This is a genomic window from Flavobacterium defluvii, from assembly GCF_900129555.1.
Taxonomy (GTDB): domain Bacteria; phylum Bacteroidota; class Bacteroidia; order Flavobacteriales; family Flavobacteriaceae; genus Flavobacterium; species Flavobacterium defluvii.
Genome location: NZ_FQWC01000010.1, coordinates 1 through 57,671, shown reverse-complemented (window position 1 = coordinate 57,671; position 57,671 = coordinate 1). Strand labels below are relative to the sequence as shown.

At 34.9% G+C, this 57,671-nt stretch carries 34 protein-coding genes, 1 tRNA gene and 1 pseudogene; 12 read left to right on the top strand and 24 right to left on the bottom strand.

From position 1 onward, the window contains the following. Window positions 1-97: 97 nt before the first annotated feature. The 6 genes from BUC29_RS18595 to BUC29_RS18575 all read right to left on the bottom strand — a co-directional run bounded on the left by BUC29_RS18595 (window position 98) and on the right by BUC29_RS18575 (window position 4,347). Window positions 98-1,561, bottom strand: a complete 1,464-nt coding sequence (locus tag BUC29_RS18595; RefSeq protein ID WP_073417795.1) for an AAA family ATPase — start codon at window positions 1,559-1,561, stop codon at window positions 98-100. Window positions 1,562-1,722: 161 nt separating this feature from the next. Next, entirely contained in the window at window positions 1,723-2,841 is a 1,119-nt protein-coding gene (locus BUC29_RS18590) for a vWA domain-containing protein (protein ID WP_073417684.1), read from the bottom strand. 106 nt (window positions 2,842-2,947) lie between these two features. Beyond that, entirely contained in the window at window positions 2,948-3,328 is a 381-nt protein-coding gene (locus BUC29_RS18585; protein ID WP_073417683.1) for a YchJ family protein, read from the bottom strand. Next, a complete protein-coding gene (locus BUC29_RS18580; protein ID WP_073417793.1) occupies window positions 3,315-3,551 on the bottom strand; it encodes a hypothetical protein in 237 nt (78 codons plus the stop codon). The genes BUC29_RS18585 and BUC29_RS18580 overlap by 14 nt, the downstream gene beginning before the upstream one ends. A 113-nt stretch (window positions 3,552-3,664) precedes the next feature. Then, window positions 3,665-3,805, bottom strand: coding sequence for a hypothetical protein (locus BUC29_RS21585; RefSeq protein WP_165608798.1), 141 nt, complete (start codon window positions 3,803-3,805; stop codon window positions 3,665-3,667). After that, entirely contained in the window at window positions 3,805-4,347 is a 543-nt protein-coding gene (locus BUC29_RS18575) for a hypothetical protein (protein WP_073417682.1), read from the bottom strand. Before BUC29_RS18575 ends, BUC29_RS21585 begins: the two co-directional genes overlap by 1 nt. An 86-nt stretch (window positions 4,348-4,433) precedes the next feature. Between BUC29_RS18575 and BUC29_RS18570 the strand changes: the two genes are divergently transcribed. From BUC29_RS18570 to BUC29_RS18540, 8 genes and pseudogenes are all read left to right on the top strand, one after another. Beyond that, window positions 4,434-4,679, top strand: coding sequence for a hypothetical protein (locus BUC29_RS18570; RefSeq protein WP_073417681.1), 246 nt, complete (start codon window positions 4,434-4,436; stop codon window positions 4,677-4,679). A gap of 333 nt (window positions 4,680-5,012) precedes the next feature. After that, complete coding sequence (locus BUC29_RS18565) at window positions 5,013-5,453, top strand: KTSC domain-containing protein (protein WP_073417680.1); 441 nt, start codon at window positions 5,013-5,015, stop codon at window positions 5,451-5,453. Window positions 5,454-5,712: 259 nt separating this feature from the next. Continuing rightward, window positions 5,713-6,474, top strand: coding sequence for a DUF4369 domain-containing protein (locus BUC29_RS18560; RefSeq protein ID WP_084538681.1), 762 nt, complete (start codon window positions 5,713-5,715; stop codon window positions 6,472-6,474). Between the two features lie 18 nt (window positions 6,475-6,492). Then, window positions 6,493-6,879 (top strand): annotated as a pseudogene (locus BUC29_RS21280) (peroxiredoxin family protein); the annotation flags it as partial. Window positions 6,880-7,065: 186 nt separating this feature from the next. Beyond that, window positions 7,066-7,146 (top strand) — tRNA-Tyr (locus BUC29_RS18555). 816 nt (window positions 7,147-7,962) lie between these two features. Then, a complete protein-coding gene (locus BUC29_RS18550; RefSeq protein WP_073417679.1) occupies window positions 7,963-8,991 on the top strand; it encodes a hypothetical protein in 1,029 nt (342 codons plus the stop codon). A 47-nt stretch (window positions 8,992-9,038) separates the two neighbouring features. Continuing rightward, window positions 9,039-9,623: a porin family protein gene (locus BUC29_RS18545; protein ID WP_167369548.1), complete on the top strand. Its 585-nt coding sequence runs from the start codon at window positions 9,039-9,041 to the stop codon at window positions 9,621-9,623. Window positions 9,624-9,655: 32 nt separating this feature from the next. Continuing rightward, entirely contained in the window at window positions 9,656-11,497 is a 1,842-nt protein-coding gene (locus BUC29_RS18540; RefSeq protein ID WP_073417677.1) for a hypothetical protein, read from the top strand. Window positions 11,498-12,027: 530 nt separating this feature from the next. Here BUC29_RS18540 and BUC29_RS18535 read toward each other — a convergent pair. The 8 genes from BUC29_RS18535 to BUC29_RS18500 all read right to left on the bottom strand — a co-directional run bounded on the left by BUC29_RS18535 (window position 12,028) and on the right by BUC29_RS18500 (window position 28,536). Next, window positions 12,028-13,008 (bottom strand): endo alpha-1,4 polygalactosaminidase, encoded by a 981-nt coding sequence (locus BUC29_RS18535; RefSeq protein ID WP_073417676.1) that lies wholly within the window; start codon window positions 13,006-13,008, stop codon window positions 12,028-12,030. Between the two features lie 356 nt (window positions 13,009-13,364). Next, a complete protein-coding gene (locus tag BUC29_RS18530; RefSeq protein ID WP_073417675.1) occupies window positions 13,365-15,167 on the bottom strand; it encodes a glycoside hydrolase family 2 protein in 1,803 nt (600 codons plus the stop codon). A gap of 203 nt (window positions 15,168-15,370) precedes the next feature. Next, window positions 15,371-16,789: a hypothetical protein gene (locus BUC29_RS18525; RefSeq protein ID WP_073417674.1), complete on the bottom strand. Its 1,419-nt coding sequence runs from the start codon at window positions 16,787-16,789 to the stop codon at window positions 15,371-15,373. A 278-nt stretch (window positions 16,790-17,067) separates the two neighbouring features. Next, the gene (locus BUC29_RS18520; protein ID WP_073417673.1) at window positions 17,068-17,967 is read right to left on the bottom strand and encodes a PKD domain-containing protein; all 900 of its coding nucleotides are present in this window, start codon (window positions 17,965-17,967) and stop codon (window positions 17,068-17,070) included. 139 nt (window positions 17,968-18,106) lie between these two features. Next, window positions 18,107-19,201 (bottom strand): endo-1,4-beta-xylanase, encoded by a 1,095-nt coding sequence (locus tag BUC29_RS18515; RefSeq protein ID WP_073417672.1) that lies wholly within the window; start codon window positions 19,199-19,201, stop codon window positions 18,107-18,109. 218 nt (window positions 19,202-19,419) lie between these two features. Next, entirely contained in the window at window positions 19,420-21,012 is a 1,593-nt protein-coding gene (locus BUC29_RS18510; protein ID WP_073417671.1) for a RagB/SusD family nutrient uptake outer membrane protein, read from the bottom strand. 43 nt (window positions 21,013-21,055) lie between these two features. Next, window positions 21,056-24,082: a SusC/RagA family TonB-linked outer membrane protein gene (locus BUC29_RS18505; protein WP_073417670.1), complete on the bottom strand. Its 3,027-nt coding sequence runs from the start codon at window positions 24,080-24,082 to the stop codon at window positions 21,056-21,058. A gap of 320 nt (window positions 24,083-24,402) precedes the next feature. Beyond that, on the bottom strand, window positions 24,403-28,536 hold the full coding sequence (locus tag BUC29_RS18500; RefSeq protein ID WP_073417791.1) for a hybrid sensor histidine kinase/response regulator transcription factor: 4,134 nt from the start codon (window positions 28,534-28,536) through the stop codon (window positions 24,403-24,405). A 46-nt stretch (window positions 28,537-28,582) separates the two neighbouring features. Here BUC29_RS18500 and BUC29_RS21785 point away from each other — a divergent pair, with 46 nt between their 5' ends. Further along, window positions 28,583-28,708 carry a hypothetical protein gene (locus tag BUC29_RS21785; protein ID WP_262489320.1) on the top strand — a complete coding sequence of 42 codons (126 nt, stop codon included), beginning with the start codon at window positions 28,583-28,585 and terminating at the stop codon, window positions 28,706-28,708. A 25-nt stretch (window positions 28,709-28,733) separates the two neighbouring features. Here BUC29_RS21785 and BUC29_RS18495 read toward each other — a convergent pair whose 3' ends face one another. Then, window positions 28,734-29,861: a serine hydrolase domain-containing protein gene (locus tag BUC29_RS18495; RefSeq protein WP_073417669.1), complete on the bottom strand. Its 1,128-nt coding sequence runs from the start codon at window positions 29,859-29,861 to the stop codon at window positions 28,734-28,736. Between the two features lie 947 nt (window positions 29,862-30,808). Between BUC29_RS18495 and BUC29_RS18490 the strand changes: the two genes are divergently transcribed. The 3 genes from BUC29_RS18490 (at window position 30,809) to BUC29_RS18480 (ending at window position 36,762) form a co-directional block, all read left to right on the top strand. After that, a complete protein-coding gene (locus BUC29_RS18490; protein WP_073417668.1) occupies window positions 30,809-33,817 on the top strand; it encodes a SusC/RagA family TonB-linked outer membrane protein in 3,009 nt (1,002 codons plus the stop codon). 12 nt (window positions 33,818-33,829) lie between these two features. Continuing rightward, entirely contained in the window at window positions 33,830-35,323 is a 1,494-nt protein-coding gene (locus BUC29_RS18485; RefSeq protein ID WP_073417667.1) for a RagB/SusD family nutrient uptake outer membrane protein, read from the top strand. A 137-nt stretch (window positions 35,324-35,460) separates the two neighbouring features. Then, a complete protein-coding gene (locus tag BUC29_RS18480; RefSeq protein WP_244160849.1) occupies window positions 35,461-36,762 on the top strand; it encodes a family 8 glycosyl hydrolase in 1,302 nt (433 codons plus the stop codon). Between the two features lie 214 nt (window positions 36,763-36,976). Here BUC29_RS18480 and BUC29_RS18475 read toward each other — a convergent pair whose 3' ends face one another. The 9 genes from BUC29_RS18475 to BUC29_RS18435 all read right to left on the bottom strand — a co-directional run bounded on the left by BUC29_RS18475 (window position 36,977) and on the right by BUC29_RS18435 (window position 56,994). Beyond that, a complete protein-coding gene (locus BUC29_RS18475; RefSeq protein WP_073417666.1) occupies window positions 36,977-38,920 on the bottom strand; it encodes a glycoside hydrolase family 97 protein in 1,944 nt (647 codons plus the stop codon). 51 nt (window positions 38,921-38,971) lie between these two features. Then, entirely contained in the window at window positions 38,972-41,566 is a 2,595-nt protein-coding gene (xyl3A, locus tag BUC29_RS18470; RefSeq protein WP_073417665.1) for a xylan 1,4-beta-xylosidase, read from the bottom strand. 62 nt (window positions 41,567-41,628) lie between these two features. Next, on the bottom strand, window positions 41,629-43,179 hold the full coding sequence (locus tag BUC29_RS18465; protein WP_073417664.1) for a glycoside hydrolase family 43 protein: 1,551 nt from the start codon (window positions 43,177-43,179) through the stop codon (window positions 41,629-41,631). Between the two features lie 137 nt (window positions 43,180-43,316). Next, window positions 43,317-45,866 carry a glycosyl hydrolase 115 family protein gene (locus tag BUC29_RS18460; RefSeq protein ID WP_139260550.1) on the bottom strand — a complete coding sequence of 850 codons (2,550 nt, stop codon included), beginning with the start codon at window positions 45,864-45,866 and terminating at the stop codon, window positions 43,317-43,319. A 21-nt stretch (window positions 45,867-45,887) separates the two neighbouring features. Further along, window positions 45,888-48,611 (bottom strand): alpha/beta hydrolase-fold protein, encoded by a 2,724-nt coding sequence (locus BUC29_RS18455; protein ID WP_073417662.1) that lies wholly within the window; start codon window positions 48,609-48,611, stop codon window positions 45,888-45,890. A gap of 60 nt (window positions 48,612-48,671) precedes the next feature. Continuing rightward, entirely contained in the window at window positions 48,672-49,910 is a 1,239-nt protein-coding gene (locus BUC29_RS18450; protein WP_073417661.1) for an SGNH/GDSL hydrolase family protein, read from the bottom strand. Window positions 49,911-49,919: 9 nt separating this feature from the next. Further along, a complete protein-coding gene (locus BUC29_RS18445) occupies window positions 49,920-51,653 on the bottom strand; it encodes a glycoside hydrolase family 43 protein (RefSeq protein ID WP_073417788.1) in 1,734 nt (577 codons plus the stop codon). 289 nt (window positions 51,654-51,942) lie between these two features. Continuing rightward, window positions 51,943-53,889: a RagB/SusD family nutrient uptake outer membrane protein gene (locus BUC29_RS18440; RefSeq protein ID WP_073417660.1), complete on the bottom strand. Its 1,947-nt coding sequence runs from the start codon at window positions 53,887-53,889 to the stop codon at window positions 51,943-51,945. Between the two features lie 12 nt (window positions 53,890-53,901). Next, window positions 53,902-56,994: a SusC/RagA family TonB-linked outer membrane protein gene (locus BUC29_RS18435; RefSeq protein WP_073417659.1), complete on the bottom strand. Its 3,093-nt coding sequence runs from the start codon at window positions 56,992-56,994 to the stop codon at window positions 53,902-53,904. Window positions 56,995-57,671 lie beyond the last annotated feature (677 nt).

The following is a 57,671-nucleotide window of genomic DNA, read 5'->3' as shown; positions in this document are numbered from 1 at the left end:
AAAGTTTTAAACTTTGACAAAGATCGACAAACAATGATTATAAAGAAACCCGACAGGTTTTTAAAACCTGTCGGGTTTCTTTATAATCATTAAGAATTTACAATTTACTAATATAACTTCCGTACATATCCTTGAACTGATGTCCCTGTGCAAAACGGTCTTTGCTTAGTTTTTTATATTCAACCAAAGCCCACAGTACAAACTCTTTTACAAAATATTGATCCTTTTTGTCTAATTGCGGCTGGTATTTTTTTACTAAAATATCCAAAGGCGTTACTTCGTCTAAAATAGCCTGATACTCTGCATCAGTGGCATCGTCTAATAATTCAAAGCCGCTTTCTGCAAAAAACCATTCGATCAAATCAGAATAAGGCGTTTTTTCTCCTGGTTTTTCTAATTTTTCAATCTTAGGAAAATAGTTTGGAAACAAAGTCCTGATAGCTGAACCTATTAAATGCTGTGCCACAACAGCTGCTCCCTCCTGCTCTCCTTCATAAACTAATTCTACTTTTCCTGTAATGGCCGGAATAATTCCCATAAAATCAGATAAACGAAGATTTGTTTTGTCAACTCCGGATTTTAAAGCACGACGTTCTGCAGAACTTATTAAATTCTCAAAAGCCGTAATACTCATTCTGGCACTTACCCCACTTTTGTTATCTATGTATTCGCTTTCGCGAGCTTCAAAACTAATTTGCTCTAAAATATCTCTGGCTAGACTTGGTACATAAACGACATCACTTTGGTTTTCGTCCAGTTTTGCTTCCTGCTGTGTAATGGTTCTTGCAATTTCAACTGTTTCAGGATAATGTGTTAAAATCTGCGAACCAATTCTGTCTTTTAGAGGTGTTACTATACTTCCTCTGTTTGTATAATCTTCCGGATTTGCAGTAAAAATAAACTGCATATCAAGCGGCATTCTCAATTTGAATCCGCGAATTTGAATGTCGCCTTCCTGCAGAATATTAAATAAAGCAACCTGAATTCTGGCCTGTAAATCTGGTAATTCGTTAATTACAAAAATACTTCTGTTCGCTCTCGGAATCATTCCAAAATGAATCACGCGGTCATCAGCATACGATAATTTTAAATTTGCAGCTTTAATTGGGTCAACATCTCCAATTAAATCGGCTACGGTTACATCTGGTGTTGCTAATTTTTCGAAGAAACGTTCGTTTCTGTGTAACCATGAAATTTGAGTTTCATCGCCTTTTTCTTCGATTAAATCTTTTGCAAAACGTGAAATTGGATTTAACGGATCATCATTAATTTCTGAACCCGCTACAAACGGAATATATTCGTCTAACAATTCTACCATTTTGCGCGCCAAACGTGTTTTTGCCTGTCCGCGAAGACCTAATAAATTGATATTATGACGAGAAAGAATTGCACGTTCCAGTTCTGGAATTACCGTATTTTCGAATCCGTGAACACCTTCAAAAACCGGTTTTCCTGATTTTATTTTCTCACGAAGATTGTTACGCAATTCGTCCTTAATACTTATGCTCTTATATCCTGCAGCTTTTAACTGCCCTAATGTTTTTATATTGTTTATTTCCATTTTTATTGAAATATCGATTTTATTATTGTTTTTTAATGACAAATATTGTGTCATTGCTGTGTGTAGACGCACTGCGGTGTGTCTCTACGATATGCGTTGTGTGTAAATTATCTATTAAAAATCTTTGTCCCTTTGAACCTTTGCCACTTTGAACCTAAAAATTAACGAACCCTTTTCTTCCTATTCGTTTCATAATCTTCAAAAATCATTTCGCCAAGGCCTTTTAATCCGGTATAAAATGCTTTTCCCTGATTGGCTTCTGTAAAATGATTCACAAAACGCTGCAAATACGGATCGTTTGCAATCATAAAAGTCGTAATGGGAATGTGTAATTTTCTGGCTTGTTGTGCCTGTGTATAGCATTTATCTACAATATATTCGTCGAGACCATTACTGTTCATATAGTACGAACCATCACGCTCACGCACACAGCTTGGTTTTCCGTCGGTAATCATGAAAATCTGTTTGTTCGTATTTCGTTTTCGGCGTAAAATATCCATCGCCAATTGTAGTCCTGCAACTGTATTAGTGTGATATGGACCAACTTGCAGATACGGCAGATCTTTAATTGGGATTGTCCAGGCATCATTTCCGAAAACCAAAATATCGAGCGTATCTTTTGGATAGCGGGTTGTGATTAATTCAGCCAAAGCCATTGCCACTTTTTTAGCAGGCGTGATTCGGTCTTCTCCATACAAAATCATACTGTGGCTAATGTCGATCATCAAAACGGTACTCATTTGTGCTTTGTACTGCGTTTCTTCGACAATTAAATCATTTTCAGTCAGCATGAAACTCTCAACACCGTTATTAATTTGAGCATTTCGGAGACTTTCGGTCAGTGAAATACGTTCTAAACCATCACCAAAATTAAACTCGCGAAATTCTCCTGTATGTTCGTCTCCATTTCCGGCATGTTTTGTTTTGTGATTTCCGTTTGCGGAACGTTTTAAATTTCCAAAAATCTGATCTAAAGCCTGCTGACGAATCGCACGTTCTGTTTTAGCTGTAATTCCAAAACCGTTCGTTCCGTCTTCTTTGACTTCGTCTTTTATATAACCTTTCTTTTTTAAATCTTCGATAAAATCATCGATTGTGTAGTTCTCATCGGTCAGTTTATATTCTACATCTAACTCTCTAAGCCAGCTTATCGCTTCATCAAAATCGCCCGAAGTATGGGTGATTAACTCTTTGAAAATACCAAAAAGTTTTTCAAACGGAGACTGAAAAGGAGCTTCGTACGACTTAAAATAAAAACCTTTTTTAAATTCGTTTTTCATAATTTTAAAATTAAGATTTTTTAGAATTATGAAAATAGAAACGTTTATTAATTTTTAGTTAAAATATTTAACCAAAATTCACAACTAACAGTGTTAGATATAATAATTATTCAAACTTTCCATCGACATAAAACCATGCATTATTTTCAAATTTAAAAGTCGAAAATTCGTAATGTACCTGCGGTTTTTGGTTAGAATCTAAAAAATACGCTTTAAACTCAACGGAGTTTTCTGTAAAGCTTAAAATTTCTAATTTCTGCCATTTATTTGCCGCTGCCCATTTTAGAATTTCAGCTTTTGAGTAATACTTTCTTTCTGAAATATAAGTCGTTTCTAAAAGATAATCAACATTATGAGTCGCATAAGCCGAATATCTCGAACGCATTAGAGCTAAAGCTGACGGCGCTTTTTGTCTTTTTTCGAGATACAATCCGCAGCAATTATCAAATAATAATCCTGTATCGCAAAAACATTTATGCGTCGCCATCTACTTGTTCCTCACCATTAATTTTTACATGAAACTGATTTAGTAAAACCTGATATCTGCTTATTTCTCTCAACTCTTCATCTTCTTCAGCAAAGTCTAGCATTTCATCTAAAGTTTCGCTTACTTCAAGTAATTTATTATTGGCTTGTCTATCATTTTTTGCAGCGATCAAATCAATGATTTCCTGAACACTGGCTTTTAAAGTTTCAAATTTACTATTCATTGTTTTTTTTGTTTCAAGTTTCAAGTTTCAAGTTTCAGGTTTCAGGTTTCAGGTTTCAGGTTTCGTTCCAATAACTTGAAACTTAAAACATAAAACTTGAAACTATATTTTTATTACTCTTTATTTTCGTTGAATTTCTTCACAATTTCTTTCAGCTTTTCTTTCCGTGAAACTTCTGCTTGCTTTTTCTTGGCCTGGGCTTTGTGCAATTTGTCATTGTGAATTTTAATGTTTTTTTCGTTATTGCGTCCCATTATATTTCTCTTTTAATTTCTTCTAAACTTTTCTCGGTAAAAATCAATTCGTTGATAATCTGCTTTCTTAAATCTGCAATATCATCATAATCAAAATATTTTGCCCAGGAAGTTAATTGCTGCAAATTTCGAACTTGTTTTAAGCGCTTCGTGGTTTCAAAACTGGTTCTTAAAATCGCTTTTCCGTCATAATTGGGATTATTTTTATGCTGATAATTGGCAAGATTTTTTTCGAAATCGGCTTCGATATAATAAAGTTTTTCTTCGGCATTATCAGGATAAAATTCATTCCAGGCTGCAAAACCAATTTTTGTTTTTGATTCTGTTTCAGGTTCACGCGCAATTAAGCGCCATTTACTATTTGCCAGTCGTCCCCAATGGTTCGATACGCGGTACATTCCGGTTTCAGTATAATAATAAGAACTTCCTGCTTTGCTTTCGAATTGTTTTTTTAAACCTTCAATTTCATTTGGAAGTACTTCATTAAAAACACAAAAGGTATTCTTGAAAGAATTTGGATGTGGCTTAAAATTTTTCTGCATACTGCAAATATACTCAGATTGTCGCGAACTCCCCAAAACAAACCTAAATTGATTAACTTTGCTGCTTCAATTTAAAACAAAAAATTATGTCTAAAGATTCACAAGGAAAAATGCCCCAAAAAGGAGTTTACACGGGAATTATCGAAAAAGATGAAAACAACAATTATTTCTGTGGTGAATATCTTTTAGATTATAAAATCGCTCATACAAATTTTAATATTGGTGACTGGATTACAATTAAATCTGTAATTGAAAACCCAAGTGATATGAGTTACGATAAATATCCAAAGAAATCCAAAAATTTTGATAAAGCGAATCGCAAACCTGAATAATTTTTGTTTCAGGTTTAATGTTTCAAGTTTAAATATGGATAATTAACCGCAAAGTACGCTAAGATTTATCTCAGTATTGGATGGTTTTTATAAATATATCTAAAGTTCGCAAAGCTTGCAGCGATACAGCCTGCGAACTTTGCGTTTTATAACACAATTTGATTAAACAACTCTTAGCGTACTTTGCGGTTAATTAGCAATAATTCATAATTCTAATTATTTTTTCGATCAAAAGTAAAAAGTTAAAAAAAAGTGTACCTTTGCAAAAAATTTGTCGATTTGAACTAAAAAAGTGCCATTTCAAACTAATAGACAAGTAGTTACCTTTTATTTATGAAAAAAATAGTTGAATACCGTAAATTACTAAACGTAGACAAAACTGCAGAGTTAAAAGATTTAAAAACAATTTATCGTAATGCGATGAAAGAATCTCATCCAGATAAATTCGTAGGAGATGAAGCTGGTCTAAAAGCTGCAGAAGAAAAAAGTAAAACGATCATTGAGGCTTACCACTTTTTAGTAAGCATTCACCCTGATACTATCAAACTTAATTTACCTGAATACACAGAAACAATAACAACTTGTACTATTACAGACTATAAATTTGTAGATGGTCGTTTGATTATTGATTTTTCTAACGGAAGTGTTTACGAATACATTAGCGTTCCTAAAGCGACTTACGTGAAAATGGTAAATGCAGATTCTCCTGGAAGATTTGCAAAAAGACACATTTTAAACTCTTTTACCTGGAGAAAGAAAACAAATCAAGAATAAATTTGTTCAAAAAATATTTCAAAAGCACTCTTATTACAGAGTGCTTTTTTTATGTCTTACTATTAAAAAAGTTCTATATTAGCTTTATAAACAAAAAGATAATAAGAGTTTTAAATCAAATTAATGCTTCAAAACACTTGATTACTGGGCTATTAGACATAAAAAAACTATAACAAAATTTTAGGTTACAAAATTCTATATGTTCTATAATTTTAGATACTTTTGTTGCACAAATCAATTAACTAATTAATTTTTTATAATGAAAAAAATACTTTTTTTACTTACAGCTTCTGCAGCTATCATTTCTTGCAGCAAAGTTAAAGACGGAGAATACCTAATTACAGGTACTGCAAAAGGAATTGAAAACGGAAAAACGATCATTCTTCAAGGTCAGGATCCAACTACAAGAATGGCTGTTGCGCTTGATACAGTAAAAGTTGAAAATGGAAAATTTGAAATAAAAGGAAAAGTTACTGAACCAGCTTTTCATACATTAATCCTTCAGGGTGCAAACCAACCATTCCCTTTTATATTAGAAACGGGAGAAATTAATATCGAAATTGACAAAGACAGTATCCACAAATCTAAAGTTTCCGGAACTTACAATAATGATGAGTATTCAAAATTCAATGAAGATATCACAAAAACTCAAAAAAGCTTAGTTGATTTCCAGAAAAAGAATACTACAAAGATGCAGGAAGCTCAAAAAGCACAAGATACTGCAACTATCAATGGTTTGATGAAACAATACATGGAAATTCAAACAGAAGTACAAGCTAACAGCAAAAAGAAATATTTAGCTTATGCTGAAAGTCATCCAAAATCTTATATCTCTGTATTAATTATTCAAGGTATGATTAATGACCCAAGCAATGATATTAAAAAGACAGAAAGTATATTCAACTCTTTAGATGAGTCTTTAAAAAATACAACTCCTGGTAAAGAAATCAAAAACAGACTAGGTCAAGCAAAAATGCCTGCGGTTGGTGCATCAGCTCCTCCTGTTGGCAGCGCTAAATGAAGAGCAGATTTCTCTGCCCCAAACCCGCAGGGAAAAGTAGTTTCGCTTAAAGAAAGTTTAGGTAAAGTTACTATCGTTGATTTCTGGGCTTCATGGTGCGGACCATGCCGAAAAGAAAATCCAAATGTGGTAGCTATCTATAAAGAGTTACATTCAAAAGGATTAAATATTGTTGGAGTGTCTTTGGATAAAGATGCCGAACACTGGAAAGAAGCTATCGCTGCAGACGGTTTAACCTGGACACATGTTTCAAACCTAAAATTCTGGGATGAGCCAATTGCAAAACAATATAATGTTGAATCTATTCCTGCAACTTTTATTCTTGATGCTTCAGGAAAAGTGGTAGCACAAGACTTAAGAGGTCCGGAATTGAGAGCAAAAATTATTGAACTGCTAGCAAAATAATCCTACATTTTAAAATAAGTTAAAAAAATCTCCCTAGTGGAGATTTTTTATTTTATTCAATTCCAATGGATTAAAAAATAACTTTAAAATAACTTAAAATTAAGTTCTTTTTTTGTTTGCAAATGTAGAAAACGTTGCTATCTTTGCAACCGCTTAGAACAACAAAGCGCAACAACGCTGAGATCTGGGGAGATACTCAAGCGGCCAACGAGGGCAGACTGTAAATCTGCTGTGAAAACTTCGCAGGTTCGAATCCTGCTCTCCCCACAGAGGGTTAAAGAACAAAAAACAAAAGTTTTTTCATTCTTTTAAAAAGCCCAAAACAAATGTGGTAAAACCTGCAAATCCTAGGATTTGCAGGTTTTTTTTAATCCTGCTTTTCATATTTTTTAAAACCACACAAAATTAAAGGTGCAAAATCGGTGCACTTTCCGGCGCATAGAAAAGTGCACCAGAAACAGCAAAAATCCCTCATATTATAGGGGTTAACGAGATTAACGACTGGATTTGGCAGTGATATTATTCTACATTTATTAATTTAAAAAGTAGGATTATGTTGGAAAGCAGTTTTGGGATTCTTTTTAAAAAGACCCAGAATAGAAAGTAGAGAATGGATTGTGTATTTCAGAATAACAGTTGACGGTATCCGCAGGGAAAGTTCAACTAAGAGAAGATGGGATAATACGCGATGGGATCAAAGGTTCGAAAGAGCGGTCGCTCGAGTTCAATTATTGTCTAAAAGCGACACCGATTAAAAAAACAACTCCCAGCACATTACAGGCGATGCACTAATGGAGCTTAATATTTGAAGCTCTTATTTTTATTTTCTCATGTTCATTTTTTTCAAAACCACATTCGGATACTACTATTAACTGCGGTCCCAGTGAGGATTTCTGTTTGAAATATTTACAATGACTTGATTAATTGACTGCAACAATATTTAAAACTTTCTCTTTTTTTTATCTAAAATCCTGCTGCAATCATTTCTATTGGGACTTTTTTCAATTTATATAAAGAAATCATATTGTTAATTTGCTAATTTTTTTTAGTTTAGCGACAAAAAATTTAACATTTTTTTATGTCATGATTAATCAAATAAATAGTATGAAATTTCTCAAAATTATATTTTTAATCGTTTTATTTTTTCAAAATCTTCTTTCTTTTTCTCAAACAGAGAATGAAATGGAGGCTATTGCTAAATATCAATTAGGTGAAGAGGCCTATAGCAACAACGAATACGACAAAGCTCTTGCTTATTTGGAACAAGCCAAGACCATTATTGGCAGCAAGCCTAAATTGTTATATTTAGAAATTATGGTGGAAATGGACAAGGGATTTAGCAGCTCAGACCGGGTTAAACATATTTTAAAAAAAATAGAGGCTTTTGAAAAATCATCTGGAATCGATAGCTACTCGCAGGATAAGAAAATGGCAGTTGCCAAAAATAAGATCCTGCTAAAAGAGAAATTAAATGATATGATGCTTGAGGAACAGAAACTCGCAGCGCAAAAACAAGAACTTGAAGACAATATTAAAAAAGGGAAAGCAAATTTTGAAAGGTTTACAATAGACGATCTTCCTATGGGGCAAACAATAGAAGAGTTTCAAAAGCAATATCCAAATATTCTGCCTGAGAATTACAAAATGTCAAAGACAAAATGGGAATCAGGCACTGAGGCTGATCTTATCTATGCCTGTCATTCTAAAAGCATTGGTTTTGAGAACAAAGAAAATTTTCTATTGCCTTACAATTCTTCTACAGGTGCTCCTATCTATGACACCACTATTCATTTAGTACTAGTGAAAAACGGCAGAGTTGTTGGATTTCAGAAAACGATTTTTTACTACAACAGCAAAGGGCAAGGTACCTTAACTTTCTCAGAAGCTACTGCGGAGGTCACCAAATACGTAGAAAAATTCAAGGCTGATTTTGAATCATATGGCAACAAATCAACCGATGCAATACCTTATTATGATTACCAAAATCAATGGAGCTGGGCTATTTCAGATACTAAAGGAGTCCATTTGTACAGTGACAATTACGTAGACGAAAAAAACCAAAAAAGATGGAAGAGCTCCCTTACACTGAGAGTATTCAAAGACTATAAATAAATTTAAAAACAATTATGATTATGATGAAAAAACTACTTTTAGCCGCTATGTTGACGGTTTCGACATTTGCATTTTCACAAGGAGAACTTTTTGGCACCATCGGAATGACTAAATTCAGCGAAAAAGACAACGGACAGAAATTTGAGGACCACAAAGGCACATTATCAGGTAAACTTGGGTTTACATTCTGGATACCTTTTGAAGACGCAAGATTTTCAATCAATCCAGGAATAACTTATGGAAACATGGGAACGAAATTTAAGGACTCAAATGATGATACTACTGTAACACTCGGATATGTAAGCGTTCCTGTTGATTTTGTGTACAAAATCAAGCCGATCGGAAGCACTTTCTTTTTCTCTGGAGGCGGTTACTATGGCTACCTTACTTCAGCTGAAACGCAATATGGAGAGTTAAAGATAAACGATGGTGATTATTCATACAAAAGAAGTGATTATGGTGTTAATGTAGGAGCTGGATACTTTTTTGGAAACGGCATCACATTGCGTCTAACCTATTCACAAGGTCTTGCTAATATTATGAATTATCCAACTGGTGTTGATGATAGCCACATAAAAAATTCAAATTTTGGATTATCAGTCGGTTATATACTATTCAAAAAGAGAATCTAATAGAATTCTTAAAAATCAATACTGTTTGAATCATGAAAACACTTCCGCCAATCAAATTGCACATAGTTTTTCTGTTATGCCTGGTATTAAATTTATCAGCACAAAACAAATCGGCAGCAAAGAATTTTCTTTGGGAATTAACTTTGCCAACAGCTATGGACCGAGGACCTATGCGAATTGGTATTGGCGGAAGCTATTATTTTGAAAGGGAAACAATTGGTCCAAAGCACTACGCCAATCTGCATATTTCATTTACAAAAATGAGCTTTCTTGGCAACGGAATTCCGGCATACAAATATAACGGTATAGCATATCTGGCCAATGCAATGGATGCAATAGATGGTCTCGGCGCTTCAGGTTTTGACAAACTAGCGGTAACTTCAATAAATATGCAGATTCAGGTACTTGCTGCACAAGCCAATTTGGGAGGTTCAAATCCTTTTATTTCAATAGGAGCAATAATAGGCGAAACAAACAGCGTTAATCATGCTGCTGAAATTTCTAAAGAAACAAATCTAGATCATCTTGATTTAATGTGGGCAGGCTCGTTTATTACCAATCTTAACTGGAACAATTCATCAGACTTAGAAGCCAGAATCCGTAATCTAATAAAGTTACAGCAAAATAAAGAAGACTACAAAAATGTAATACGGCAAGCTGATAATGCATTTAGCAGAAACAATCTTGAGGAAGCTAAGAATTTATATGGGCAGGCTCTCAGATTATTGCCAAAAGAAAGTTATCCTGCTGCACAGCTGGCTAAAATAGAACGTGTTCTAGCCGAAAAACAGAAAAAGGAAGATACAGTCAAAAATGAAGAAACTACTGTTGAAAGCTCTAACAATCCAGAAGCCGTACGCCCTGTAGTTAAAACACCTCGCCAACAAACACCTGAAGAAATCAAGCAGGCAAAAAATCAGGAAATCCAGGCAAAAGTAAATGCTCAGATGGCCGACATTCGACAGAAACAGGAAGCTGCAAAGCTATTAGAAGCCGATTTTGTAAGCAAGGCCAGTAATTTATCCCAATCTTTCAGTCAGGGAAATGCGGCATCCAATTCAGCAGAAGCAATTAGAGAGGCTGGTTTGGCAGATAAAATTTTCAATTCAATTGATGAGATCAATCAAGAATATAGCAGGCAGATGCAGATTATAGAGCAGGAATCCAATAATTATGCAGCCGCTAAAGCCGCTTCAGTCTCCAGTTACTTAGATGCTACATCAAACAGCGGTTCTCAATATGATGCTGCCATAAACGGAAGCATGAAGGCACTTGGAGGCCTTTTAAGCCAAATCAAGGCTGATAAAATAGAGAGAGAAAACAAAGAGCGTCTACGCGAAGAAAGAGAAGCCCAACTGGCTTTACTGGAAAGTAAAAGAAAAGCGGCCTTGTTTGGTATCAGACAAAAAATGCTTGAACTTTTTCCAGAAGGCAGATTGCCTTTGGAATCAAATAATGTAAAACAAAACCAAGTATATGTATTTGCCTTCATAGCCGATAAAAATGCTCTCTTGACACAAGAAATGGGTTCCATAGCCATTAGCAATGTCATAGCGGTTGAAAAACTAGACGATGGAAGTTTCCCTTATAAATCTGCATTTGCAAATAATCTTAAGAAATTCGGTGTTGGCAAAGTCAGCATTGTAGGCTATTATTTAAATCAAACTGATGCTGAAAAAATGCAGAGCTCATTTATTGAACTAGCATCAAAAAGCAGTTTGCAGATTAATCAATTTAGTTATGGTGATGAATCTATGAAAAAAAGTTTCAAGACAGTAAACACAAATGATTTTTGGGAAACTGGCAAAAGCAATGATACAGAGAAATCTAAAAAAACAGAAGCCAAAAAACAAGAAAATTTTTGGAATGATTAGCCATTTATCCAGCAAATAAATTATCATTATAACTTAATTAAAGACGATTCATTACAATACAGCTTTTATTCTTGTTGTTTTCAGTTCCAGAAATTAACTTAACAGAATATGACGAATTCAAATTAAAAATACAAAAGAGCTCCAAATTAAAGTGCCGCAAAATGTAATTATAATTTTTTAAGAAAAAGCCTTAAGCTTAAGTATTTGACAACAAGATTGAAGGCAAACCTATTTAAAAAAAACATACAAGCCCAAATGTCTTGACTATGTTACTATAATTGGATTAAATGCACCCCAAAAACGAATAGTGAAAAAGTCCTTGCCTTTTTCTATATCTGTATCATCTAAGAAGCTCATCGCAGCCAGATTGCTGCCTGATGCATAGGAAACCAGTCGTGCAATTCAGCTGACTGTATCCAATTAATATTTTTAATTTGAAATTATACTATAATTTTAGTTTATCAGTATATCCCCAATTAAATAACAAGTTTCAGCGAATCGGATTCAAATGATATGAATCCAACAATAATTTAATTTTCATAAAACTCAAAAGCATCAATTATATCCAAATAAACACCATCAAAATTCGCATCGATTATTTTTTTGAGATATGAATTATCATTACCATATATGATATTTTGCCAATCAGCATTCCAATATTTTACTTTAAAATTCCCTTTCCAATTAGGATTTTCAGCGTCCAGCCATTCGGGACGGGTGCTGCTCCAGTTTTCTTTCCAGTAATACCTGTAATTCTCTGCTTCACCAATAGACATATAAGAAATTACAAGTCTTTTCCCTCCATTAGCCTTGTTTTTTAACTGGTTTATTTCAGTTTTTGAAAAAGCCATTCCGTCTGTAAAAAATAAATCCATTATCAAAAGATCATAATTTTTAGAAGTTACTGCTTTGATGAATTCACTTTTACTATTAAATTTGGATGGATTGATGAGATAAAGAAAATTCTTTGCCTGAGAAATCTCAGTGACTGTATTTGCATTTTCTTGGTAAATTGGATTTGGAAAAGCCGGAATATTATTTAGTTCTCTTTCATTAGCGGCAAACGAAACGTATCCGGAATTTCGATTTTGAAGATATGAGTTCTCCATCTTAGACGGATCTGAACAATAATCTGTTACCAAAATCACATTCCCTGCTTTTTTGGATATGTTGAGTAATTCCCGCAGATAAGAGTTATGCTTATTGTCTGTAGCAACATTGTCCTCGTCGTATCCGAAAAATAAGTCTTCCTGACCGTTGGCATCAATAGCGTTAAGGTAAGATATGTGCGGATTTCCAGATGCATCTCCATTGCTTGAAACCAACTCAATGCCGTTTTGAGGAATGATGTTGAAAGCTGGATTTTTAGACTTTGCATATTGACTTATTCCTATTACAAATTTCCGCATTTCCTCTTTATAATCTCTTGCATCTGAATAAGAAATATCATCTTTCTGACATGATAATAATACCGAAAAAAAGGAGATCAATAATATCATATTGTTTTTCATATTTTATTTAAATGGATTTATATTAATTAACGCAGAAAAAAAATGTTTATTTGATACATTTAAATCTAATGCCCATCTAAATTTGAAGTTGCCTTTAATTTTGACACAAAAAGCTAATTTGTTTTTTATGATGTTCATCATTCTCAGTTTTTTGTATTGTAACTTTTAGTTTTTTGCAAAAAAAAGAAAGACTCAAACCCTTGGAAAGAGTTTTAAATTTGTGAAAATATAAACTCAATGAATATTAGAGAGACATATCCAGAAAAATAACTCAAATCAAAGATAATTTAAAATAAAAAACTCCAAAACCATAAATGATTTTGGAATTTTCAATCAAATTTATCTAAAACATTTTATTATTTATATTCTTTTTCTTTTTGCTCGTACCAATCTTTCATTACATAAAAAGCTTTCTTTTTAATTCCTTGATCAGAAATTAATCCTTTACGGTTGAAGAAATCCTGAATATTTGGCAACTGTCTTCTTGGAGATCTAAAGTCAACTAAAATCCATGGAGAAACTCCTGCCAAGCCTTCAATGCGATTGAACATTTGTGTGTTTTGAATATATAATTCTTCCTGATATTCTTCGTTCCAACGTTCTTTTTTATCTCCATGACGACCTTGTAAAGCTTCGCCTCCGAATTCGCTGATAATAACCGGTTTGTTGTAGGGAATTACCCATTGCATGTCTTTGCAAGATTCGTTTGTTCCTCTATACCAGCCCAAATATTGATTAAAACTTACAATGTCTACAAACTCGTTCATATTATCATGAAGTGTATTTACGTTATTTGGACTTTTGGTCACTTCCATTGCCATACTGATTAAACGAGAATTGTCCTGCGTGCGTGCATATTTTGCCAGCTTACTTAAGAAAATATCTCGATCATCTCCATGCGGTGTTTCATTGGCAATCGACCAAATTACAATTCCACAACGGTTTTTATCACGATAAATCATATCGTGCAATTGTTGTTCTGCATTGGCATAAGTATCTGGATTTGTCCATGAAATTGTCCAATAAACCGGAACCTCAGACCAAATCATTAACCCCATTTTTTCTGCTTGTTTTACCATGTTTTCGTTGTGCGGATAATGCGCCAGACGAACATAATTACAGCCTAATTCTTTTGCCCAATTCAACAAAGTAATTGCATCGTCTTCAGACCAAGCTCTTCCAGATCTGAAAGGTGCTTCTTCGTGAATACTAATGCCGCGTAAAAAGACTTTTTTTCCGTTTAAAAGAATTTCTTTGCCTTTAGTTTCAATAGTTCTAAAACCAATTTGATCTGCAATATTTTCATCGGCTTTAGAAATGGTTACCTCATATAATTTTGGTTTTTCTGGCGTCCATAAAATTGGATTGGCTTTTATTTCAAAATATGCTATTCCTTTTGCATCTGTCGTAATGTTCTTTTTAATTTTCAATTCAGGAATAGAAACCGAAACAGATTGGTTTGCTATTTCACTATTTAGTTTTATCCAGCCAGAAATTTTCCCTTTTTCTTTTTTATCCAATTGAACCAAATAATCTTCAATATAAGTATTCGGAACCTGAGCCAAAGTCACATCTCTTGTGATTCCGCCATAATTCCACCAATCCATATTTACGGTTGGCACATTATCTTTGTGGCGTTTATTATCAGCTTTTACCACTACGAAATTATTCCCATCAACCAATAAATCGGTTACATCAAAATTAAAAGGTGTGTAACCGCCAACGTGTGTTCCTGCCAGTTTTCCGTTTACATAAACTTTCGCATCGTAATTGACAGCTCCGAAATGAAGAATCCCTTTGGTTTTTGCATCTTTTTTATAATTAAAGTCTTTCTGGAACCAAACCGTTCCTTCGTAAAAAAACAATCTTTCGTCTTTGCTGTTCCAATCTGACGGAATATCCATTGTGGCAGAAGTCGCAAAATTATATTCGGTTAAGTCTGTGGTATTCCATTTTTTATTCTCGAAAAATCCGTTGTTTTTAAAAGGCATTAATCGGTAATCGTAATATCCGTTTTCAAGCGGATCTACAATATAACTCCATTTTCCGTTTAAGGTAATATTGTTTCGGGCTGCAATATTGGAAACTAACGGAATTTCCTGTGCAATGGCTTTTCCCATAAGGAGAAAACTACAGCACAGCATTACAATTTTTTTCATAGTTTTTATTTTTAATTATATGGATCTAATTAATTTAAACATATAGAAACATAGATTTTCTTTGTGTAGAAAAAGACGTTTCACTTTTATAAATACACATAGCCGGATTTTACTAACAAAGTTTAGCTATGTGTTAGAAACTAGTTTCTTTTAGTATCCTTTATTAAGTCTAAAAAATCTATGTTTCTATGTGTTTAAAAAAATTACATTTTATCAAAATAACGCGTCAGCTCATAAGCGTTATCGTTAATCACTTTCATCTCTTTTAATAGAGGCAAATACGGTTCAAAATTACTGTTCACAATTCCTTTGTTGGAATCTCGATTTGAGTAATCTGTACTTAAATCCTGCGGATCATTATCCATATATTTGAACCAATGCCAGCCTACTGAATTTTTATTTTTCAGAAGTTCTAAAGTGAAATTCTGGTAAAAAAGTCCTCTTTCTTTTTGTGTTCGAACCAGCCATCCTGCGCCTGTATTATTGGGCAAACCTGAATCTTCTCCTTTAGTGTACCATTCTGTAATCAGAAACGGTTTTCCCGACCATTCGCCCCAATTGTTCATTAAATCCTGACTTGGTTCCCATTTTCTGTAATGATTGATCGAAATGATATCCATATACTTTCCTGCCACTTTAAAAATCTCCGGATTGGTTAGTTCCTGATCTTTATCCTGATTGAAACGACATCCTAAATACATATGGTTTGGGTCTGCTTTTCGAAGCGCATCAGTTACTTTTTTCATATACGTTTCAAAATAAAAAGCCGTAAATGCCATTCGGTCTTCCTGAGTGATATCAGATGCCGAAGCATTAAAACCTTTTCTTTTATCCAGCCATTCTTTTGCAGCAATATAGCCCTGCTCATCTTTAGCCAATAAAGTTAAATGTTTATCTAATGCATCGTTATACCAAGGCAGTTCATTATCTGTAAAATAACCCATCAAATACTTATCATTTTTGTACTGAGAAATCTCTTTTACCGATTTTTCGATGTAGGCATCAAATTCTTTATCAAAAACCATAACCAAATCAAAGCGGTAATTTTGCCAGCTCGCTTCTTTATATTTTCCTCCATATTTTTTAATATGATCAGCATGATACATTCCCATTGGCGAAATAATCACGGTATACACCAACGGATTTTCGGCATTTTTAACCAAATCAACATTTGACCACGCTCCTACGCCATTAAATCCGTTATCTCGAAGTAATTTTGATTCTTGGTTTACCCAATTTTCCTTGCTTCCGAACTTTTTATCAAATGCTTTCTGCTGATTTACTGAACGCCCCGCATTGAAAACGGCAACACCCTTAAAAATATACGGATATCCCTCCGGATCGATAATCCACCATCTGTTGTCTATTTTTTCTGTTCTAAAAAATCCTGTTGCTTCTTTCTGCCACATTTTAGAACCGCCGTAAATCGAACCTGGCAATTGCTTTTTTATTTTAAATCCAGGCAGTTTATCAATAGTTTTTGCATCATAAGCAACCCATTTTGGATCTAAAGCATTTTGTCTGGCTTCGACTTTTTGATAAGTAATTTTATTCTGAGCATTCAACGATATTAAACTTGTAAAACAGAATAATACGCAAATGGAATGTTTCTTTAAATTCATTTTTAATTATTTTTTTAGAGTAAATACCGTCACAATTTTTTAACACATAGTCCCGATAGCTATCGGGATAGATTTTCTTTGAGTGTAAAAGACGTTTCACTTGCATAAAATGAACATAGCTAAATTTTATCCGCTGCTCTGCGAGTTGAAATTTCTCTCGCAGATTGTGCAGATTTTTAAATGTTTAGATTCACAAATTTTAGCTATGTGTTAGAAACTAGTTTCTTTCTATATCCTTTCCAAGTCAAAAAAAATCTATGTTTCTATGTGTTTAAAATTTATTTCGATAAATAAATGTGATCGAAATCGAAAGTGTAGTTGTTTAAAGCTCTTACATCTTCCGGATCAACGCTTCTTAATACTAGAATATCTTTGATTTTGGTTAAATCTAATGCAGGGTTTTGTTTTTTGTAATCGGCAATTGGAATTTTAACCATGTTCCAGCTTCCGTCTCTTTTTAGTCCGTATAAATTACTTGTGGCATCAAATTCAACATAACCCGTATTAGAAGCATCTTTCATTCTAAATCTGATTTTTCCGGTACTTGTAGTTCTTACTGCCATATTGATATAAGTGTAAGATGAAATATCGGTAACATTCACAAACTGTAAAATTGCCATTGCCCATTTCGCTTCTGCAGCAGGCGGTGTTGCAGGAAGAGAGAAATTTCTATAAGCCCCTTCATATCCATCAGCTGCCACTTCTTTTATCACAAACTGATTGCTTGAAACCCAGTTTAAAACCGGAGCTGTTTTTGTGAAATCAGGATTTTCAGAGTAGATTTTAAGTGCATCTGCCGGAATAACAATTGGCGGAGTTGGCGGTGCTTCGACCTCAACTGTAAATGTTTTCTTTTGAATGGTATTATCTACAAAAGTGATTTCTAAAGTAGTCGTAAAAGTTCCCGCTTTGGTATATTTTACTTCAATATTAGGCTCAATTGAAGCTCCCGGCGAACCGCCTGGAAAAGTCCATTTTATGGCACGTACTTTTGTTGACGAATCGGTATAAGTTACTGTTTCTCCTCCTTTAATAGCGGTATTTGTTGAAGTCGCATTTAATTCTCCTTTTTTATAAAGATATACTTCGCGTACATCGTCTTCGCAGGAAAGCAAACCTATAAAAAGCATTAAAAGGAAATATTTTAATTTGGGTATATGGGTTAGTTTTATTTTCATGATTTCGGTTTTTTGGTTATTATTTTATAGAAAATAGAACAGAGATTATAGAGAAAAGACCTCTCATCAAATCTTATTTCTTCTCTTCCTTTCTATATTCTATTCTCTATATTCTATTCTCTATATTCTATATTCTGCATTATTTCAATCCGTCTAAGAATCCCTGATAAGCTGGTTTTTTATTGTAATCAGCATCTAAAAGCAATGGATATTCTTTTGAGTGCCAGAAACTTGTCAGCCAAGTATATTTATCTGTTACTCCCCAGGTTGAAATGGCAAACTTTTGGGTTTGAGGCAGCTCTTCATACATAGCGGTAATGTATTTATAGGTTTCTGCCTGTTTCTGATTTTCAACATCATTAAAAACATACGAATCTGATTTTCCGGTATTGACTTTAATATCCAATTCTGAAATATGAATTAACAATCCTGTTGAAGCAAGATCTGTAAAACCAGTTTTCATGGTTTGTCTGTTGGTATCTGTTGCGTAGTGAAACTGATCTCCTATCCCATCAATCGGCACTCCGTTAGCTTTAAATCTGGTTACCATTTTTTTGATGGAAGCTCTTTTTCCTCCATCTAAAACTACGCTGTAATCATTATAAAATAATTTTGCATCTGGATCGGCTGCTTTTGCATATCGGAAACATCTTCCGTAAAATCCGATTGGATCTTTAAATAATGAATTGATTACCGTTTCGTTTCGCATGGCGCCGCCGTCAGCAAAAACTTCATTAACAACATCCCAGCTTTTTACTCTTCCTTTGTAACGTCCTACAACATCAGTAATGTAGATTTTTACTTTGGCTTCAAAAGCGATCGAATCGTATTGGGCCTTTTTAAACCATTCCGGAAATGAATCGTACCAAACCAAAGTATGCCCGTGAACTTCTAACTTATTGTCTTGGGCAAAACCTACTAAATAATCAGCGGCTGTGTAATTATATGCTGTTGAAGAAGTCCAGATACTCGCCATTTTCATTTCAAATTCGGCTGTAATTTGATTGTAATGTTTTAAAACAGCATTTTTATAATTGGCTTCGTTTTGCAGATCTTTCATTTTTACAGCAGCTCCAATTTTAAACTTTGCTTTTTCTTTTAAGGTCTGCGTAATCGGATTTGGATTTCCCGAATCGCCTTCATCTGCATATTTCAAAACTACTTTTTCATCGTTGCTGCAAGAGGCAAACAGCAAAGCAGTTAATGTTACTAAAATATATTGTTTACTTTTCATGTGTTTTCTTTTTAAATCCGGAAGTCGGATCAGGAATATTCTAACTTCCGGATGGGTTATTACTAACTTTAACCTTAACTTTTTTGGGTTTAATTTTTTAAACACATAGAAACATAGATTTGTTTTGAACATAAAGGCTTTTCACTTGTTTAAATGCACATAGCTTTAACTTTTTAAAAGAAATATGTTTCTATTTATCTATAAATCAAACTTTAAACTTAGTTGTATCCAACATTAAATCCTTCTGGTTTTCCCATCAAATCAATCTGGCTCTGTGGAATTGGCATATTTACCATTGCCGGAGTCATTTTTAAAGGTACTTCTCCAGAAATAGTTCCGGAAGGACTTGAACGGAAATAGAGATTTTGTCTTTCTACTAAAAGCCCTAATCTTTTTAACAAGAACCATCTGTTGTTTTCAAAAGCCAATTCTCTTGCCGATTCGTCTAAATAATTGTTTAAAGTCCAGGCTGTCAAATCGTAAGTGGTTACGGTACTTTCAGGATTTCCTGTATAACCTCTTCTTCTTACTTTGTTTAGATAAGCTAATGCTTTTGTATCGTTGCCTAAATTATGATGTGCTTCTGATGCCAGCAGATACGTTTCTGCCAATCTGTAATACATATAATCTTTGTAGCTGTTTGAAGTCATTGGCAGTTTTTCGGTATCATGATATTTTTTCAAACTCCAATGCCATGCTCTGTAATTTCCATTTGGCGCAGCAATAGCCGGATTGGTAATGGGCTGTCCGAATTTTGGATTTCCGGGAACATTGATTTTATAATCTTGATAATTATCTGAATAATAATAAGTTTTGAATCGGAGATCGTTTGCCTGATCGTAAAGAGATTTCAGATAATTATTTGGATAAAACCATCCTAAAGCCTGACCTCCATAAGCCACATCCTGAATTAGTTCGTTTGGATTTAATTCGTAAGTTCTTTGTGTAAAAACGCTGCTTAACCACGAACCACCGCCTCCAGCTAACCCATCTGCCGGGCCTAATAAAAAGTCTTTTTGATAAGTAAAAAGAGATTCTTTATGATTGGCATTTTGACCCCAGACATCGGCAAGAGCTACTAAACCATGTGTTCCGTCGTTAATAATGGCGTCAAATTGCGCTGCAGCTTCTGTCCAGTCTTCCTGCCATAATGCGCTTTTTCCGCGAATGTGTCTCGCAACTCCCTGACCATAACGGCCCGGATCTACTTTAAAAGGAAGATTGGCAATTGCATAGTCTAAATCGGCATCGATTAATCGATATACATCAGCATCGCTGGCTACTTTATATTCTACCGGATCATTGATGTTTTCAGGAGTTGTTGGAATAGTATCAATTAAAATACCTCCATACATTTGTTTTAAATCCAGATACAATTCGCCTCTAATAACGCGTGCCTGCGCTACTAATCTTTTTTTGGCATTTTCATCCATTTTTATAGTTCGTGCCGATGTAATAATTGCCGAACATCTGTCAATAATTTTATAGCCCTGAATCCATTTTGAGCCTGTAAACGATTGTGGATTGTGCCCTGTTCCGTAAGGTGTATTCCAGGTTCTATGCAAACCTAAATCGGTTGCTGCCATAAAGAATACATTGGCCCATAAATCGCTGTTGTCCCCAGATGGCAGATTGTAATAACGCATCTGGTTGTAAAGTGCATTAACTCCTACTTCTAAACCAGCTGGAGAATTGTAGATATAATCTACAGAAACCTGATCTTTTACGTTTTCTTCCAGAAAATCTTCACATGAAGTAAGTCCTAAAGAAAGTACAAATATCAAAACAAATAGAAAATTTATATTTTTCATGATCTTGTTATTTTTATTTTATTGAATGTCTTAAACTATGTTATTAAAAACCTACTTGTAAGCCTATAACACAAGTAACAGGTTCCGGATAATCGTATACTTCTTTCTCTGGACTGTAAGACTGATAATCTGTAAGGGTAACCAAATTGCTTCCGGTTACATACAATCTCATATTACTTAATCCTAATGGTTTAAGTGTGCTTTCTGGAAATTTAAATCCAACAGAAACGTTTTGCAAACGAATGTAAGAGGCATCTTGTAATCCTAAAGTATTGATATATGGCGGATCGTTTCCGTCTCTTGGTCTCGGCCAGTTTCCTCCCGGATTTTCAGGTGTCCAGTAATCTTGTTTGATACCGTTTTTAACTCCTCTCAAAGAACCTCCTTTTACATAATCGTATAAAAACGGGTTGTCTCTTGTAATACCCTGAACCGTATAAATATCTGCCGAGAAATCGAATTGTTTGTATTCTAAAGCCAATGAAAAAGTTCCAAACCAATCTGGCAGTTTTGATGTAATGACACGGTCTTCATTCGGGTTTGGATTGGCTCCGTTTGAAGGATTAGCATCGTATAATTTTATGTCTCCCGGATATAAAGTTGTTCCTGTAACAATTGGAATGGTTTCTCCTTCCTGATAAATTCCAACAGCTTTGTATTGGTAATACACATCAATTGGTTTTCCTATAAACCATAAGTTTCCAACATCATCATCTTCTTTTCCGTCTCCGTTGGCATCTTTACCATAAATACTTACTATGCTGTTTTTGTTTTTAGTGAAAGTAGCACCAACATTCAGCCTAAAATCTTTCTTTTTGATTAAATCACCATTTAAGGTAATTTCTAAACCTTTGTTGTTTACTTTACCAATATTTGAAAGTTTTCTGGTATAACCTGTATTTGCATTTAGGGTTTCATAAATCAATAAATCTGAAGTATCTGTATCGTAAACCTCAACAGTTCCTGTTAATCGGTTTTTAAATAATCCAAAATCTGCCGCAAGGTTTAACTGCGTAGAAGTTTCCCAGCGCAAATCCGGATTAGACAATTGTGTTCCGGGAACGTATCCTGATACTTTTATTCCGTTTATGATATAATCTCTCTGATCTGCAACCGCCATACTTTGATATGGGTCTTTTGGCTGGTTTCCTACTTTACCATAACTGGCTCTTAATTTTAAATTACTAATAACCGGAACATGTTCTTTCATGAAGTTTTCGTTTGAAACATTCCATGCGGCATTGACAGCCGGAAAGAATCCCCATTTATTATTCGCTCCAAATACTGAAGATCCATCGGCTCTTCCTGAAACTGTAAAATAATATTTGCTGTCAAAATCATACTCTAATTTTCCTGCAAAAGAAATCAGCGATCTTTCATTTCCTCCAATTTCAGGCGTATTTAAGAACGCGCTTTCTAAACCATAAATCCCAAGAATATCACTCGGAATTCTGCTTGCTGAGTTTCTAAAATCATTGTATTCTGATGAGGTAAGTTCATAAACTCCCGTTACGTTAAAATGATTTTTTTCGGCTACATTTAAATTATAATGCAAAATATTACTCAATTGATACTCTACATTATCCTGAAAACGAATATAACCGCTTCCTTGTCCTGAGTTTGCAATTCCTGAAAGTGATTTTGAAGTATTGAAAGACATGGCTTTGTAATTCCAAGATCTTCGGCTGGCATTTAATTTATACGTAAAACCTTTTGCTAAATTAATATCCAAAAATATATTCATGATATCATTTCGATTCAACTCATTTGTTGTAGTCTCGTAAATATCAATAAGCGGATTTGGTGTTTCCTGAATTCCTCCCGGCAGATAACGGAATGATCCATCATCATTGTAAATTTTTCCTAATGGAGATGTTGTAATGGCATTATTTAAAACATTACCTACGTTTGGTCTGTTTGTTTCCGAGAATTGAAGCGAAACATTCATTCCTATTTTTAGCCAATCTGCTACTCGCTGATCTACATTGACCCTCATGGCCACTTTCTCGAAATCAGAATTTGGGATTACTCCTGTTGTATTAATGTAGTTGATGCTTGAAAAGATACTGGTTTTATCTGTTCCTGACGAAATGCTTAAACTGTGGTTATTGGTTGTACCTGTTCTTAGAGCATGTTTTTCCCAATCGATATATTTTCCTGATTGAACCGATTCTAATTCAAGGTTCGAGAAAACCTGATTATCTGGTCTGTAAACTCCACCATTGCTTGTTCTATATGCTTCTCTTTTTAACTGCGCAAATTCTTCTCCGCTGTAAACATCAAAATTTCTGTTGATAGTTTGAATTCCAGAAAAACCGTTGTACGAGATTTTTGCTTTTCCTGTTTTTCCTCTTTTGGTCGTAATTAAGATTACACCATTTGAAGCCCTTGCTCCGTAAATAGATTGTGCAGCGGCATCTTTTAAGATTTCCAAAGAAGCAATATCGTTGGCATTAATATCGTTAATGTTTCCGATTACAATTCCATCAGCAATAACGATTGGTTCGTTACTTCCGTTAATCGATTTTTTCCCTCTAATTTGGATTGAAGAAGAACTTCCCGGTCCGCCATCATTTAAACTTACCTGTACTCCGGCTGCTTTACCGCGAAGCATTTCTCCAACATCAGAAGTTGCCACTTTAGTCATGTCTCCAGGTTTTACCGAAGCCACAGAACTGATTACGTCACTTTTCTTTTTGGTGCCATAACCTACAACAATGATTTCGTCTAAAGCCTGCGAACTTGGTTTTAAAACTACTTTTAAGTTTTTCTTGTTTTCGGTTTCCACCGAAACCTCATCCATTCCGATGAAAGAGAATACAAGCGTACTTTTTGGGGCAGTACTAATCGTGAAATTACCGTCAAAATCGGTTTGGGTTCCTTTTGTGCTTCCTTTTACATGGACGTTTACACCCGGAAGAGGCAATCCTGCATTATCGACTACTTTTCCAGAAATCGGACTTTCCTGTGCATTAATTGTGGTCGAAAAAATACACATAAACAGTAATAAAACTAGTTTTAGATATTTTCCTTCACGGCAAAACATCTTGACACGTTTGCTTTTTTTCATAAGTTATTTTTTTGGTTAGTTAGATAGAAATCAGTCATGATCTCATTGCAAATGTGATTAATAAATGACGGTTTGAGGGGAGGAAAATATTCCAATTTAGGGGCGTCAATGTGTTTATTTGCATTTTAGCGCCTTTAAAAAGCATTATTCGTAATATAAACCTTAAAAAATTGTGAGGTGGTTATTTTTTTGATTATTTAAGCGCAATGCTCCCAAGGAATAAAAGCGCAAAGTCCGCAAAGTTTTAATATTTCAACTTTGCGGACTTTGCGTAAACCTTCTCTCCCGATAGTTTATCGGGATTGCGGTTCAATATGAGGTTATTTTTTTACCTGAGCTCCTTTATACTCACTAGGCGATAAACTATAAAACTTTTTAAATTCTTTGCTAAAATGCTTTCGGTCATTGAAACCAACTTTATAGGTTACCTCAGATACCGAATAACTAGTACTGATTAATAAACTTGCTGCTTTTTTTAATCGCATATTTTTTATAAATCCTGCGACAGAATAATTGGTCAGGGTTTGCACTTTTTTATAAAGCACAGTTCTGCTCATTCCTATTTCGCGAACCAAATCATTTACATCAAAATCTGTATTATCAATATTGTCTTCGACTATTTGGGTTAGTTTTTTCACAAATAAACCTTCAGGCGTATTTACATTTTCTAGTTCTGTATCAGAAATAAATCTTTCACTGTATTTCTGGCGCATTATTTCTTTGGCCGACAATAAATTGGCTATTGTCAGTTTTAATTCTTCAATACTGAAAGGTTTCGAAATATAAGCATCGGCACCAGTCGAAAGACCTTCGATTCTATTTAAAGTCGAAGATTTTGCCGTCAATAAAATAACCGGAATATGATTGGTATTTTGACTTGTTTTTAAAATCGTACACAATTCAAAACCATCCATTTCTGGCATCATCACATCGGTTACTATTAAATCTGGAATTTCCTTTTCCATGTATTCCAGCGCCTGTACTCCATTTGTAAATTTCAGGACTTTATAATCGGTATATAAAATGTCATACACAAAAGAGAGCACTTCTTCATTGTCTTCAATTACCAGAACGGTCTTTTTAAAAGTGTTTTCCGCATCATCCAAATATTCTGGTTCATAAAGATCAATTTCAGTTTTAACATCCGAAATCGGATTTGCATTTTCTTCGATCTTAACTGAATTTTCAACAATCTGCGATTTTTTAAAATGCTCTTTTCCTTTCTTCAATTTGATTGTAAATATGGTATTGAAATTAGCATCGGCTTCTGTCTGCACTTTTATTTCGCCATGATGCAGTTCTACAATGCTTTTGCTTAAAGCCAAACCAATTCCGCTTCCTAAATTGGCGCTTCCTCGTTCGTCCAACTGGAAAAAGTTCTTGAAGATTTTTTTCTTTCTGTTTTCTGGAATCCCAATTCCGTTGTCTTTGACTTTAATTTCGATATAATCTTCACCTTCCTTTTGTTCTACTGCAAGAGTGATTCGGCCATTTTTACTGGTAAATTTAAACGCATTCGAAAGCAGATTGTAGATTACTTTCTCCATTTGGTTTTTGTCGAAATAAATCAGAGCCGTATTGATATTCAGCACAAACTTATAATCGATTTTTTTCTCGACTGCAATTCCGCGGAACGACTCGTAAATATCAAAACAAAATGAAACAATATCCTGTTGTTCGCAATAGATTTTCATGCTTCCTTTTTCAGCTTTTCTAAAATCCATTAATTCATTGACCAATTTTAACAATCGATCAGAATTGCTTTTAATGGTTTTCAGTTTATGCTCAAGATTTGAACCTTTTTCGGCACCGCTAAGAAGTTCTTCAACTGGTCCGCTAATTAATGTCAAAGGCGTTCTAATTTCGTGAGAAACATTGGTAAAGAAATCCAGTTTCATTTTATACAACTCTTCCTGTCTTTCTTTTTCAACTTGTTCCAAATAATAAGCTTGTTTTAATAATTCTCGATTTCTTAAAAAACGGAACAATAAAACCGAGGCGCCTGCCAATAGTGCGATATAAAACAAATAAGCCCACCAAGTCCTCCACCAGGGCGGTAACATGATAATTTTTAAAGTTTTAATTGTCGGATTCCATTCTCCTCCTCCATTCGACGTTTTAATTTTCAGCATATAAGTTCCTGAATTCAAATTGATCAGGTTAATATAATGCTGTGAGCCTATCACATGCCATTCGTCTTTATTAAAAGAGCTTTCCAATTTATACGCGTATTCATTTTTTTCCGGCGAAATAAAATTCATCGCACTAAACTCTAATCCGATGTATCCTTGATCGTGCTTTAAAGTGATTTCTGAAGTTTCGCTTATCCTTTTTTCTAAAAAAACCTCTTTATTTCCAGGTTTAATTTCCTCATTATTAACAATTAGCTTGGTTAAAACAATTGGTGATTTATCTTTTGTTTTAATTAATTTGGAAGGATTAAAAATGATTAAACCATTTGAACATCCAAAAACCAGTTCTTTTTCATTTAGTTTTATGCTGCAATTGTTTGAGAATTGTTTTACTTTCAAACCATCATTCGAAGAAAAAGAAGTGATTTCAAAATCTTTAATACTAGGAACAGGTTTTACATTTTTGGTTTTGATTTTATAAAGCAAATTATTGTCACTAATCCAGATATTTCCTTCGGCATCTTCTGAAATACTTTTGATGGTTTCATCTGTAAAACCCATCGAACGGTTGATTTCGAAGAAACGGCCTTTTTTTTCGTCAAAAATATTTACGCCTCCACTTTCTGCACCAATCCAAAATCGGTTTTTAGAATCAGTAAACATGACCGTAAGACTATTATTTGACAAACCACTTTTAGGACCTGCTTTGAAAACTCGGGTAACTTGTTTCAACTTTTTATCGAAATAATTTAAACCGTATTGTGTGGCAATCCAAAGTCCGTCCTTTCTATTTGCAATATCTGTAATGAAATTATCACTGAGTGAATTGGCAGAACCATCGGCCATATAAATTTCGACCGTTCCATCTGGCATTACTTTTTTCAATCCGTTACCATTTGTTCCCACCCAGAGATCTCCGTTATCCATCAATAAAGAGGTAATCGGACGTTCTCTTTCTTTGGAATCCTTTCGCGAAAGCGATATAAACTGAAATGTTTTAGTGTTTTTATTGAATTTAAATAACCCGTTGAAAGTTCCGCAAAATAAATTTTGTTCGTTTTGATTCGCTAAAACTGTTATCATGTTCACGCTTTTGTCAAAATCATGAGCTTCAATTTGATAAGAAGCATTTTTATTATTTCTAAAATCAAGATAATTTAAGCCTCCGCCATTGGTACCAGCCCAAACAGATCCATCATTTTCTTTTATAACAGCATTAACAAAGGCTGTATTCAGTCCGAAATTTGGTTTTATGACTTCTCTAATATTTGTGAAATTTGTATTCGTTTTCTGGAAAAAATTAACTCCTCCTCCATTCGTACCTATCCAAATATCATTGTGACGATCTTTTAGAAAACATTTGACATCATCATCAGAAAGACTGTAATTCTGTAACGGATTATGCCCATATTTTATAAACTCATTTCTGTCTTTTTTATAAACGCATAAACCATTTTTTGTGGCAAACCAGATCGTATTGTCATCAATAGAAACGATGTCATTTACCCAATTGGAAGACAAACTTTTTCTGTTATTTGCATTTAGAAGAAAATTGGTCACAGAATTTTTGCTGACCTCAAAACGAAAAACACCATTTGCTTCGGTAGCAAACCATAAATCGCCATTTTTTTCTTTAATAATTTTCCAGATTTTAGATTTTAATAAAGCTTCATTTTCTGCTAAAACTTTTGGAAGCGTTTTTTTCGAACCGTTTTTAGGATCAAAACATTCCAAACCTTTGGATGTTCCCACTAAAACTCCGTAAGTTCGATCGTAAAACAAAGACAAAACCCTGCTTTTTCTGAATGGCGAATTATGATCGTTTGAGATTTCTTCCAACAGATATTTCTGTCTGTTCAGGCGTTTGATTCCGCCAAAAGTTCCAATCCAAATTCGGTTTTGATCGTCTTGAATTATGGATGAAATATAGTTTCTTCCGCCTTTTATCTTCTGAACATCAACGCGCAAAAAGTTTTTTTCATTTTTATTAAAAAGATTCAATCCGTTATTGGTTCCAATCCAAAGCTGTCTTTCGTTATCTTCCAGAATTACATTTATATGATTGTTGCTGATGCTGTTCAGAATATCTTTATTGTAAACATATCGCAGGAAATCATATCCGTCATAACTAATTAAACCATTCGCCGTTCCAATCCAGATAAAACCTTTTTGGGTCTGATGAATACTCGAAATCATACTCTGCGAAAAACTGGTATCATAGTTAATATGGTCAAAGTACAAATCGGAACTTTGAGCAAATGAACTGACTGTTGCTGCAAAAAATAGAATAAAACTTAAAATGTAGTTTTTGATGTTTTTCATAAACAAAATAGAATAAACGCCCGAGTAATTTAATTTCAATAAACCTATGAAAAAAAATCAATCAAATGCATTGCAAAATAATGCTATTGCTAAAAATAAAGGAGGCAGTTTTTTCTTTTTAAGGGGTGTAGATGTACTTAAAATTCAAACATCAATAAATAAAACAAATTAAAATCTTTTATCTTTATTCAGCTTATTTAAGGTTTTAAAATTACATCAGACAAAGCAATCAGTTCGTTTTGCGTGTTTTGATCGGCTTCATTTGAAAGTAAAACAATACCCGAATTTAAATCTGGATAAAATATCATATAACTGCTAAATCCTAAGCTGCCGCCTGTATGTGAGATGCTCATGATATTATTAGTTTTTTTCAGTTTCCAGTTAAGTGCAATTGCATTATCTTCAGCCTTTCCAAAAGTCGGCTCGTGGCTTAGTTTTACAGCTGCATCTTTTTCGTTAAGTTGAAATGCCATGTACTTTAGCATGTCTGATATCGAAGATACTACACTTGCTGCTACTTGTAAATCTTCCCAATCAATAATAGGCATAATTCGTCCCTTAGCATCATAACCTTTGGCCATTTTTGTTGGTATTTTTCCAGACTTAAGTAAAGACGTATTTTTCATTTTGAGCGGATATACAAAATACATCTTCAAAAGGTTTTCATAGGTATCATTATAAACACTTTCCATAATATACCCAAGCAATTGAGCAGCTGTATTACAATGCCGTGAAACAGTTCCGGGTATTGCCTGTAATTTTACATTATGCAGATCACGGTAAAAATCCTGCCTGCTGTATTTTTTGTGAACAGAATCTAAAATATAAGGAATGTCATCAGGATTTGCTTTTCCAAAGAGGTCTTTATCTGGCATCCAATTGGGCAATCCAGATGTGAGATTAGCCAGATTTAGCAAAGTTATAGGCCTCCCATTACTCTCCAAATTGGGATATTCTTCCTTAAGATACTTACGTATATCATCATTGAGATTTACTTTACCTTCCAGAACAGCTCTGGCAAGCAAAGTTGAGGCAAATGTTTTTGAAATAGATGCAAGCTCATATACTGTACTGCCAGTTGGTAATTCCTGTTTTTCTCTTTGAGTTGAGCCATAATTATAAATAAATTGCTTTCCATTTTTTATAATACCTATAGAGATGCCTACCCTGGAATTATTATTCATAAATGTAAAAACTGACCGATCAACTAATGAATCTAATTTAGTTTTCAATTTGTTATCTGTGGGTATTTTCGTTTTATCTATTTGAGCAGAGCAAATTAACGCATACGCAAGAAAAGCTAGAAGCAAGAATACTTTTTTCATATATATTTCTATGTTTATCAATAAAGACTCTAAGAGAATTAAAAACGTTACACTTTAGAATAAAGAAAATGATAAAGCTTTTTCAGCCTCTTTTATTTACAACTTGTATAAAGGTTATCTCCAGAAGAAACAAAGTAATATTCTTGTTTATCATGCAGCCAATCCGATCGGTACTTTTAAAAATTATACAGTCCGACTTTGTTGAAATCGGTAACATGATCTCTAAAGTTTTTAAATGATTCTTTACTGAAAATAGAACAAATTATAGCATTCATAAAAAGAAACTTTTTGCAATCATGATGAACTTCTGTGCAAAATCGAGACAGCGCAGTTTTAAACTATGGATGATCTTTTTTAGAGATAGAATTTTTATTTCATTGTGGTATGGTGCATATTATCAGGTATTGCATTGTTTTTTTAATATTCATACAATATCTTAAAAGAACATTATTTTAAGAAACCGATTGTTTTTTTCTTATTGGTCTTTGCTTTTAAGACCCGTTTTTCTTTAGATAAATTTCAAAAGATGCATTTTATTGTAATTTAACAGCTATTTACTTATGTATTATCCGATTTTATTGAAATTTAATATTTTTTTTAATATTTATATTTTTTTTATAAAATCAGTCAGTTCACTAATTAATTATTAGTTTTTATTTTTAATTTCATTTTAGCATTATATTATTTTTATTTTTATTAGCTAAAAAATATTTTTAATGTTTTTATTTTTACTATTTTTTACTTATAATTTAAAAAAAACACAAAACAACCGATTGTTTTATTAATTGTTTTTATATATTTGTTAATGATATACCTACATTATACAGATTCATAATGAATCATTTTCTAAAAAATCAAAACAGAACCAAATAAATAATATCACATGAATTAATACAATTTAGAATACAACCATTTAACTATTTAAACCAAACAAAAAACTATTAACAATGAATGTAAAACTCAAAATTGCACTAATCGGACTGTTGATCTTGGGCAGTCATAGTATAATGGCACAATCAAAAACCATTTCTGGCGTGATTACAGACCCTTCTGGGTTTCCATTACCGGGTGCCAGTATTAATGTTGAAGGAACGCAGAATAGCACATCAACAGATTTTGACGGTAAATACTCTTTAAAAGGAGTTAGCCCTACCGATAAAATAACGTACTCCTATGTTGGCTTAATCTCACAAACTATCACCGTAGGTGAAAGAAACTCAATTAATGTTACTCTTATTCAATCCACACAAAATTTAAATGAAGTAGTTATAGCCTATGGTACTCAAAAAAGAACCAAGATTACAGGAGCAATTTCTACTGTAAGTTCAAAGGATATTGCTGCGGTGCCTATTACTAATGCTGAATCAGCTTTACAAGGGCGTGCTGCTGGGGTTACAGTTGTAAATGGTGCACCTGGCTCGAATCCTACCGTTAGTATTCGTGGTCTGGCTACAATGGGAAACAGTGCTCCTTTATATGTAATTGACGGAGTGTTAACTGGAAACCTTTCTGGTTTAAGTCCAAATGATATTGAGAGTATTTCTGTTTTGAAAGATGCCTCTACTACAGCTTTATATGGTTCTAAAGCTTTCAACGGCGTAATTATGGTTACTACCAAAAAGGGTAAAAAAGGACCTGGACAGTTAAGCTTTAGCACTTATGTTGGAGGACAGGAAGTGACAAAAAGATACAATGTTTTAAATACGCAACAATATCTTCAGTACGCTAAAGATTTAGGAAGCGATTTAACAGCAAGAGCAGCTGAGTTTGCAAATATCAATACCAACTGGCAAGACCAAATCTTTCAAACTGGAGTTATGCAGGATTACAACCTAAGCTTTTCAAATGGTACAGAAACTTCTACAGGACGTTATTCTGCGGAATATATGAAACAGGACGGAGCTATTATAAATACAGGTTTCGAACGTTATTCTTTTAGAGCTAATAATACTCAAGATATTGGCAAACTAAAAATAGGAAGCAACATAGGAGTTTCTTTCAGCACTATTAATCCAGAACGCAGCTCAGGCGGAAGAACATTATTAGAGCATGCGATTAAAATGGCTCCTTATCTGCCCATTTACAATGAAGATAATATCGGAGGATATCAGGGACCAAGCGCTATTGATGGAAACGATGCAGAAAACCCAGTGCGTGTGGCTAATTTAGGATATCAGAAAATTAATAATTTATCTATTATCGGAAATATTTATGCTGAATTGGAAATTTATAAAGGTTTGAAATTCAGATCACAAGTTTCGTTAGATTACTATACGAGTAAAGATCATACTTTTATTCCTGGTTTTCAGGATGGTTCTTATCACAAACAGGCATTTTCTTCAACAAACGAAACAAATTCACAAGGACAAACTATCGTTTTTGATAATAGCTTAACGTATAAAACGACTATTGCTCAAAAACACAACCTTGAAGTATTAGGAGTTATTACAAAAATTGACGGAAAATCGCAAAGCCTGGCTGCAGGAAGCCGTTACTATATTTCAAACGAAATTGATCAGCTGCGTTATAACGAAGGAAGTTTAGGATCTGCAAATTATGAAGAGAAAAACTTAGGATATATTGCCCGTATCAACTATGACTATGATGGTAAATATCTTTTAGCTCTTTCAGGACGTAGAGATGCATCTTCTCGTTTTGGGGCAAATAATCGCTGGGGGAATTTCTATTCTGTTGCTGTAGGATGGAATATAGCTAAAGAAAGTTTTATGAATAATTCTATTTTCAGCACATTAAAACTTAGAGCTAGTACAGGAACTACAGGAAATGATAGAATAGACAATTATCAATACAGCGCTACTTTATTGGCAAATTATAATTATCCAATTGGAGGAGCAAATGCGCCAGGGGTTTCTTTAGGTGTTGCAGCTAATCCAGACTTGAAATGGGAGTCAAAATTAGATAGAAATATAGGGGTTGATTTTGGTTTATTTGATGATAAACTGACAGGTTCGTTTGAATATTTTAACAATAAGAGTAGTGACATTCTTTTTGCTGTTCCTCTTGCTGCTTCTGTTGGATCTGCAGGTGGTGGAACTCAAATTCAAAATATTGCAGACGTAAAAGTAAGCGGTTTTGAAGTTTCGCTTGGCTACAATGACAGAAAAGGGGACTTTACATGGTCTGCAGTGGCAAATTTAGGAACAAGTAAAAATGAGGTAACGAGTCTAGCGCCTGGCGTAACTAGTGTATTAGGTGGCCCAGCACCAAGAGCAGGGCTTGAAAACTTCTCCAGATTAGAAGTGGGTCAGCCATTATTCTATTTTTATGGATATCAGACTAACGGAATTTACCAAAATCAAGCAGAAGTTGATGCTGTTTTTGGACCAGGTCAAACTGCTATAAAACCTGGTGATATTAAAATTGTTGACCGTGATGGCAATAAAGTAATTAATTCTGAGGATAAAACAAATATTGGAAATCCATATCCTGATTTCACTTACGGATTAAACTTAAGCGCTGCATACAAAAACTTTGATTTTAATTGCTTTATAACTGGAGTTGCGGGCAACGACATTTATAATGCAAATACTTTTGATCTAAAAGGAATGAACCGTTTATTTAATGCAAGTACAGATGTTCTAGACAGAGCAATTGTTCAAAACGGAGTTGTAACGAATCCTAATGCTACCTTACCAAGAGCTCAGGGAGCTGATATTAACTGGTCTTCAGCAAATCAGCGCTATATTGAAGATGGTTCGTTCACAAGATTAAAAAACATCGCTCTGGGATATACATTATCAGGAGATGCTTTTAAACCCTATTTTTCAAAAGCAAGATTTTATGTAAGCGGACAAAACCTTATAACAATTACAAATTACTCTGGTTTAGATCCAGAAATTGCGCGTGCAGATGCCAATGCAAATTCAGCAGGTATTGACTTAGGAAGGTATCCACAGCCAAAATCGGTGATTTTTGGAATTGATGTTACATTTTAATATTTAGAGACGATGAAAAAAATTAAATATATACTTATAGTACTGTCTGGAGCTTTAACCATGACTTCATGTGACAGTAGCGAATTAGAATTGACTAATCCTAATACTTTATCGCCTGAAACTTTCTTTAAAACAGAAGCACAAGTGCAGTCTGCAGTAAACGCTTCATATGCAAATCTTCAGACAAGAGGACTTTATGGAAGAAATCTTTTCTTTGCCATGGATCTAATGGGGCACGATGCTTTAGGAAATCCGCAGTTAGAAGGCAACAAGAAGCCTTTTCAGGATTTTTCTTTTAATGCAGGAAATGATATTATTCAATATTATTGGGAATCTTGCTATATAGGAATCTCAAGAGCAAATTTTGTATTGGATAATGAGCAGAAAATAAATGCTCTTCCAAATGCAGTTTTATCTCAGGAAAAAAAGAACAAATATCTAGGAGAAGCTCATTTTTTAAGAGCGTATTATTATTTCCTATTAGTAAAACGTTTTGGTGATTTGCCAATTTATAAAACAGGTACTATTGTCGGAAATGCACGAAGCCCTAAAGCAGAGGTATATGCACTGATTGAAGAAGATCTTGTATTTGCATCACAAAATCTTTTGTCAAAGGCATCAGAATCAGCAGGAAGAGCTAATAAAGAAGCTGCTTATGCTCAATTGGGTAAGGTATTATTATATCAAAAGAAATATAATGAAGCTTTAGCTGCGCTTAACAATGTGACAGGTTACAGTCTTGAAGATAAAGGGAATTTTTATAACAACTTTATGGAAGAAACTGAACATGGCAAAGAGTCGATTTTTGAAATAGAATTTGATGAAAAAAATGGAACTGGAGATCAATGGGGTGCTGTTGGTGATAGCCAGGGAACTGGTTTTGAGGAGTCAACACTAAGAGGTCAGGAATACGGAAATCTTAGCTGGTACAATGTCTATCCGTCAGATGAACTTTTAGATGCATATGAAGCAGGAGATAACCGTTTTGGAGATACTTTTTATGTGCCTGGTTCATCTTATTTAAAAGGAACTAAGGTAATGGTGGCGAGCAACTTCACTACCTCAGCAGGTATTAGAAGAGCGGGTTGGAAAAAATATCAAAACTATTATAATAGAGAAGATGAGGCAACACGTTCAAGCATTAACTTTAAAGTAATGCGTTATGCAGATGTATTGCTTATGAAGGCAGAATGTGAAAACCAAAGAGATGGAGGTTCGCAGACAGCAGCTATAGCGTACATTAAAGAAGTTCGAGACAGAGCAAACCTGACAACTGCTATTACACCAACCAAAGAGGCGGTGTTTGCAGCAATTGTTCACGAACGTCAAGTAGAGTTTGCGGGAGAACAGTCTCGTTTTGATGATCTTATAAGATGGGGCATCGCAAGTACAGTATTACAAGGAACTGGTTTTACTGCCGGGAAAAGCGAATTATGGCCAATACCGAACAGGGAAACATCTTCTAATCCTAAAATAAAACCAACAGATAATAATCCTGGTTATTAAGATAATTTAAATTTTTGGTCGGTTCAAGTTAAGTTAGTTTGATAAACAGCGCATCTCACTGCGCTGTTTATTTGTTTACAGAAATGTAACTGAATAAAAACGAATTGGATTTTCAAATTTTTTAATTAAGTCAAAAAATGAAAAATACAGATAAAAAAAATCAAAGTTTGAGTTTAAGTAAAATTTCAGTTTTAATAATGATATTTATGTTGACTGCTCCTAGTTTAATAATAGCGCAGCATAAAAAGAATACAGATAAATCAGAACCCAAAAGACCTCAATACCGAAATCTTTTTAAAGAAGCAGGGTACAGTCAGGTCGAAATAGATAAGAAATTAGCCAAAGCCTATTACGATGTTTTTGAAGGACCTGATAAAGTTTATTTTGAAGAGGGTGATTCATTAGGATACGTTTCTGACGTAAAAAATAAAGATGCCCGTACCGAAGGAATGTCATACGGAATGATGGTCGCAGTTCAGCTCAATAAAAAAGATGTTTTTGATCGTCTCTGGAGATGGTCAGTAAAATACATGCAGCATCAGGAAGGAACAAGAGGAGGCTACTTTGCGTGGAGTGTAAATCCTGAGACCAAAAAACAAAACTCTCCCGGTTCTGCCTCAGACGGTGAATTGTATTATATTACCAGTCTGCTTTTTGCCTCTAATAAATGGGGTAATGATACAGGAATAAACTACTATAAAGAGGCACGAAGAATTCTAGATGCCATGTGGAAAAAAGACGGCACTGGAAATGTATATAATATTATAAACACAGAGCATAAGCAGATTACATTTGTGCCGGAAGGAGGAGGTTACAATTGGACAGATCCTTCTTATCATGTTCCTGCATTTTATGAAATATGGGCATTGTATGCCAAAGACGGTCATGAGAAGTTTTATAAAGAATGCGCTGATATTTCGCGTAATTTTTTACATAATGCCTGCCATCCCGTGACCGGGTTAAATTCAGATTATACTGAATTTAACGGTGAACCACATCCAACACCCTGGATGCCTCCGGGATTTCGCTATGACTCCTGGCGTGTTCCTATGAATATTGCAATGGATTATACCTGGTACGGAAAAGATAAAGAATGGCAGGAAGATTATGCTAAACGATTTCAAAATTTCCTTAGATCGAAAGGATTAAATACATATCAAGATCAGTTTAATCTGGATGGTTCTACTCCAGAGTTTATTCTTCAGGCTGGTCCAGTCAAAAAACTTAGACATTCGATTGGGTTAGTAGGAACTGCTGCCACAGCATCGTTGGTAAATAAAGACAAAGCAAGTATGGATTTTGTTCATTCATTATGGAATGCCAAACTTGAACCTTATGAAGATGGTTACTTTGACCCATATTATGATGGATTAATGTATCTCTTCAGTTTAATGCATCTTAGCGGAAACTACCAGATTATAGCCGAAAGGGTTGAGTAAATTTTTAAATTAAAAATATGAAACAATATACAAGTATTATAATATGGGGATTTTGGAGAAGATTCCTTCCTTTGTCACAAAAATTAAGTCTTTTTAGAATTTTTCCGTTTAAAAAAAGATTGATTTTTTTTATATTTTACACTAAAATCGCGGTACTGCAGGTGTAAAAAATTAAAACCTATCTATTCTTATTCTTTTAGCAGACTATCTCCAATTAATTCAACAGAAGTACTCCCCCATTGCAGGGAATTTTAATTTCAGCCTCCTGATTTTTTTTAAGTTTTACTGTTTCTTTTTTTCCATTCAATTGCGCATCATCTGAATAATATTGTAAAGTTGTTCCCGAAGCAATCATAGGCAGTTTTAATTTAATTTTCAGTGTTTCTTTCTGCGCATTTATACCCGCGATATACCACTTAATTCCTTTTCGGCGGGCAATAATGACATATTTACCGGGATATCCTTCCAGAAAACGAATCTCATCCCAGGTGGTTGGAACTCCTTTTATAAAATTAACAGCCCACTGCGGAGCATCGGTCAAATTGTTTGGTGCCAATGCAAAATGCTGCACGCCGCTTTGAAAAAGTACGGCAGTAGCCAAAGCAAATACATCCGAAGTAATTCGTTTTGTACCTTTATTAGGAATATTATCACTGTTGTAAAATTTATTTAAGGCACTCCCACCAAAATCCATACTGCCAACTGTATTTCGAATAAAAGTATGTGTTGCCGCGTTTGCAGCTTCATTATCACAGCTTAACTGCCCAAAATGCAGATTTTCACTCGCCAAAACCGCCTCGCTTGCCGCATAATTAGGATACATACGCTCCCAGCCTCTCGGTAATGTACAACCATGAAAAATAACCATAATACCAAATTCATTCGCATCTGTCAGGATATCTTCGTATAACTTCATTGTAACTTGTTTGTCTCCGCCGAAAAAATCTACTTTAATTCCTTTTACGCCAATACTTTTCATCCACGCCATTTCCTGACGACGAACTGCTGCATTATCCATCATGCCTCTTGGTCCCTGTGGCGCATCGTTCCAGTACCCATTTGAGTTATACCATAAATACAACCCCACGTTTTTTGTTCGTCCGTATTCCGCTAATTCGGTAATTTTATCTTTTCCGATCTGTGTATCCCAAAGTGCATCAATAAGTATGGTTTCATATCCCAAAGCATTACTAAAATCAATGTATTGTTTTTGAACGGGAAAAGTTGTGTTGTTGTCCATTTTCATAATCCAGCTCCAAGTGCCTTTTGTATATTGATATTCTTTTGAGGCATTATATTTTGGTTTAACCAAATCAAACGGAATCGTTGTGGTTACAATAGGACCGAGCGTTTCGCCTATTGTAATAGTCCGCCACGGAGTTTCTCCGGGAAGCGCAATTCCAGGTGCTGTAGTTCCGTTTCCATTGTTTTCCCCTGCCATTGGAAAACCAATTGTGTACAGTCCTTTTTCATGGCCAATTAGTCTGCTCCCACAGTAATTCCCGTCAACGCCTGTTTCAGATATTAAAACCCAGCCGTTATTATTTACTTTAAAAAGACACGGAAATGTATAGCCTTCGCCAATGCCGTTTTTACCCATTGCATCATCTAATGCATACGATGTTTCATAACTTGGTGCTGTTCTGGCATATCCTGTCATGGGTTTACTTTGCGGACAAAGAAATGTAGTCGTTCCCTGTGGCAGAAGAAAACCAGAAGCTTCTTCCTCCACCACACAGGCACGCGCTTCTTTCTGCGAATGTATCTTATACTTAAAAGCCACATCATTATTGCTAACCCTGAAAATTACATCAATCGCAGGTTTATTTTCTTTAGTGAAAGAAAATACGGCTTCATTAGCTTCATAATGCACCTTACTCTGCTTAATATTAGACAATTGATACGTTTCATCAACTTTATTTTGAATGATTTCCGATTTTAAATTTAATCCCGTTGTAAAATCCCCCACATTTGTTTTTAAACCAAGCGGAGAATTTTCTAAAAATGTTTTATCATTATAAGAAATACTATAAAAAGGGATTTCCTTTAAAATCGAAACCGATAATTTAAGTTTTCCATCCGGACTTTTTACAACTGATTGTGCATTTAATTTTAAAAAACTAAACAGACATACACATAAAAAATACTTAAAATTCATAACGCACTTTTAATTAATTACTTTATTTTTACTGATAACAGAATAAGCAGCTTATTGAATTGACAATTTAGTCATTTTTAAATCTTTAGCATCTGAACTCGTTCCGTAAAACACTTCATATTCTCCGGGAGTTGTATTCATTCCGATGCTTTTTGCATCATAAAATTCAAATGAAGCAGGTGGTAAATCGATCGTTACATTTTGACTTTCACCGGCTTTTAATGTAATTCGTTTAAAACCTTTAAGTGTTTTCAAGGGACCATCGGGATCATTAAGTTTTCGAACATAAACCTGAACCACCTCTGTTCCTTCTCGTTTACTGGTATTTTTTATTGAAAAATTTAATTGTGTACTTTCATTTGCTTTTATTTTTGTCTTGCCCAGATCTGCTTTTCCAATTTGGAATTTAGAATAACTTAAGCCAAAACCAAACGGGAACAAAACATCTGTGGTATATCTGTAAGTTCGGCCTTTCATTGAATAATCTTCAAAATTGCCTAAAACTTCTGAGTTTTTATAAAAGGAAACAGGAAGTTTTCCCTCAGGATTATAATCTCCAAAAAGAACATCGGCAACAGCCTGACCTCCGGATTCTCCAGGATACCAAGCCTGTAAAATGGCATCGCAGCTTGCTGTTTCCGGCGTTAAAGCAATGGCAGAACCCGAACAGTTTACAAAAACTACTTTTTTACCCGCAGCTTTCAGTTCCTGCAAACATTTTCTTTGTACCGCAGGAAGTTCGATATTGGTTCGGTCACCCCCTTTAAAACCGGGATAAGAAACCGGCATTTCTTCTCCTTCCAGTAAAGTCGAAAGTCCACCGACAAAAATCACCGTATCGACACCTTTTAATTTTTGAAGCAATGCTGCAAAATTAATATCGTATTCTTTTCCAAAATCAAATTCAAGATTCGCCTGCCAATTGTTAGATTGTGCGTACAGAATTTCTATTTTATATTTTTTTCCTGCTTCAACCGGAAATGGAATTTTGCCCGGAAGCGTACGCCAGCTGGTATATTTTTCCAATGATCTGCCATTTACCAATAACTCAAAAGCTCCAGTCGCTCCGGTTTTAAAAACAAGTGTATCTGTGGTTTTAGCCACAAAATCTGTTTCATATTTTGCCGAAAATCCTTCTAATTTAATCCCAGAAGCAAATTCATGCTGTCCCGCCGTTGTCATTTTTATCGGATTTATAATTTGCTGTACTGTACTACTGTTGCCTTCTCTGTTTGGATTGTTCCAATACGTAGCTTTCATTCCTTTTTTTCCATCAATCGAAGTCTGATCTAAATAACTTTGGGTTACTTTGTTTTCAACTAAATCAGAGGCTTTGTCATACACCATTTTATTTTCGGCAATTTTTGACTGAATACCGCTTTTAATTGTGATTGTTTTAACCGGAGTTCCGTTGTAATTTCCCCATAACATTGATTCGCTATCCGCATTCGGGCCAATAACCGCCAATTTGCCGATCGCTTTATTTAAAGGCAGAATATTGTTTTTATTTTGCAAAAGGGTCATTGATTTTTGCGCCATTTCGAGAGCTAATTGCTGATGTTCTTTACTATTAAGTACCGAAGCAGGAATTTGTGCCCAGGGCACGATGGCGTCATCATCCATTTCTCCCAAATCAAAACGCTCCGTTAAAACACGAAGCAGGCTTTTATCAATATCAGCTTCTTTAATTAAATCTTTCTCAACTGCTTCAGGCAAATTTTTAAACGGATACTTTTCCCAGACACATTCAACGTCAGTTCCTGCCAAAACAGCTTTTGATGCAGCATGCGTTGCATCTGATGAAACTTTGTGCGTGGTATAAAAATCAGTAACGGCACCGCAATCAGAAACAACCAGATATTTATAGCCCCATTCATCACGTAAAATACGCTGTAATAAACGTGTGTTACTACAGCAAGGTTCATCATCCAAACGCTGATACGCACACATAACCTGACGCACATCGGCGTCTTGTACCAATGCTTTAAAAGCCGGTAAATAAGTTTCGTATAATTCACGCGGATCAATGTTATTCAAATTCAGTTCGTGTCGGCTCCATTCGGGTCCGGAATGGACGGCAAAATGTTTTGCGCAGGCCAAAAGTTTACGGTATTTGGCATCTGCCGGACCTTGTAATCCTTTTACAACTGAAATTCCCATTCGGGAAGTTAAATAGGGATCTTCACCATACGTTTCCTGCCCGCGTCCCCAGCGCGGATCCCTGAAAATATTAACATTCGGTGTCCAGACTGAAAGGCTCAAGAATCGTTTGTTTTCGTTAACACCCTGAATCCATTGATTGTATTTTGCACGGGCTTCATCAGAAACTGCATTAAAAACTTTGTACACCAACTGATCGTCAAATGAAGCTGCCATACCTATAGGTTCCGGAAAAACGGTAACATTATCATTATTTGCGTAACCGTGCAGCGCTTCGCTCCACCAATTGAATTTTTTAATGCCGAGTCTCGGTATCGGATCACTTTGGTCACACATTAAAGCTGCTTTTTCTTCAAGAGTTAATCTTGAAATTAAATCCTGGGCTCGCTCTTTCGAACTCAAAGATGCATCCTTAAAACGGTATTGCTGCCCGTTTACAGTAAAAACAGCAACTAAACTTATGATAAACAGATAACTAATTTTCATGATCTTCTGAATTATATGATGAATATTTTGCGACGCTAAACAGACTGATTATTTTTTAAAATTTAATTTTCAATATGAAAATAATCAAAGTCAACAAAGCCTCCCACGCTTTTTGTGGCATAATTAAACAAGCCAAATCGATAACCCATAAAGTGAGGAAGTGTATAAGGGAGTTTTATTTTTTTTCCAATACTAATCCATTTTTTTCCATCTAAACTGTAAAAAAACTGGCCTTGATCTTCCCTATCTTTAAAGTTGCATTTTGCCTTGAAATAAATTTTATCCTGAGTTAACGGAATACTTTCTATTGCTGTTGGAATATCTTTCAGCACTTCAATCATTACAATTTTTTTTGAATCTTTTTCAGCTTTTACGCCAATTAATCCGTACTCTTTTTGCAATAAAGAAAGTCCTGCAAAGTCACCGTCTTTCATTTTAGAAACCTCAACCAAAATAGCTGCCGTACTTTCCGGTCCAAAAGTTCTTTGTGTTAAGGTATTTTTTGCCTGAACAAAACTGCTGTCGATTCTACCGGTTTTTAGTCTTAAAAAACCTTTTCTTTCTTTTACCGACCAAAGCGAATTGTCCGGATTATGATTCCATTGCCAGACCAAAGGCAAATCAGGATCATTTTTTTTTCGATTAAAATCATCTGAGTTTACAATTCCGGGAATTAAACCTTTGCTTGCCGGTAAATCAAGGATCTCCGGTACTTTGTTATTTTCGCCTAAAATTGGCCAGTCATTTTCCCATTTAACCGGAACCAGATAAGGAATTCGCCCCACACCGCCAAAATCTCTGAAAAGGTAGGAAAACCATTTTCCTTTTGGTGTATCAATAAGTCCTCCCTGCGCAACACCAAAATCCTGTAATCCTATTTTTCCTTCCCAGGGACCTGAAATTTTATCTGCCCTGTGTATAATTACCGTTCGCATTCCGTCTTTTGGCCAGACTATATTGAAGAGATAATATTTTCCTTTTACTTTGAAAAGCTGTGAACCTTCAGATTGCAGCATAATATTTTTACCAGCTGGCGCACTGGCATTTTCTATCAGCACTTTTTCTGTTTCTTTTTTTATATTTGATAAGTCTGAATTTAATTCAACAATGTGCAGTTTTCCTGAACCCCAAACCATATAAATTTTTCCGTCATCATCAAAAAAAATTGAATGGTCGTGATAGGAAGTATTCAAAACTGTCCGGTTCCAAGAGCCTTTTTCTATATCTTTTGTCGAAAAAATATAGGTTTTGCCCGTCGTTCCCGAGAAAGTACTGACATAATAAATTCCATTGTGATAATTGAGACTGCTCGCCCATGAACCTCTTCCGTAATCATTTTTTCCATTATCCAGATTTAGCTTGTCATTATCATTTTCTAATGTTTGATAAGCATAATTGACAATTTTCCAATTTACTAAATCGGCAGATTTCATAATAGGAACACCGGGATTCATGTGCATTGTCGTACTGCTCATGTAATAAATATCGTTGACCCTAATAATCGACATGTCAGGAACATCTGCAAAAATCACCGGGTTCTGAGCCTTATTTTGTGCATAATCACACCAAGTAAAAAGCAGAACAAGACTAAAAAAAATACTTCTATTTTTCATTTATTTAACATCATTTATTCCCAGCAGAAAAAACAAAAGTTTCTATTTTATAAAAAGATTTTTCATCATATTATTTAATTGAGAAACCGAAATCTGTAACTTTTTCCGAATGTATATCTGAGAACTTTAGTTAATAATTAAATTCTATTTTTGATCGTTTCACTTTCAGGCGGACCCAGATAGGAAGGTTTTAATTCTCCTGTATAGATCACAATCTTCTGCAGGACGATACCAGGATCTAAAACACGATAACGAAACACATGTTTTCCTGGTTTTGAAATAATATGTTTAGTGTTCGAATGAATCAAGTGTTCGGCCTGCCATTTGCCTAATTCGCCACGGTAATGACCATTAAAATTTATTGTTTGCGGTTTTTCTTCATCAAAAGAAACTTCATAACGAAGTCCCTTATTGCTGTTAAAATTCAGCGTTGGAGACAAAAGTAATTCTACATTAAATTCTCCAATTGAAGTAAACTCAATTTCATACTCCACAAAAATATTCTCATTTTGAGTCGAATATTTATTTTGTGGAAATGTTGTAATACCACTTTTCGTTTTTCCAAAATCAGGAATTACTTCCCAATGAATAGTGTTTGAATTATTTACTTTAGAAAAATGTTCTGCTTCAATAGAAACATATGATTCCTTTTGTACAAATACGTTCGAAACTATCTGATCTTTTTCAGAAACATAACTGATTTCAGGCAAAATGTTTTTAGGAGTATCATACCAGTTTTTGTATCCAATTCTCATCTGATCCATAATATGTGTCCATTTTCCTCCTGAAATTTCATTATTGTATTTGTTTTGGAGCACAGAATCTCTTTCAAAATGTCTTTTCACCTGATCTGCAAAAGCATTGGCTAAAATGTTTTTTTCTAATGCGAATTTTCTATTATTGGCTTGTGCAAAATACATTTCATAAAGATTGCTGCAGGCATCTATAGGGTATAAAACCAATTGAAAATAAGCATCCTGATACTGTTTTGGAATCTCATTGTAAATTCGATACGCATCTAGTGCCAGATTTTTATACTCATTTACAACCGTTTCAAATTCATTGTAATTTTCCAGGCTGTAGGTTTTACTGTCGAGCATTTCGGGCGTTACTCGCCGGTTAAATTTTGGATAGGTATTTAATAATCTTGCTATTTCTTTGGCATATTTTGTTCCGAACTGATCGGCAGCCCATTTCTCGGTAAATTCAAAAAGATTTTGAGAATTAAACTTTTTAGGATTCCACGACATATCTAAAAAGAAACTGATCGGAAATTCCATTGGCTTTAAATCTCCAACATTGACAATCCAGATTTTATCCACACCATGTTCGTAGCTAAGGTTCATTTGTTCCCAAACCCTTTGTATGGGACTTATATTTATCCATTTCGAATTTCGTGGCGCTCCTACATAATCAAAATGATAATACATGCCGTAACCGCCTTTGTGCAAAGGTTTTGTCAGGTCAGGAAGCTTTCGCACATTTCCCCAATTGTCATCACAAAAGAGCAAAATAACATCATCCGGAACACGCATTCCCTGATCATAATAATCCTGAACTTCCTTATACAAAGCCCAAACCTGAGGTGTATTTTCAGGCTTTTTTCGGGTTACGTCAGCAATAATTTTACGTTGTTCTTTTACAATATTTTCCAGCAAAACAATATTTGTTCCTTCGCTCATGGCTTCGTCTCCGTCTCCGCGCATTCCTACAGTTATGAGCTTTTCCCAGTTTTTGCTGCGCTCTATTCCGCCTTTCCAGAATTCATCCAGAACCGTTTTATTTTTATTATAATCCCAAACATTCGGGAGATTATTTTCTTTAATATATCGGTGCCAGTCGGTTTGAGCCAAAGCCATGGGTTCGTGATGCGATGTACCAATGATAATTCCCATTTCGTTGGCTAGTGGTCCGCTGGCGGGATCATCATCGTAAAATGCATTTCCCCACATGGCAGGCCAGATGTAATTGGCTTTTAACCGAAGTAATAATTCAAAGACTTTTTCATAAAACTTACTGTTAAATCCACCAAATGTTGCTTTCGACCAACCGCTTAATGCCGGCGCTTCGTCATTGATAAAGATTCCTCTGTATTTTACCGCAGGTTCGCCATCCGTATATATTCCTTTTACAAAATACAGATTGTCTTTTTTCTCCACAGGAACATCAGCCCAGTAATACCAAGGCGAAACGCCAATTTGTTTCGATAATTCGTAAATTCCGTAAATCGTTCCACGTTTGTCACTTCCGGCAACTACGACAGCTTCCTCTATACCATTAAATGGATTTTTAATATTTTGAATAGTAAATTTTTCGTTCTTGCCTTTGAGCTGTTTTCCGTCGATTTTATTTACTTTAACCAAATCATCAACAAAAGAATTTGTACCGATTGTTCCGATAATAATTAGTGGTGATGAAACATTTGTTTTTTGATTAAAAACAGCTGGTTTTTCTCCTGTAACTTTTTCAAAATCAATTTGTAAATTAGTGACTGCACGCAAAATACCGGCATCTGTCCCGTTACTAACAAGAAAGGACAAGGGTGAAGATTTCTCTTTCAAGACTATAACATTATCGCTTTTTTGTGTTGTAATAAATGACTGCGCTTTTAAAAAACTACAGCTAAAAAAGATAAGAAACGTGAGGATATATTTTGAAAATGTATTCATGCTGTATTTATTATGCATTCCATTACTATTTTAAAATCTTTATTTGTGCTGAAACAATAATGGCGCAAACATAAATAAATCATGTCTCCAGACTGGCCATGTATGTCCGCCTGGATATTCGCTGTATTTATATTTGATTCCTAGCTGGTCGAATTTTTTCATCATTATTTTGCAGTTTTCATAAGCAATATCTTCTTTTCCTCCCATAGAAATCCAAAATTCTTTGATGTTTGCATTAATTGTCCCGGCATTATTTTTCATAAACTCGTATTGCGGATCAGATAAGGCTGTATTATTAGCCCACCAGCCTGAACTAAAAACGCCTATATAAGAAAACAAGTCAGAATTTTTAATGCCAGCATATAGTGTTTGCAAGCCTCCCATTGATAATCCTGCCAAAGCCCTGTTTTTAGATTCCTTTGCTGCTTTAAAATTGCTTTCTACAAAGGGAATTGCGCCGGTTTTTAATTCATTTTCAAAAGCTTTTAGTGCATTTTCATTAAAACCTGCAACGCCGCCTGTATTTCCCATATTACCATCGAGCATTGCTATAATCATTGGTTTTGCTTTGTTTTCGGCAATTAAATTGTCTAAAATTAAATTTGCTTTTCCCTGAGCTGCCCAGCCTGTCTGATCTTCACCTCCACCATGCAGGATATATAAAACCGGATATTTTTCTGCAGCATTTTCATATCCAGGCGGTGTATACACATACATTTCACGCCATGAATTGGTTTCTTTTGAAAAATATTTTTTGATTCTGATATCACCATGCGGAACGTCTTTTAAAGCATAAAAATCTCCTTCTTTATTTGGAATTTCAATACCGCTTGCCATACGCCCCATACCGTAAAATGTCTGACTTGACGGGTCTGCAACTGCAACACCATTAATAAGCAGGGAATAATAATTAAATCCTTTATTAATTACATCTGTAGTTACTGTCCAAAATCCTTCTGAATCTCTTGTCAGATCGTATTTTTTACCTAAATCGATTTGTACTTTTGAAGCTTCGGGAGCGGTAACTTTAAAAATTACTCTGTTATCCGGTAATATCTGCGGATATTTTGCATTACGAATATTGGTTTGCGCAGGACTCCCTAAAATGGTATAAGCTGCAAAATTAGATTGATCGACAGTTTTAAATAAAAATTGTGAAAACATATACAAACCATTTTTCCATACTTTAAAATCATGAACTCCCGGCTCGATGTAATAAATATGAGGCACATCATTTTTATACAAATAATCGTGCGTTCGTTTACTGTTTTCGATAAGCCAGTCGTTATCTCCACAGGAAATCCAGAGTAGTTTTAGTTTCTTTTTTGCTGTTTCCGGATCAAAAAGTAATTCTGCTGGTGCTTTAGTATTAGGAGCTGCTGAGAAAGCGCCAACCCAGGCAAATTTATCTAAATTCCCTAATCCAAAGTTTAAAGATTGCCCGCCTCCCATTGATAATCCGGCAATAGCGCGGTGATCTCTGTCTTTCTGAACTGGGTATTTTTTTTCGATAAACGGAATCAGGTCGTTTAATAAATCTTTTTCAAATACAGCAAAAGCCTGTACTTTGTCGGGTGCCATTATATTTCCGGCCGCACTGTCGTCTTTCATTGCCCTGCCGTTTGGCATGACCACAATCATAGGTTCTATTTTTCCTTCTGCAAAAAGATTATCTAATATAATTTGCGGATTTCCTCCGTTGAGCCATTCTTTTTCATCGCCGCCTATTCCGTGTAAAAGATACAAAACAGGATATTTTTTCTTTTTATCGAATCCGGGAGGGGTATAAACTGTTGCTTTTCTTGTAGAACCAACCGTTTTAGATTCATAAGTAATCGTTTCTATTTTTCCTGCCGGAATGTTAGCATTTAACTGATCAAAACCAAGGGGAGCCTGTACTATAAAAGGCCTTTTTCCGTTAGATAATTTATAACCTAATAATGAAAGCATTTTATCAGCATAGCGTCTTCCTAAATCTCTGTAACCTGCGGCATTAAAATGCAAAAAGTCAGGTTCTGCCGTGCATCCTTTTGATGAAATCACATAGGAATTGGGAATTGTTTTTGGCAATGCTGCTATAATTTTATTCATACTGCCACATTTACCTTTCTGGTCTTCGTTTACAGTTTCTCCTGAGAGTAAAGGAACTTTTTTCGGGTCCAGATTTAAATCCTTTATCAAATTATCATAGACAATTTTTACCTTTTTTGTCCAAAGTGTATCTCCTGTATTAGATTCTCCCTGATGTAATAAAATACCTTTAATTACACCTTTTTTCTGCGCTATTTTTGCCAGTTCAACCAGTCTTGCATATGGATTTCCATCATATTCTTTTAGAATGCCTTTCATCCAATCGGGCGCTGTGGCTGTATATTCTGCTGTCTTATCTTTATCAAAAAGTTCAATTTTACATCCTCCAACGGCTACATTGATAACGCCTACTTTTACATTTTCAGGCAGATTGGCTACCAGATGCCGCCCAAAATAATCAAACGGTGTTAGTCCGGTACTGCAGCGACACAATGGCGGTATGGCGGTATACCAATTTCCTTTTTCACGTTTCAACTCAGGACAATCGACTGCCTGCAAAACCTGAAACCGATCATCGACACCCTCTTTATCCTGTGGTTCTATTTTGGCATATCCTTCCATATTAGACTGACCAAAACCCAGATAAATATGAAAATCAGGATCTTGAGAGTACCCTTTTTGTACTATTGAAAAAAGAATCGTAAAGGCGAAAAATCTAAGTATTGATTTCATTGCTGCTCTATTTTTATTGTCAAAAAATCATTTTTAACAGAATTCAAAATATATAAACTGTTATTTAAATAAATTGAGATCCACGGCTTCTCCCATCTTAAGATAGCCCGCTTCATTGGGATGCAAAAAATCTCCGTCGTGAAGGCTGGATAAGATGGTTTTTGAATCTTCTCCTGAAACCATTACTTTATCAAAATCGATTACGGCATCAAAGGCATTACTATTGCGAATCCAGGTATTTACAATATCGCGGGCCTGTTGTTTATGTGGCGCATCATAAAATGATTTGGCAAATGGCAAAATAGTACAGCCGTAGACTTTAATTGCTTTTGCATGTGCTTTATCGATCATTACTTTATAAGCATTTATAAGTTCCTGCGCTTTTACAGGTGCGTCTTCCGGATTTTCAATTCCTCCAATGTCATTGATTCCTTCCAGAATTATGAGCCATTTTGTACCTTTTTGAGATAATACATCTCTGTCAAAACGGTTCAGGGCTGTTGGTCCTAAGCCGCCTTTAACAACACAATTTCCTCCAATTCCTAAATTCAAAACACCTATTTTTTCCGTTTTTTTATCAGCTGATAATCGTGCCGATAAAATATCTGTCCAACGGTTTTGTTTATTGGTTCCTGAGCCCCTGCCGTCTGTAATGGAATTTCCTAAACAAACGATAGCAGCTGCAGATTTATCCTCAACTACATCCAATCCCATAATCGAATACCAGTGATCTGTTTTTATGGCGCCATCAAAAGCTGCATTTTGAATTTGATCTCCTTCAAGAATATATGAAGTGGTTCGTGAACCGGGATGTCCTGATGTTTTTTGCGAAATATTTCCGTAATGAATAGTAATCGCCAAAAGTTGTCCTGGCGTTAATTTAAAATCAAAAGCATCTGAATAAATTTCTTGTTCGGGATTTATTGTTATCTCAGATTTTCCATTAAAACGAAGTTCTTTTTGGGTTTTAGAATCTATACCGGGCGCATCAATAACATTGGCTACACTAACCGATTTTAAAACCGTTTGCTGATCGCTGAAAATATTGGAGAAACGCAATCTGATATGTTTTCCTCCAATAGAAACTCTGATAATTTGTCGAAGTGTATTTCTTGAAAGTCCCGGAGCAGGCGGCATATTATTTGGTTCGATCAGCATTTGTGCGCAAGCCCAGCTTCCCACCCAGACTGTCGTTTTTGATTTGCCCTGAGCCATTATCGATGACTGATTGAACTGACAAACCAAAACTAAAAAGAAGATCTGCAAAAACAATATTCGTTTAAAATGTTTCTTTTTCATATTTCATTTTTATAGTGGCTGAGCATCATTTGCAGCCGTTGCATATAATCCTATTAATGCACCTGTAAAACCTCCGGCGATATTTGTGGATAGAATATCGCCTGAAACGCTTTCACCTAAATTTTTAAAATCAGTACCGTTTAAAGCATAACTAAATTCATAACTGTCTCCGGTCGCTTTTACCTGAAGCCGAATGTTTTTTTTGATTTCAATTTTGGCACTTGCAATTGTTTTTGACTGTCCTTTTTCTGTTCTTTCTAATAAAATATAAGTGTCTTTTCCTTTTTTTGTTATTCCAAAAACATAATTAAATTGCTCATTTTGCAGACATGTAATTCCTGCCAGATCTTTTTCAGATTCTGGTTTGTAGTCTAATGTGGCGGCAAACGAAAACGTGTTGTGCATTTGTCTGTAAAAAAGCGTCGAAGTGGGTTTCAATTCTTTTATGTTTACTTCGAAAGGGTTGATCTGAAGTCCTTTTTTGGTGAGAGAAATAAAATTTTCTCGCGGGCCTCTCAATCCGATCCATCTGTAATCTAATTTATCAGAAGTAAAATTTTCTGTAAACGTAAAATTACCATTTGGGAAAAATCCGTCTTTGCCTGTTTTGTTTTCGGTTACGCCTTTTGGCATTTTAATTTTTGGTTCTAAAGGCACTAATCCGTTTTCAAAAACGGGAAAAGTTCCTGACCAGTCTACCGGAAGCATAAAGGTTTCACGTCCTGTATTTACGCGGTCTTTATCATTTGGGCGAATGCCTAAAAATACCCCGTAATATTTATTATCAGGTCCAAGAACTAAATCGGCATGTCCTGCCCAGTCTACTTTATCTTTTCTGTTTTGCGGAAAATATCTTTGGGTAAGAATTGGGTTGTTTAATGCGGGTTTAAAAGGTCCTTTAGGACTATCACTGATAAAGATTACTTCACTATGATTTCCTCCTGTACCGCCTTCGGCACACATTAAATAATAATGACCGTCTTTTTTATAAAGATGTGGCGCTTCTATCCAGATTGGCTTTTTAGAAAGATCTACTCCGCCATCTACAATAATTTTATCCGTGCCCGGAATGACCTGATCTTTTTCCAGATCGTATTCCCAAACTTTAATAACACGATGTCCCTGATACAGTTCTTTTCCTTTATCGGGAGCATCATTATGAACGATATAACCTTTTCCGTTATCATCAAAAAATATACAAGGATCGATTCCGTTAAAGCCTAATTTTATTGGGTTTCCCCATCCTTTCATGGGGTCTTTTGTTTTTACTATAATATTACCCAGACCTCCTGAAAATGCCGTTACAATCATGTAAAAAGTGTCATTGTGAGGATTATACGTTATTCCCGGCGCATACACACCCTGACTTATACCTGTATCATGCGGATTAAATTCGGATACTTTATTTAGTACACCTCCAAGGTCTGTCCAATTTACTAAATCTTTAGAATGAAAAATGGGTACTCCCGGAAACATAGCAAAGGAAGAACATACCATAAAATAATCATCGCCTTTTTTGGTAATTGCCGGATCCGGATAACATCCCTGTAAAACGGGAGAATAAAACTCATCTGGTTTTAATGGATTATTTTTATAAATATCATCATTTCCCTGATACACAACATTTAAAAAAACAGGAGGGTTTACATTTTTTTTTCCGGTAATTGCATCTTTAACGCCAACTCCTTTAAAAGAAAAGAGAAATGATAATGCTAGTAAGAGAACTAATAACTGCTGTTTCATTTTGTATTTTTTTGTTTTATAGTACTTGATAAAGGTGCTTTTATTCAATATTGAAATTAAAGATAGAAAACGTTTTGAACGCTGATGATTCGGATTAAACAGATTTCTTATTTTATTTAAATAGGATTTTCCAGATTTTAAATAAATCTGCGCCAATCAGCTTAAATCCGTGTCATCCGTTTTCTCCTTGCAAATTGAATTCACAATTTAAAAGCCGAAGAAATTACTCCTCGGCTAAACTTAAACTAACATAACCTACCTTAAAACTTATTTGTTTTTAAATCCCTAATTAATTATATCCCGGATTCTGGTAAGCTTTTTTGTCGGCATCAGACATTTCCATACCATCTATTTGCGCTTGCGGAATAGGACGCAGATAATGATGAGGCTCTATTTTTCTGGTAATAACCTCTGGTGTATGCTGACCATAATTTGATCCGCCAATTGAATATTTACCGGCAATTTCATTCCATTTTTGAGTTCTTACTAAATCATACCAACGATACCCTTCGCCATAATATTCACGGGAACGTTCGGCCAGAATGTAATTAATATCAATTACTGCAGGGGTTGCGTTCGTTAATACGACACTATTGTCAGCCGTTTTTGCTACTTTACCATTATTGTCCCAACGCCATTTTCCTGCGCGTGCTCTGATTACATTGATAAGATCTCTGGCAGACATGCTGCCTGTTGCACCCTTTACTGCTGCTTCTGCCGCAACAAAATATAGTTCTGAAAATTTAGCAACAGGATAAGGTCTTGTACTTCCGGCATTTGGCTGTCCTAATCCTCCGGCATTATCTGTACGGTAGGGCCCTAATTTCCATAATCCAGGATATACTATTCTGCTTATTCCTTGTGGAGAAATTACATAATCAGACCTGCCTGGTAAAACTCCTGCACCAATACCGCTATCTCCCGCTCCGGCAGGGTATGCAATTGCCGTTGAAGGTTCATCATTAAGAAAAGTTACAATAGCATCCCCTGGTTTTACCGGTAATCCGTTAGCATTATATAAAGTTGGTACATCGGTTAATCCGGTTCCAAGTAAATTCCAGTTTCCACGATATACGGCCGAAAATGTTCCGTCGTATCTTGAATCGTTTGTTTTATCTGCAAAAGTTTTGGTAAAAACTTCTATAGGTGGTGCCATTCTTACCCAAGGACGTCCTAAAAACTGATCTGCCGCTCTTTGTACAGTCGAAACCGCAGTTCCTGATGCATTTTTACTTCTTATAGAAGTATAATTAAATGTTCCCATCCAGCCTGCAAAATTATCTGGTGAGCCGCCGCTTCCGTATGTAAGACTTGCTCCATTGTAATATTCGCTTTTCTCTGTATGATCTGCATAAAGCATTATTTCTTTATTGCGGTCATTAGAACCTAAGTTCACATCATAATAATAAGGCAATAATGCATAAGTTCCCGGATTATTAATACCTGCCAAAGCGATGTTATAAGCCTCTTGAAAGTACCATTGTGCATTATGTCCGTCAGGATCTGTTCTTGGAGTTTCTGGATAGGTGGGAATATTGTTTGGGTTTTCCAGCCACCATGCATATGTCAGATATGCTTTTGCTAACATTAAACGAGCCAGTGTTTTGGTAGCTGTACCTGTTAACCTTGGCGTATCCGGTAATTCATTTACAGCTGCTACCAGGTCCGGAAAAATAGCTTTTGTATAAACCTCACTTACTGTATTTCGTTTTGAAGATCTGGATGGTTTACTGTTAAATTTGAGTTCACCAGCCCCTAAATCTAAAGGCACACCTCCAAAATTTTGTACCAATAAAAAATAATCAAAAGCTCTAAAGAATTTAGATTCTGCAATTAAGTTACTTGCGATGCCTACTGCGGCACCATTCTCAATAATACCACTTGCTGTATTGATATCATTATAAGAGTTATTCCAGACCACATCGGCTCTGCTCGAGGTAGGATTTATAACCCCAACTCCGGATAGGTCATGATCTTTAAAATTGCCATCAGCTTGCTGTCCATATGTATTTTCATCTGTTCCTGTCTGCACAGAATTATAATAATAAGCCTGTCCATATATCCATCTTAAATGGGCGTAATGCGAAGTCAATCCCTGTATAACTCCCTGTTCAGTTTTAAAATAGCCAGGCTCATAAAAATCATGTGGTTTTTCTTCTAAAATATCAGAGCAGCCTGTAAAGGAGAACAAAGCTACTAATACTATAATTAAATTTTTAGAAATATATCGTTTCATAGTTGTTCTTGATTAAAATGTTAAATTAAGTCCGAATAAAAAATTTCTAGTTGAAGGAGTGTTTGTTCCAATAACCAAAAACCTACGTTGGTATGATGTTGTTACTGCCTGATTTTCATCTCCATAAGAATTTGTTTCAGGATCCATACCAGATTGTTTATGATAAGGTGAAAAAAGTACAAAAGGATTTTGTGCCGTAAAATAAAGTCTCAGCTTCTCTATACCTAAACTTCTCATAAATTCCTGATCTAAAGTATATCCTAGAGTTAATGCTCTGATTTTTAAGTATGATGCATCAAAATATCCCATTGTAGAAATATATTTTGGGTTATCACCGCTTCTAATTCCTCTTGGATTTGGAAATTCAGCATCTGTATTATTTGGTGTCCAATAATCTACATCTACATTGCTTCTTCTTCCGTTAAGTAAGTTCAGGTAACTATTTCCTCCATAAAGTGTGCTAATTAAAACACCGCCGCTTTTAAAAGCACCAACGGCAGAAAAATCAAAACCTTTATATGTTAAGCTCGTATTAAAACCTCCCTGAAAGTCTGGATCAGTTTCAATAATTTGTCTGTCGCTTGTATTAATGGCACGTGTTGGTGAACCATCCGGGTTAAAATCTCCTGTATACTTTACTTTTATAGACCCTACAACTGTTCCCTGATCGTTTACACCAGTTGGTCCAGGCTCTAATATTGACATGTATGGATCACCTTGCTGCCAGATTCCTACTTTTTCATAATCGTAAATAGAGTTGATATTATAACCAACAAACCATGAATTTGCTTCATCTCTTTGCGCTCCTGAAGCAAGTTTAACCAACTTGTTTTGGTTGGCATAAAAATTAACCCCAACGGTCCAGCTCAATCCTTTTGGATTATCAAGAATAACTCCGTTTAAGGCAATCTCATATCCTTTATTTTCAGTTTCACCCACGTTTGCCACATAGCTGCTCACGCCAGATGTTGCCGGCAGGTTTACTCTTTGCAGCAAATCTTTTGTATTTGTTTTGTAATATTCGATCGTACCTGATAAACGATTATTAAGGAATGCAAAATCCAATCCGTAATTCCATGTGGTAGAATACTCCCATCCTAAATCCGGATTAGGCAGTTCGGTTACATATACGCCTGTTGAATTTGTATTACCAAAATTATAAGGCCTGGTACTTAAAGCTCCTAAAGTAGCGTATGGGGAAACAGCCTGATTAGAAGTTTCACCGTAACCTGCTCGTAATTTAAGTAAGTTAACCCATGAAACATTTTTTAGAAAAGATTCATTAGAAACTGTCCATCCTGCTGATACAGCCGGATAGGTTACCCATTTATTTCCTTTTGATAATCTTGATGAACCATCTGAACGAATTGTTCCTGAAATAAAGTATTTATTATCATAAGAATACATTGCCCTTGCCATATATGAAGTCAGACCCCATTGTGTATAATCCTGATTTGCAGGGTTGATAACCGCTTCTTCTTCACTCTGACCAAGATTGTAAAATTGAAATGCATCAGAAGTTATCCCGTTTCTTGAAATTTGTGACGTATTTGCTGTAAACTGCTCGTTGGAATACAGTCCTACAAAATTTATGGTATGTTTTTGAGCAAAAGTTTTATCGTATGTAATCAGATTTTCAATAAGCCATTGTGTTGATAAGGTATTGCTAATCGAAGCATTTGAGATCGTAGTAGGATTTACATCAAAAACACCCTGCCCTTCATAATAACCACTATTTGACAAGCGTAAATTTAATCCCGTATTCATACGATATTTTAAACCTTCAACTCCCGGTATTTTTACCTCTGCAAAAATATTATTGTACGAACTAAAAGCTCTTGTCTGATTCACATAAGAGTCACCAAGATTATTAATAGATTCTCTGGTGTAAACCCAGTTTTCATCGGCACCCATTCTCACGGTTCTTTTTAAAGATCCGTCCGGATTATACGGATTTGCCAATGGCGAAGTTCCTAAAATAGTACCTGTACCAATGTTATCTCCGTTAGTAACAGAGTAATTGCTATTGGTATTAAAGCCCATGCGGAAAGCACCTCCTAATTGCTGATCTAAACCTCCTCTTAAGCTAAAACGCTCGTATTTTTGACCCGGTAAAACAGATTCTTCTTTATAATATCCTAAACCTGCATTGTAAGCCCCGTTCTCACTACCCCCGGAAACACTTACATCGTGACTAATCATTTCGCCAGCTCCGTAAAGTAAATCCTGCCAGTCTGTATTGGTATCTCTTGATTCATCAATACCATCTGTATATAAAGTAGAGTAATCACGAAGTGCTGCAAATTTAGCAGCATCCATCATATCATATTTTCCAAAAACCTGTTTGATACCGCTAAATCCGTTATAATTAAAAGTAGCTTTTTGATTTTTACGCCCCTTATTACTTGTAATTAATATAACCCCATTTGCTCCACGTGAACCGTAAATAGCAGTTGCAGAGGCATCTTTTAAAACATCTACAGATTTTATATCAACTGGATTTATATCTCCTATTGAACCTGCAAACGGAACTCCGTCCAAAACAATTAAAGGATCATTACTCCCTGTTAAGGATCTGGTTCCACGTATGCGTATCTGCATTGCCGCTCCCGGTTTGGTAGAAGTCTGTGTTAAGTCAACACCAGCAAGCCTTCCTTGCAGAGCCTGCGTTACATTGGCAGCCGGAACTTCATTTAATTCACTGCCTCCAATAGAAGCTACAGATCCCGTCACAGCTTCTTTTCTTTGCGTTCCGTACCCAATAACAATTACTTCTTTTAATTGAGCAGAATCTTCTTCAAGACTTACATTAATTTTGCTTTGTCCGTTTACAACTACTTCTTTGTTTCTTAAACCTATAAAACTGAAAACAAGAATTCCATTGGACGGGACATCTATAGTGTAGGTACCGTCAAAACTAGTACTTACACCAGTTTTAGTGCCTTTTAAATTTACATTAGCTCCCGGAATCGGACCATTTGCATCTGATACTGTTCCGGTAACTTTTGTCTGCGCACCGGAATGGAGTGAAAACGCAAACATTAAGATCAAAAAACAAAAGCATTTTAGATGCTTTGATTTAATTGTAACAAAATAGTTAGTCATAAAAATTGATTTAGATAGTTAATTTGATTGGTTGAGTTAATAAGTATAGTATCAAAAATATAAAAAAACAATCAATACACAATCGGTTGTTTATTATTTTTTTAAATATTCGATAAAAAAGATGCTTTAAAAAAATATACTAAATAATTTTAAGACTAAAATAATGTAAAATATTTATTTATAGGATTATTTCAGCTGTTGATTTTGATAATTTTACTGCATAATTTTTATTTAGTTAAAAAAAAGTAAAAAAATAAAAAAAGTAAGAATCATCATGCCATTACTCAAAAACAAGTCTTTTTTAAGGTAAAAATACTGTTAAAATAAACAGATAAACAAAACAAATTGCTGTACTTGTTTTTAATTATTAGCTATTTAGCCTCAAAAAAGCAACATTAAAAGCAATCGGTTGTTACAAAACATAAAAAAACTCCTTTCAAATTAAATTCGAAGGAGTATTTTATGAAACTGAAATTTAGCTAAATTAACGTACTAAACTGGCCGTAAGAATATTATAATTTCATTTTTGTGATTACACACGAAATATTCATTCCAGCTTTTAACTTTCTGCAGCTATCACATTTAAATATATTGGTTAATAATATTTTCAAACAATTCTTGTTTACCGCTTTGAAGGTTTAATTCACCATTTTCATGAGCGATGGCGTAAAGATCTT

Coding starts and splice junctions, on each gene's coding strand:
- BUC29_RS18570 (WP_073417681.1), top strand. CDS start 4,434: ATGTCTAAAGATTCACAAGGAAAAATGCCCCAAAAAGGAGTTTACACG.
- BUC29_RS18575 (WP_073417682.1), bottom strand. CDS start 4,347: ATGCAGAAAAATTTTAAGCCACATCCAAATTCTTTCAAGAATACCTTT.
- BUC29_RS18490 (WP_073417668.1), top strand. CDS start 30,809: ATGAATGTAAAACTCAAAATTGCACTAATCGGACTGTTGATCTTGGGC.
- BUC29_RS18530 (WP_073417675.1), bottom strand. CDS start 15,167: ATGAAAAAAATTGTAATGCTGTGCTGTAGTTTTCTCCTTATGGGAAAA.
- BUC29_RS18465 (WP_073417664.1), bottom strand. CDS start 43,179: ATGAAAAATAGAAGTATTTTTTTTAGTCTTGTTCTGCTTTTTACTTGG.
- BUC29_RS18460 (WP_139260550.1), bottom strand. CDS start 45,866: ATGCATAATAAATACAGCATGAATACATTTTCAAAATATATCCTCACG.
- BUC29_RS18455 (WP_073417662.1), bottom strand. CDS start 48,611: ATGAAATCAATACTTAGATTTTTCGCCTTTACGATTCTTTTTTCAATA.
- BUC29_RS18585 (WP_073417683.1), bottom strand. CDS start 3,328: ATGGCGACGCATAAATGTTTTTGCGATACAGGATTATTATTTGATAAT.
- BUC29_RS18480 (WP_244160849.1), top strand. CDS start 35,461: ATGAAAAATACAGATAAAAAAAATCAAAGTTTGAGTTTAAGTAAAATT.
- BUC29_RS18550 (WP_073417679.1), top strand. CDS start 7,963: ATGATTAATCAAATAAATAGTATGAAATTTCTCAAAATTATATTTTTA.
- BUC29_RS18520 (WP_073417673.1), bottom strand. CDS start 17,967: ATGAAAATAAAACTAACCCATATACCCAAATTAAAATATTTCCTTTTA.
- BUC29_RS18565 (WP_073417680.1), top strand. CDS start 5,013: ATGAAAAAAATAGTTGAATACCGTAAATTACTAAACGTAGACAAAACT.
- BUC29_RS18500 (WP_073417791.1), bottom strand. CDS start 28,536: ATGAAAAACATCAAAAACTACATTTTAAGTTTTATTCTATTTTTTGCA.
- BUC29_RS21785 (WP_262489320.1), top strand. CDS start 28,583: ATGAAAAAAAATCAATCAAATGCATTGCAAAATAATGCTATTGCTAAA.
- BUC29_RS18485 (WP_073417667.1), top strand. CDS start 33,830: ATGAAAAAAATTAAATATATACTTATAGTACTGTCTGGAGCTTTAACC.
- BUC29_RS18560 (WP_084538681.1), top strand. CDS start 5,713: ATGAAAAAAATACTTTTTTTACTTACAGCTTCTGCAGCTATCATTTCT.
- BUC29_RS18540 (WP_073417677.1), top strand. CDS start 9,656: ATGAAAACACTTCCGCCAATCAAATTGCACATAGTTTTTCTGTTATGC.
- xyl3A (WP_073417665.1), bottom strand. CDS start 41,566: ATGAAAATTAGTTATCTGTTTATCATAAGTTTAGTTGCTGTTTTTACT.
- BUC29_RS18595 (WP_073417795.1), bottom strand. CDS start 1,561: ATGGAAATAAACAATATAAAAACATTAGGGCAGTTAAAAGCTGCAGGA.
- BUC29_RS18580 (WP_073417793.1), bottom strand. CDS start 3,551: ATGAATAGTAAATTTGAAACTTTAAAAGCCAGTGTTCAGGAAATCATT.
- BUC29_RS18505 (WP_073417670.1), bottom strand. CDS start 24,082: ATGAAAAAAAGCAAACGTGTCAAGATGTTTTGCCGTGAAGGAAAATAT.
- BUC29_RS21585 (WP_165608798.1), bottom strand. CDS start 3,805: ATGGGACGCAATAACGAAAAAAACATTAAAATTCACAATGACAAATTG.
- BUC29_RS18475 (WP_073417666.1), bottom strand. CDS start 38,920: ATGAATTTTAAGTATTTTTTATGTGTATGTCTGTTTAGTTTTTTAAAA.
- BUC29_RS18450 (WP_073417661.1), bottom strand. CDS start 49,910: ATGAAAAAGAAACATTTTAAACGAATATTGTTTTTGCAGATCTTCTTT.
- BUC29_RS18435 (WP_073417659.1), bottom strand. CDS start 56,994: ATGACTAACTATTTTGTTACAATTAAATCAAAGCATCTAAAATGCTTT.
- BUC29_RS18535 (WP_073417676.1), bottom strand. CDS start 13,008: ATGAAAAACAATATGATATTATTGATCTCCTTTTTTTCGGTATTATTA.
- BUC29_RS18545 (WP_167369548.1), top strand. CDS start 9,039: ATGTTGACGGTTTCGACATTTGCATTTTCACAAGGAGAACTTTTTGGC.
- BUC29_RS18515 (WP_073417672.1), bottom strand. CDS start 19,201: ATGAAAAGTAAACAATATATTTTAGTAACATTAACTGCTTTGCTGTTT.
- BUC29_RS18590 (WP_073417684.1), bottom strand. CDS start 2,841: ATGAAAAACGAATTTAAAAAAGGTTTTTATTTTAAGTCGTACGAAGCT.
- BUC29_RS18510 (WP_073417671.1), bottom strand. CDS start 21,012: ATGAAAAATATAAATTTTCTATTTGTTTTGATATTTGTACTTTCTTTA.
- BUC29_RS18445 (WP_073417788.1), bottom strand. CDS start 51,653: ATGAAACAGCAGTTATTAGTTCTCTTACTAGCATTATCATTTCTCTTT.
- BUC29_RS18495 (WP_073417669.1), bottom strand. CDS start 29,861: ATGAAAAAAGTATTCTTGCTTCTAGCTTTTCTTGCGTATGCGTTAATT.
- BUC29_RS18525 (WP_073417674.1), bottom strand. CDS start 16,789: ATGAATTTAAAGAAACATTCCATTTGCGTATTATTCTGTTTTACAAGT.
- BUC29_RS18440 (WP_073417660.1), bottom strand. CDS start 53,889: ATGAAACGATATATTTCTAAAAATTTAATTATAGTATTAGTAGCTTTG.